We start from the raw sequence: 57671 nt of genomic DNA, 5'->3' as shown, positions 1-57671 counted from the left end.
GCCTGGCGCCGCATCAAGTTCGACGAATTGCTGGCCCAGCAGCTGTCGCTGGCGGCGGCCCGCGCCGCACGCCGCATCAAAGAGGCCGAGGCGCTGCCCGTGCGCAACGAGGCCGGCGGCCTGGTCGACCGGCTGTACCAGGCGCTGCCGTTCAAGCTGACCGGCGCGCAGCAGCGCGTGGTGGCCGAGATTTCCGCCGACCTGGCCAAGTCCTACCCCATGCACCGCCTGCTGCAGGGCGACGTCGGCAGCGGCAAGACGGTGGTGGCGGCCATTGCGGCGGCCCAGGCCATTGCCGGGGGCGCGCAGGTGGCGCTGATGGCGCCCACCGAAATCCTGGCCGAACAGCATTTCCGCAAGCTGGTGTCGTGGCTGCAGCCGCTGGGTGTGAACGTGGCCTGGCTGAGCGGCAGCCTGACCGCCAAGGCGCGCCGCGAGGCCGCGGCCGCCGCGGCCGACGGCAGCGTGCAGCTGGTGGTGGGCACCCAGGCCCTGATCCAGGACCATGTCGAATTCCACCGCCTGGGGCTGTCCATCGTCGATGAGCAGCACCGCTTCGGCGTGGGCCAGCGCCTGGCGCTGACCCGCAAGGGCGAAACCGTGCGCGGCCGCATCGTGCCGCACCAGCTCAACATGAGCGCCACGCCCATTCCGCGCACGCTGGCCATGACCTTTTTCGCCGACCTGGACGTGTCGGTCATCGATGAACTGCCGCCGGGCCGCACGCCGGTGCTGACCAAGCTGGTGTCCGAGGCGCGGCGCGAGGAAGTCATCGCGCACATCGCCCAGGCCGCGCGCGGCGGGCAGCAGGCCTATTGGGTCTGTCCGCTGGTCGAGGAAAGCGAGGCCCTGGAACTGCAGACCGCCGTGGATACCTACGAGGGTATGCGGGTCGACCTGCCGGACCTGCGCATCGGCCTGGTGCACGGCCGCCTGCCGCAGGCCGAAAAGGCGGCGGTGATGCAGGCTTTTCGCGAAGGCGAGGTCGACCTGCTGGTGGCCACCACCGTGATCGAGGTCGGGGTCGACGTGCCCAACGCCTCGCTGATGGTCATCGAACACGCCGAACGCTTCGGCCTGGCGCAGCTGCATCAGCTGCGCGGGCGGGTGGGGCGCGGCACGGCCGAATCGGTCTGCGTGCTGCTCTACCAGACGCCGCTGTCGCAGGTGGCGCGCGAACGCCTGCGCGCGATGTTCGAGACGTCCGACGGCTTTGAAATCGCGCGCCGCGACCTGGAACAGCGCGGCCCCGGCGAATTCCTGGGCACGCGCCAGTCGGGCATGGCGCTGTTGCGCTTTGCCGACCTGGAAACCGACGCCGCCATTGCCGAAGACGCGCGCGATGCCGCGGTGTGGCTGCGCGCCGAACACCCCGCTGCTGTCGAGGCGCACCTGGCCCGCTGGATGCGGGGCAGGGAAGACTTCCTGCGCACATGACGCACGCAGCCACCATGACCTTCCTATTTTCCAGCGCCGCCCGCCGGGCCGGCGCTCAACCCCTGGGGGCGTAGTCCACCATGACTCTGACCGAACTCAAATACATCGTAGCGGTGGCCCGCGAGCGGCATTTCGGCCGGGCGGCCGAGGCCTGTTTCGTCAGCCAGCCCACGCTGTCGGTGGCGATCCGCAAGCTCGAGGACGAACTGGGCGTGACGCTGTTCGAACGCGGCGGCGCGGAAGTGGGCGTCACGCCCATCGGCCAGCGCATCGTGGCCCAGGCCCAGAAAGTGCTGGAAGAAAGCGCCAGCATCAAGGAAATCGCGCGCCAGGGGCATGACCCGCTGGCCGGGCCGTTGCGGGTGGGCGTGATCCACACCATCGGGCCCTACCTGCTGCCGCGCCTGGTGCCGGTGCAGATCGGCCGCACGCCGCAGATGCCGCTGCTGCTGCAGGAAAACTTCACCGTGCGCCTGGTCGAGCTGTTGCGCCAGGGCGAGATCGATTGCGCCATCATGGCCTTGCCGCTGCCGGAAGCCGGGCTGGTGATGCAGCCGCTGTACGACGAGCCCTTCGTGGTGGCCGTGCCGCAAGACCATGAACTGGCGCAGCGCACCTCCATCGACGCGCAGGACCTCAAGCAGCAGACCATGCTGCTGCTGGGCAGCGGCCATTGCTTTCGCGACCAGGTCCTGGAAGTGTGCCCCGAGCTGTCGCGCTTTTCGGCGGCCAGCGACGGCATCCAGCGCACCTTCGAAGGCTCCTCCCTCGAAACCATCCGCCACATGGTGGCGGCCGGCATCGGCGTGACCGTGCTGCCCGTGACCGCCGTGCCGCAGCCGCCGCCGTCGAACAGCCTGCTGCGCTACCTGCCGTTCGAAGGCCACGTGCCCGAGCGCCGCGTGGTGCTGGCCTGGCGCCGCAGCTTTCCGCGCCTGGCGGCGATCGAGGCGCTGGCACAGGCCGTGTACGAATGCGAGCTGCCGGGCGTGCGGATGCTGTCCGACGAAACAGCGGCGGTGCAGGATTGATCCGGGCGTTGTTTGCGTTCGGTCAAGTGATCGCCAAGTCGTTGATTGGCATGCGTTTTTGCCGCGAAATCGCCCGTTTCGCGGTGTTATCCTAGTTTTGTCCACCCACCCCTCAGGGAGCTAGCAATGGCAAAGACCTCCAAGAAGACCTCCACCAGCGCACCGCGCATCAACATCGGTATCTCGGACAAGGACCGCGCCGCGGTGGCCGGCGAATTGTCCAAGCTGCTGGCCGATTCGTACACGCTGTACCTGATGACGCACAACTTCCACTGGAACGTCACGGGCCCCATGTTCAACACGCTGCACCTGATGTTCATGACGCAGTACACCGAAGAGTGGAACGCCCTGGACAGCATCGCTGAACGTATCCGCGCCCTGGGTCACTACGCGCCGGGCACGTACCGCGAATATTCCAAGCTGTCGTCCATCGCCGAACCGGAGTCCGTGCCGGAAGCCCTGGAAATGGTGCGCCTCCTGGTCAGCGCCAACGAGTCGGTCGCCAAGACCGCCCGTTCGGCGTTCGAAAAGGCCGATGCCGCCAACGACCAGCCCACCGCCGACCTGCTCACGCAGCGCCTGGACGTGCACGAAAAGAACGCCTGGATGCTGCGCAGCCTGCTGCAGTGATCCCCACGGCGCCCTGACCGGCGCCCACGACGAAAAAAAGCCCCCGGCGCCGCAAGGTGCCGGGGGCTTTTTCATATGCGCGCCGTGATGATTCCTCGCGCGCGCCATTCACCCTGCCGCGCCGGGGATAAATGGTCAATAGGTTTTGATTTTTCCTGATACACGCCTGGGACGATATTTTTCGGTAATTCCGACGCGATCAGTGACTTGAAGTTGCAATACCGCGCGGTCCCTCGGGGCATTTATAGATAACCCCTGATTCCATATTCATTCCTTGCGGTTTTATTAAATCAAGATAAGAAAACGACTTTATATATTTGCTAACAAAACAAACGATCTAATCTATTTCAATTTGTACGGATAAAGCGATTGTCTGAGGGATTTCCCCCGGTTTATTGCAATATTTCCGATTTATTTCCACAGCGATGAAAACCTTTAGAAAGAAATTCGCTGTCTGACCGGCCTACCATTCGTTGGCTCGTTCCCCATACGTATAACGGGGTATCGAGATGTAATTAATTCTGAGCAACGCGTCCTCCCCAGGCAGGAAATAGTCATTCGATTCCATATCGATTAATCGGTTCCTGGGGGTCGGTCTTTTTATGTACTCGACACGACGAAAACAGTGAGGTCCCCCGTGGTAAAGAGAATCGCAGTGTGCGGTCTTGGATATGTCGGCCTGCCCGTGGCCGTGGCATTTTCCAGGCGTTTTGATGTCGTCGGCTTTGATGTGGACAAGCGGCGGATCACCAGCCTGAAGCAGGGAGAGGACTGGACAGGCGAAATCGAACGCGATGCATTGCTGGCTTCCCCCATGCAGTTCACTGATCAGGTCTCCGAGCTGGAAGGCTGCGACTTTTTCGTCGTAGCCGTGCCGACGCCCGTCGACGAGAAGAACAATCCCGATTTTTCCCTGCTGGTGCGCGCCTGCCGTTCGATCGGCCCCGTGCTGCGCCCGGGTTGCATCGTGGTCTTCGAATCCACCGTGCACCCGGGCGCCACCGAGGAAATCTGCGGACCGGAACTCGAAAAAGTCTCGGGCTTGCGCTGCGGCGTCGATTTCAAGCTGGGTTACAGCCCCGAACGCATCAATCCGGGCGACCGCGAGCATCCGCTGGAGAAGATCGTCAAGATCGTGTCTGGCCAGGATGAGGAATCGCTGGAAACCATTGCCGGCGTCTACGAGCAGATCATCGACGCGGGCGTGCATCGCGCCTCGTCGATCAAGGTGGCCGAAGCGGCCAAGGTGCTCGAGAACACCCAGCGCGACATCAACATCGCGCTGATGAACGAGATGTCGAAGATCTGCGATCTGGTCGGCATCCGTACCTCGGAAGTGCTGGCCGCCGCCGGCACCAAGTGGAATTTCCTGAAGTTCACGCCCGGCCTGGTCGGTGGCCACTGCATCGGCGTGGACCCGTACTACCTGACGTCCAAGGCCCAGGAACTGGGCTACCACCCCGAAGTCATCCTGTCGGGCCGCCGTATCAACGACGGCATGGCCAGCCACGTGGCCTCGCGCGTGGTGCAGACGCTGGCGCGCAATGGCCGCCTGAACGCCTCGACCCGGGTCGGCATCCTGGGCATGACGTTCAAGGAAAACGTGCCGGACATCCGCAATTCGAAGGTCGTCGACCTGTATCAGGCGCTGGGCAACTACGGCATCACGCCGGTGGCCTGCGACCCGATGGTCGATGCCGAGCAGATGCAGCATGAATACGGCATCCGCCTGGTCGATCGCGACCAGTTCCGCGACATGGACGTGCTGATCCTGGCCGTGCCGCACCGCGAAACCATGGACACCATCTGGGAAGACCTGCCGCAACTGGTCAAGGCCGACGGCATGGTGTGCGACTTGAAATCTGTGCTGGACAGCCGCCGGCTTCCGCCCGGCCTCGTGTACTGGACGCTCTGAGTCCAGCTTTTGCGTAACCCATCAACACAGGAGAGGCCCGGAATGACCGCCTTTACCATCGCTCCGATTGGCACCTGCCGCATCCACACGCCGCTACGCGATGCCGTGGGACGCTACCCGATCAAGCAACAGCTCGGGCGCAATTACGGTTTCGTGCACACCAGCGCCGAGGCGCTGCAGCAAGCCCGCTTCATGTTCGGCCAGACCGAAATTCCCGCCGACGTGCAGCGCCTGATCTTCCGTCCGTCCAATGGCGAGCAGGCCCGCCGCGGCGTGCACAAGCCGGCCGACCTGTACATGGTCGAGCTGTCCTCGCGCAAGCTGTTGACCATTGGCGCCCACCCCATCCAGTCCAACTACCTGGTGCGCTTTTTCAGCGAATTCTTCGCCGACCGCACGCGGACCCGCGCGTTCTGGTCCCAGGCCACCGAAGAACGGCTGGCCGAGCGGCGCGAATGGCTGGACCGGGACCCCGTCTTCAAGAGCCTGTCACCGGACAACCGCGAGCTGCTGGCCCGCATCGTCAAGCGTGAGCAGACGGACGAAGAGATCGAGCAGCAGATGCACGAGCTGGTCGACCTGCTGGGGCGCGACAAGGTCGTGTTCGTCACGCACGTCAATGCGATGACGCCCGACAACGTGCCGATCGAGCAGCGCGCGCAGCTGATCTCCGCGGTGACGGCCAGCGCGCAGCGCATCGGCGTGCCGTGCTATGACCCGACGCCGCTGATGAACAAGATCGGCCAGGCCGACGCCATGGAAGACGGCGGGCTGGACCTGACGCACTACACGCCGCTGTTCGCCGAGCGCCTGTACACCGAGTGGTACAAGACCTTCGTGCGTCCGCGCATGAGCGCCTCGACGCCGCAGCCGTCGGTGCCCAAGCTGAGCGCCGACGAAAGCGCCGAGCGCATCGAGAAGATCTGGGATTCGGGCGACCTGCGCGAAGCCTCGCGCCGCCTGCGCGACGTGCTGCGCCGCCACCCGGGCCTGCCCGACCACACGCTGCTGTTCGCACGCATCCAGGAAGAACTGGGCGACTACGAAGGTTCGCTGGCGCTGCTGGGCAGCGCGGACGGCACGCTGGCCACCGGCAGCAAGGCCGAGCAGATCCTGATGCGCAACCACTTCAAGATGGGTCGCCACGACGTGGCGCACTCGCTGGCCGCCGGCCTGCTGGGCGACGAAATCGAGACCCCGGAAATCGTGCGCATCGCGGCCATTTCCGCCGGCCACCTGGGTTTCGTGGACGAGGCCCTGGGCAACTGGAAGCAGCTGTTCCGCATTTCCTCGCCGCAAGACGCGACCGCCACGGAAGCGGCCGACACCGTGCTGTCGCTGCTGCAGGCCGGCAGCGACATGGACGCCACCTTGCGCTGGGTCCATGAAGTGCGCGAGGCCATTCCCGCGCACGGCCGCAGTTTCGCCACGCTGTGGCGCGACCGCCTGATCGCCGGGGACCGCACGGGTCTGCGCGCGCTGGCGTTCGAATCGCCCACGCTCAAGGAAGTCGAGGCGCTGGAACTGGTCAAGGAAGCCACGTGGCGCGGTTGCATCATGGCCGCCGCCGCGCTGGCCGTGTCGTGCAAGCTGGCTGACGCCCAGCAGGAAGACATGTCGGCGTGGCTGGCCGCGCAGTCCGCGGCCTGGGCCGAAGAGGGCGCACAGGCGCTGGAAGAAGGCCGCCTGCGCGATGCCGCCGAGCGCATCTGCGCGCATCGCCTGCTCAATCCCGATGCCTTGTCCGGCGTGCGGGCGCAGCGCGCCTTCGAGCGCGCGATGCGCCTGGGCGTGCGGGCCGCGCTGGTGGCGGGCAACCACAAGGAAGTGATCGACCTGACCGACATCGCGCTCGATACCCAGGTCGACTTTCCCGAACTGCACGCCATGCGGGGCCGCGCGGCCGACGCGCTGGGCGACAAGAAGACCGCCATGCGCCATCTGGAACAGGCGGCCGCCAACGAGTCCGCGCCGTTCAGCACGCAGTTGCACTTTGCCCGCGTGGCGTTCAACGGCGGCTGGTTCGGCGAGGCCATCGACGCCTACAAGATGGTGCTGGCCCATGCCTCGGCCGACCAGAGCGCCAAGGAAGAAGCCGAACGCCAACTGGGCAGGCTCGGCCCCCGCGCCATCCGCGGCGCCCGGGAAATCCTGTCGGCCGGCGATCCCAAGGCCGCCTGGACGCTGCTCGAGCGCGTTGCGCAATCCTGGCCGGGCATGACGGAAGTCGACCACGAAAAGCGCCGCATCCTGGCCGTTATGTACGCCGAAGCGCGCGGGCTGGAGTCGTCCAGCACCACCGAGCGCCTGGCGCTGGGCGAGCGGATTCTGCAGCTGGTGGCCGACGATCCCATCGGCCTGCGTCTGGCCGCTGTCGGCGCCATGCGCCTGCACCGCTTCGAACAGGCCCTGCCGTACTGGCGCGCCCTGCAGGAACGTTCCGACAACCCGGCCCAGTACGATCACTACATCCAGCGCTGCCAGGTGTGGATCGACAAGGCCAACCGCAGGAAGGCCGCATGAATCCGCCACTGATCTCCGAGCGCGAGAACGCCGATTCCGAATTGCAGCAGGTGCAGGCCCGGCTGGAAGAGATCGTCGCGGCATCGGGTCGGGTCCAGGTCGCGCAGGACAACCTGGCCGCCGCCCAGGCGCTGGCGCGCGGCCACATGGCCGATCCCAAGGTCCGCTTCCTGCTGCTTCGGTTGAAAGAGGCGGGCGGCCTGAACGAAGGCATGTCCGAACAGTGGGCCACGCTGCTGCGCGAATGCCCCGATGACCTGGAAATCGTGCGCTACCGCGCGACCCGCCTGGTCAAGGAGCGCCACGTCGAGGACGCGCTGGCCCTGGTGGACCGGCACCTGCCTGCGTCCGCCGAAAGCCCGGCCCGGCTGTTCGCCCGCGCCAAGCTGCTGAACGACATCCGTGCGTACGAGCAGTCGGACGAACTGTTTCGCCGGCTGATCCTGCAGCATACCGACCGCAACATCCGGGTCGAGTTTGCCAAGCGCCTGCGCAAGCGGGGCCTGCTGGCGGACGCCTTTGACGTCATCTCGCCGGTGGCCAAGCACCTGGCGCCGGGCAGCAAGGCCGCGGAACTGGCCAACGGCCTGGCCGGCGACTACGCCTTCTACCAGCGCCTGGAACCCGAGGCCGCCCTGGCCGGCAAGGACATCCGGATCGTGTCGATGAAGCACGCCATCCTGCATTTTCGCAACCGGCAGATTCCGGAATACTCGGCCGACAAGCCGGTGTCCGTGGCCCTGGTGACGGGCAGTTTGGGCCCCGGCGGCGCCGAGCGGCAACTGACGCGGCTGGCCGGCGAGCTGGCCCGCATGGCGGACGCGCCCAACCCGCGTCCCGTCGACGTGCCGATGAAGCCGGAAAAGGTCGAAGTGCTGGTCAAGCAGCACACCGAGCCGGCCGGCTCGACCAAGAAGCAGGGCCTGGATTTCTTCCTGTCCGTGCTGGTCAAGGCGCAGATTCCGGTCACGGAAATCAACAAGCTGCCCGCGATCTCGGTGGCCCACCAGTCGGTGCCGGACGGCAGCCTGACCCGCCTGCTCGAGCAATTGCCCCCACCGGTGCACTATGGCGTGACGCGGCTGGCGCCGGTGCTGCGCGCCAGCACCTTCGACGTGGTGAGCCTGTGGCAGGACGGCACGTGCCTGTTCGGGGCGCTGGCGGCCCTGCTGGCCGGCGCGCCGACCATCCACCTGGTGTTCCGCGGCCTGCCGCCGAACATCCGCAAGGACCGCTTCCGCGAAGAGTATCCCGAGCTGTACCAGGCCCTGGCCCAGGTGCCCGGCGTGCATTTCGTCAGCAACAGCCGCAAGGCCGCCGAAGCCTACGCCGAATGGCTCGGTATTCCCATCGTGCGCTTTCACGTGCTGTACAACGGCGTGCCGGACCTGGCCACCGATGCCGCGACGACGGACCAGGAAAAGTGGCAGGCCTTCCAGGCCAGCACGGCCGACGCCACGGAAACCATCGGCGGCGTGTTCCGCCTGGAACCGGACAAGCGGCCGCAGCTGTGGATCAAGCTGGCGGCGCTGTACCTGAAACAGCGGCCGCAGGCGCGCTTTGTCATCGTCGGCGATGGCCGGCTGCACGACAACATCGTGGCACTGGCCGAAGAGCTGTGCGTGATGGACCGGCTGCTGCTGGTCGGCCTGTCGAACCATGTGGGCTACTGGTATTCGCAAATGGATGCCAAGGTCCTGCTGTCGCGCTACGAGGGCCTGCCCAACGTGCTGATCGAAGCGCAATTGCTGGGTGTGCCCGTCGTCTCGACGCCGGCCGGCGGGGCAGGGGAGTGTTTCGAGGAAGACCAGACGGGCTACCTGCTGGGCGACGTCGAGCATCCGGACCTGCACGAAGCCTGCGACAAGGTCGTATCCATCGTGGACCGCGTGCGCGCCGATGAAAGCCTGAAAGCGCAAAGCCGCCACCGGGCGCAGACCCTGTTTTCGCTGGAGGCCATGCTGGCCAAGTTCCTGAGCCTGTGCATGCCGGTCATGGCGGTGTCGGAGAACGACGAGTGCATGGAACTGCCGCCGATGCGTCTGATGCAGGCCTGATCCCTGATCGGCCGCCCGGCTGACCCTCGTTCTGAAAAAAAGGAAGTTATGCAAATGAACGTCCCGGCCGCGGGCCCGCGCCGCTTTGCGGCGCCGGCCTTGCTGCTGATTACCATCCTGACACTGAGCGGCTGCCAATTGCCGCGTTCCGGGCCCATGCTGGCCGAGATGACGGGCGCGCATGACGCCAAGGACGTCATCGTGATGCCCGCCTCGCGCGAACTTGCGCGCGAGAGCCGGGTGCCGGACGTGTCCGATTTTCCCGTGCGCTACCGCGACCTGACCGAGGCCGGTTTCGACAGCCTGGTGCCGGGCGACGGCATCAACGTCAAGGTCTGGGAACGCGGCGGACTGGGCGTGTTCGCGGCGGACCCGTCCGGCGTGAGCGACCTGGGCAACCAGGAACTGGACCGCAACGGCAATGTGTCCTTTCCCATCCTGGGCAAGTTCCAGGCCGGCGGCAAGACGCTGGGGCAGTTGCATGACGCCATCGTGGCGCGCCTGAGCCGGCTGGTGGCGGGCGCCGACGTCAGCGTGACGCGTGCGGCCGACGCGCGCGGGCAGATGGTGACGGTGCAGGGCAACCTGACCAAGCCAGGCATGTATCCCATCACGCAGACATCCCAGCGGCTGAGCAGCGCGCTGGCGCAGGCTGCGCCGGTGCAGACCAATCCCGAGCAGCTTGTCGTCAGCCTGCGGCGCGACAACCAGGTGGCCTCGGTGCGCCTGTCGGACATCTACCGCAACCAGAACAACGACATCCTGCTGCGTTCGGGCGACGTCATTACCGCGTACGAATCGCGCGAATTCCTGACGGTGCTGGGCGCGGCGGGCAACCAGGGCCGCGTGGCCATCAGCAAGCGCAATTACAGCGTGCTGGACGCGCTGGCCGATTCCAAGGGCCTGGACGACCAGACGGCGGACCCGCGTTCGGTGTTCCTGTTCACGCCCGCGCAAGCAGGTGCGGAGGGCAAGCCGGACCTGCTGCCGGTCGTGTACCAGTTTGACCTGACGCGTCCGGAACAGGTGGCGCTGGCCCGCGAATTCACGGTGCGGGAAGGGCAGGCCATCTATATTTCCGATGCTCCGTTCACCCAGGTGCAGAAGGTGCTGTCCGCGTTCCGCGTGACCATGAGCGCCGGCTTCAGCGCCACCCGGGCCATCGATTCGAATTCCGGCGGCTCTTCGACCGGCGTCAGCCAGTAGTGCGTCGATGAGTAACGAGGATCGGATCAAAGGATGGCGCGCGCGCAAGAAAGACAGCAGCTACGCGGTGGGTTCAGGCGTCGATGCCTGGCGCCTGGACCCCGCCAAGCTGTTCGAGGCCAAGGCTGAGCCGGCTGTCCTGCTCAAGCCCTTGCTGGCGCGCCTGCAGGGCGAGCCGCATGATTCCGTAGCCGCCCGGCGGGCGGTCTACGAGGCCGTGCAGGCCGAGCTGGACGCCGAGATCGAGCGCGGCAAGGTCGACGAGGCGCTGGCGGACTTTTCCCGGCGGCGCCTGCGCATCATCGTGCGGCTGCTGGAACAGGACATCCGCGCGGGCATCGAGGTGTTCGCGCCCGGCTACATGCCCGCCCGGCTGGTGGCCGAAGACCAGCGCCTGGCCGACGCCCAGGCGCGGCGCGAGCAGCGGCGCAAGCAGGACGAGGCGCGCGATGCGCGGCGTCATGCCTCGCGCCACGACATCGCGCTGGAAATGGAGCTGCCCGCGGGCGAGGCCGGCGACCTGGCGATCCTGCAGGACCGCCTGCGCGGACTGCATGCCGGCCATCATCCGCGCATCATCGGCCGCGGCTGGCCGGGCGGGCGCACGCTGCTGGCGCTGTTCGTCTACCAGCTGAACGTGATGCACGGCGAAAGCCGGATCGCGTTGCTGTGGGCGCTGGTGGGGCCGGTGGTGCTGCTGACGTTGATTTCGTCGCTGTACATCCTGATGGGCACGCACTACATCCTGGGAATGGACGTGCAGACGTTCTCGCTGCTGGGCGCGACGACCTGGATCATGTTTCGGCAGATCATCTTTCGCAGCAGCACGGCCTATGTCTCGGCGCGCGGCCTCTTGAACTTCCAGGGCGTTTCGCCCTTGATGTGCGCGCTGGTGCAGGCGCTGCTGTATGTGTCGGTATACATGGTGGTGTTCGTCGTGCTGATCACCGCCGGCCATGCGCTGGACCTCATCACGCTGCCCAAGAGCTGGCCGGGCTTCCTGCTGTTCGTGGTGCTGATGGCGTGCTGCGCGGCGGCGATGGGCCTGTTGTTCGGCGCGATCGCGACGTACTGGCACTTCTTCCTGCGGCTGGCGCCGGTGATCGAGCGTTTCCTGCAGATTTTCTCGGGCGTGTTCTTCGTGTCGGAACAGCTGCCCGAGAACCTGCGGCCCTGGATGCTGTGGCTGCCGTTCGCGCATGGCATGCAGTTGCTGCGCTCGGCCTACTTCGACGCCTATACGTCGACGGATGCCAGCCTGGGTTACTTCCTGACCAGCCTGGTGTTCCTGATGGTGGTCGCGCTGGCAGCGGAACGGCTGGCCCGCCCGAACATCCAGCCCATGTGAGGAACGACGATGATTCATCTCAATGGCGTGACGGACGATCCCAAGGCCTTCGGCAGCCGGCAGGCGCTGCTGGCCCAGGCGCATCTGGACATTCCCGTCGGCCGCTATGCCTTGCTGTCGCCCGCGCCGGAGCTGCATCGGCAGATCATCGATCTGCTGTGCGGCCTGCGGCCGCCGCGCCAGGGCTTTGTCCATCACGACGGCAACGTGTCCTGGGCGATCGGGCGGCAGGGCTTCATCCGCGGCAAGGCCAGCGGCGTCAGCATGATCGAACTGGTCAGCCAGATGTACGAGCTCGATGCCGACGCCACCTACGAACTGGTGGCGGACCTGATCAGCGAGCCGAAGGTCCTTTCCCGGCCGATGGAACATTGGCCGCTGTTTGCGCGGCAGGAGTTTTCGTTCGCGCTGGCCTTGGCGCCGGCGTTCGACGTCTACGTGATCGAGGGGGCCATTCCCTTCGAGCCCTGCCGCTTCACCCGTCTCTGGCTGGCGCTGTTCGAAGAACGGCTGATCGGCAGGACGCTCATTCTTTCCAGTTACCGCCAGAATCAGTTGGCGGACTATTGCCTCAAGGGCCTGATTTATGAACGAAGCGCACTCCGCATCGAAGACGACCTCGACCAGTGCATCCAGAAGTTCCCTCCGCGACGATCAAGAAGCGATTCAGGAACAGGCGACGACGTCCTCGGCGGCTTCGATGAGGGACAGCTCGGGTTCTGAGAGCGGGTCCGAGATCGAACGCCGGCAGCGCGAACGGCAGGCGGCGCTGATCGAGCGCCGGCGCCGTCGCTGGGTCAATGTCTTCATCGTCATCGCCCCGGTGGCCCTGGCCCTGGCGTACGTGCTGTGGATCGCCACGCCGCGCTACGAGGCCGAATCGCGTTTCTTCGTGCAGTCGGGGTCCGGCCAGCAGGGCGGTGGCGCCATGGCGGCCAGCCTGCTCACCACCGGCAATTCGGGCGGCATGCTTGGCGGCTTTGTCGACGGCTGGGCAGTCAGTGATTTTCTGAAATCGCGCGACTGCATGCGGCAGCTGGACAAGAAGGTCGGCCTGCGCCATTACCTGTTGAACGCGGGCATGGACCCCGCCAACCATCTGTCCGAGGATTCGAGCGAGGACGATCTCTATCGCGCCTACCGCGCCTCGGTGCAGGTGTCGTTCAACGCGCTGGAGCAGATCGACGTGCTGCGCGTGCGGGCCTATTCGTCCGAAGACGCCGAAACGCTGTCCAAGGCCCTGATCGGCCTGGCCGAAGAGTTCGTCAGCACCATGAACGAGAAGGGCGTGGCCGACAAGCTGAAGGTCAGCGAGGAATCGGTCAGGCAGGCCGAACAGAAGGCGCTGGGCGCCCGCGAAGCCCTGACGTCGTGGCGGACCACGCACGGCAATATCGACCCCACGGCCACGGTGGCCATGCTGCTGAACCTGTCCAGCCAGCTGGAAGGGGAACTGAGCAGCGCGCAGATCAACCTGGACAAGATCCGCGCGCTCGACAACAAAGACCACTTCATGCTCAAGCCTGCCGAAATGCAGGTCGTGGCCTTGAAGAAGCGGCTTGCCAGCGTACGCCAGCGCTTGAGCGGCGATGGCAACACGGAAGCCAAGCAGCTGAAATCGTACGAGGCGCTGCGCAATACGCAGGCTTTCGCGGATTCGAACCTGACGCTGGCGCAGCAGTCGTACCAGCAGGCCGTGACCGACGCCCTGCGCTTGCAGCGTTATCTGTCCATCATCGCCCAGCCGGTGTCCACCGACCGGCCCAGCAGCCCGCGCACATCGGTGCTGCTGCTGCAGGCGCTGGCGCTGGGCTTCGTGCTCATGTTCGTCCTGCGCGCGGCGATGGCCTTGTTGCGAGGATTGCGCCATGGTTGATACGACGATAGAACGCCCGGCGCCCGCCGCCAAAGCCCGCTCCGCCGCGGACGAGGCCACCGGCCACCTGCGGAAGGTCATCGAGCAGGTCCTGCAGGCGGATGACACGGCGCCGGCCCTGGCCGCGCTTGGGCCGGCGCTGGCGCGGGTCGAAGACGGCTGGCGTGACGCGCGGCGCCTGCTGGTGTCGCCGCTGGTTCGGGCCGGTCGCCTGGAACGGGCGATCGCCGTGCTGGAAGCGCTGGTAGAGGCCTATCCCGCGCGTACCGACGACCGCCGTATGCTGGCCAGCCTGCTGGGCCGCACCCAGCAATGGGACCGCGCCATTGCCCAGGCGGATGCCGCCGCCGTCATCGCGCCCGATAGCGGGGCGCTACACGCGGTGCGGATACAGCTGCGCGTACAGGCCGCGCAGATCCCGCAGGCCGCCGAGGTTGCGCGCCAGACCCACGCTTTGGCGCTGGCCGACCCCGGTGATGCGCATTGGTGGATGCTGGCCTATTCGCGCAGCGGTGACACCACGGCGGCTGCGGACATTGCCGCGGCGTTGCAGGCCGGGGACTTGCCGAACGCGCGCGTGGCCACGGTGGCCGTGCGCGCGCTGCTGGACGACGACCGGGCCGAGGCGGCGATTCTGCTGGGCAATGCGGCGCTGGCCGCCAGCCACGATGCCCCGGCGCTGCGCGCCTCGCTGGGCCTGGCGCACCTGCGCCGGGCCACGGAAGACGACCGCAAAACGCATGCGCTGGCCCATTTCGAGGCAGGTTTGCAGGCCGCGCCCGCCGATGTGCGGCTCTTGACGCTGTACGGCGAGACCTTGCTGCGCGCCGGCCGCTACAAGGACGCCGTGACGCCGCTGCGCCAGGCCATCGACCTGGCGCCGGACCTGGAGCAGACCCAGGGCCTGTACGCCCGGGCGCTGCGCTACACGCTGCAATACCAGGAAGCCGCCGACCAGCTGCTGCGCCTGGTCGAAAAGTCCCCCGACAAGACGCTCTGGCAACGCGCCGCCATCGGCGCGCTGTCGCAAGCCGGTCGCAAGCCGGAGGCCGAGGCCCTGTTCGAGCGCTATGTGGCGCAGCGCGGGCAGAAGCTGGCGCCGACGTTCCAGCAGGCCCTGGATGAACTGGACCAGAAGCTGGTTTCGGCGCCGATCCCGCAGGCCCGGCTGGATTGGGCCTGGTCGCTGCGCGGCGACGCCACGGCCGACCGCGTGCAATGGGAGCGGCGCGCGCGCTGGGGCCATCTGGTGGACCACCTGCTGTTCGATTGGCTCGAATGCCGCGAAGACAGTGTCGAGGATGCCATGCAGGTGCTGGGCGAACTGGACACGGGCGAGCGCTTCTTCGCACCGCTGTTGGCGGCCGGGCGGGGCGTGGTGGTGGCCACGGCGCACGTGGGCCCCATGTATGCCGGCCTGATGGCGCTGGAACTGCTGGGCATTCCGTCGCGCTGGCTGGCGACCGCGCCCAGCATCGCCCAGAGCAGCTATGCCGCCGCCCTGATTTCCACCGCCGACCAGACCGAAGCGCAGGTCGCAAAGGCCTGCATGCGCGCGCTGGGATCGGGCAATGTGCTGTGCCTGGCCGTGGATGGCGCCGCCAATCCCGCCGCGCCGCGCACTGACTTCGCCGGGCAGTCGGTGACCTATTCCAGCTTCGCGGCCCACCTGGCGCATCGCCAGGGCGTGCCGTCGGTGTTCTACGTGCCGCGCTGGGAAAACGGCCACGTGGCCTACACGCTGGAAATGCTGCCTGCGGTCGAGCCGGGCGAAGACGCCGACACCTATGCGCGCCGGTGGCAAGAGGCGTATTTCAAGCATCTCAGGGCGCATGTGGCCGGTCCGCCGGAGAACCTGCGCCTGAGCGGTGGCATCTGGCGCCACGTACAGTCCGCGGACCGGTCCGCGCAGCGTTAAGGAGTGCATTGTCATGAAATCAGCAACGAACGGGCCGATCTATCGCAGGCTGCTATGTGTGTTGTCCTGGGTGCCTGTCCTGGGCATGCTCTACGGCGGCGCGGCCGCCGCCAATGAATCCTGCGCCAGCCCGGATGAGCACTGCGCTTTCGTCTCGACGCTGCTGCAGCAGCGCGAAGGCTACGGCGCCAACGCCACGGGCGGCCTGGGCGGGCGCTTCATCGAGGTCACGTCCGACCAGGATTCCGGGCCGGGCACGCTGCGCGCCGCGCTGGCGCAGGCCAAGAAGGGGCCCACCTGGATCCGCTTTGCCTCCGACATGACGATCGTGCTGGACTCGCAACTGCGCGTGCCGTCCAACACCACGATCGACGGCCGTGGCAAACACGTGGCCCTGATCGACGACGGGCTGGGCGTCTATGGCAGCAAGAACGTCATCCTGACGCACCTGACCATCGATGGCCGCCTGAACCGCCTGACCCAGGCCGTGAACATCGCGAATGACAGCCGCGACGTGTGGGTGGATCACATGGATCTGTCGCGCATGTCGGACCGCCTGCTCAACGTGAAGAACGGGTCCACCGACGTCACGATTTCCTGGACGAAGTTCCATAACTCGAACAAGGTCATGCTGCTCAACAACATCACGTCCAAGGACCTGTTCGCCAATTACGAACGCGATTCCATCGCCCGCGTGACGCTGCACCACAACTATTTCTTCAACACCGTGCAGCGCAACCCGCGCGGCCAGTTCGGCACGTTCCACCTGTTCAACAACCTGCTCGAGAACTGGGATTTCTACGGCATGAGTTTCAGCCTGGAGGCCAAGGCGCTGGTGGAAGGCAATATCTTCAACAATGACGCCAAGCGCCAGTGCGTGGAGCCGGAATTCTTCCCCACGGTGGAAGGCGTGAAGGTGAACTACTGCCGCTACATTCCCACGGCCGCCAAGCGCAGTGCGCTGGACAATGGCGCGTCCGACGAGGGCGCCTACCAGGAACGCAAGGCGCAGCACGGCTACACGCGCGACTTCAAGGCGTTCCTGCGCCTGAAAGACAACCTGTACCTGGGGGATGCGAAACCCGTTTTGCAGGACTATCGCCCCGAGGCCGCGCCCACGCCGCCGTACTGCTATGGGTATGAGAAGCCCACGGCCGAGTTGGCGGACAAGATCCGCCAGCATGCCGGGAACACGAGCGGCGATACGCCGCTGCCCGCATCGCGGATGGGAGCAGGTTGCGCGAAATGAACGGAAGGCGGCCTCTCAGGCCTGCTGCGACAAGGGGCGGTCCAGGATCGGGGCGATGCGTTCCGGCGGCGGCGATACCCGCCACGAGGCGCGGCGGCGCAGCGCGCCAAAGAGCTTGAGCCCTTGCGGCCAGTCGCCCAGGCCGCTGTCCGCATTCAGATGGCCGGCGCCGGGCACCACGACGACCCGGCTGCCCCAGTCTTCGGCGAAACGACGGGCGCGTTCGAGTCGACAGTAGGGATCGTTGTCGCTGGCCACCACCACGCTCTGAAAGGGCAGCGATTGCCGGGGCACTGGCGCAAAGCCGCGCAGGCAGTCGGGGGCATCGGGCCGCTCGACGTCGGCGGGCGCCACCAGCAGGGCGCCGGCGACCTTGGCGCGCAGCGGCACCGGCAGCGCCGCGCTGATCAGGCAGCCCAGGCTGTGGGCGATCAGCAGCACCGGGCTGCGGGCGCTGTCCACTTGGGCGGCCAGGGTGGAAATCCATTCCGCGCTGACAGGGTTTTCCCAGTCGCGCTGCTGCACCCGCGCCGCGTGCGGCAGCAGGGCGGCCCAGCGCGATTGCCAGTGTTCGGGTCCGGAGTTTTTCCATCCGGGGACGATGATCGGTTGGAGTCTCATGGCGGCCATGATGCCGCGCGGCCTTAGTAACGCAAACGAATAAATCGTCTTTTGCATATACGGTAGGGGGCATAAGGCCGGCTGCCCGCCGAGCCGCCTTTGTATGCGGCACTGCAATAACGAAACGTCGCCCAAATCGGGCCGGAACCCCTCCAAAAGGGGCTATTTTTCAGTGTATGCTTGCCGTGCTTATGCAAAGTAACGGGGCGTGACCAACACTTTTCCGGCTGTCCGCCCGGCTTACAAACCAACGACTACAAGCCATTCGAGGAGTCCACTCATGAAGCAAGTATTTCGTCTGACCCCGGTCATCGCGGCGCTCGGCGTCGCCGCCGGTTTGACGTTCGGCGCGGCTGCGCAGGCGCAGACCATCAAGATCGGCGTGGTAGGCCCCACCACCGGCGCGGTCACCCAATATGGCGACATGGTCCGCGAAGGCGTGGACACCGCGGTGGAACGCATCAACGCCGCTGGCGGCGTCAACGGCAAGAAGCTCGAGACCGTGGTCATCGACGACGGCTGCGAACCCAAGCAGGGTCCGGTGGCCGCCAACCGCGTGGTCAACAGCAAGATCGGTTTCGTCGTGGGCCACGTGTGCTCGGGCGCCACCATCGCCGCCGCCGACATCTACAACAACGAAGGCGTGGTCATGGTCACGCCCTCGGCCACCTCGCCGGCCCTGACCGACGGCAAGAACTACGAGTTCATCTTCCGCACCATCGGCCGCGACGACCAGCAAGGCCCCGCCGCCGCCAAGTTCGTGCTGGAAAAGCTCAAGCCCAAGAAGGCCGCCGTGCTGCACGACAAGCAGTCGTACGGCCAGGGCATCGCCACCTCGGTCAAGAACGACCTGGAAAAGGGCGGCGTGCCGGTTGCGATCTTCGAAGGCATCAACGCGGGCGACAGCGACTACTCCGCCGTCATCACCAAGCTCAAGAGCCAGGGCGTGGACTTCGTCTACTACGGCGGCTACCACCCTGAAATGGGCCTGCTGCTGCGCCAGGCGGCCGAGCAGGGCGTGAAGGCCAAGTGGATGGGCCCCGAAGGCGTCGGCAACCCCGACATCAACGCCATCGCCGGTGACGCCGCCGAAGGCATGCTGCTGACGCTGCCGGCCGACTTCACCCAGAACGCCGCCAACGCCGACATCGTCAAGGCCTTCACCGCCAAGAAGCGCAACGCCAGCGGCGCGTTCCAGCTGACCGCCTACACGGCCACCCAGGTCATCGCCGACGGCATCAAGGGCGCCGGCAGCGAAGACCCGTCCAAGGTCGCCAAGTACCTGCACGCCAATTCGTTCGAGACCCCGATCGGCAAGGTGTCCTGGAACAAGCAGGGCGACCTGACCAACTTCCAGTTCGACGTCTTCGTCTGGCACAAGGACGGCTCCAAGTCGGTCTACAAGTAAGGACCTGACGGCGCGTTCCGGGGTGTTTTCCCTGGGGCGCCCGCCCAGCGCCTGACCCCCGAACCGGGCCGGAAGCACAGTCTTCCGGCCCGGTTTTTCCGTGCGCGCCGCCCGCCGGGAACCGATGCCAGATTCCGTGGGTCGAACGCCGCTTGCGCGGTTTTGCGTAGAATGCGGCCAAATCGACCCCTCACTTTCTAGTCCGGACACCATGACCAAGGCATTGCTAGTCGAAGACGATCCGAAGCTCTCGCGCCTGATCGCGCAGTTCCTGGAGCAACACGGGTTCAATGTCGCCCAGGCCTACCGCGGCGACCATGCGGTAGAGGCTTTTCGCCGCCACGACCCGGCCATCACCATCCTTGACCTGATGCTGCCGGGACGCGACGGCCTGCAGGTCTGCCGCGACCTGCGCGCCTTTTCCTCGGCGCCCATCCTGATGCTGACCGCCCGCGAGGACGACCTGGACCAGATCCTGGGCCTGGAGTCCGGCGCCGACGACTACGTCATCAAGCCGGTCGAGCCGCGCGTGCTGCTGGCCCGCATCCGGGCGCTGCTGCGCCGTCACAGCCAGCTTGAGGAACCGCCGGAGCGCCTGGAATTCGGCCCGCTGGTCATCGACCGGCGCACCCGGGCGGTGGTGCATGCCGGCGCCGAGGTCGACCTGACGACCATGGAATTCGAGATGCTCTGGGCGCTGGCCAGCCAGGCCGGCCAGGTGCTGACGCGCGACGACCTGCTCAATGCCGTGCGCGGCATCGAATTCAACGGCCTGGACCGCAGCGTCGACGTCTGCGTCAGCAAGCTGCGCCGCAAGCTGGACGACGACCCGCGCGATCCGGCGCGCATCAAGACCGTGTGGGGCAAGGGCTATCTGTTCTCGCCCAAGGCGCACGAGGACAGCGATGATTAAGTTTGTCCTGCGGCTCTTCGTGGTGCTGGCGGTGGGGTTCGTGATTTCCAACGAAGTCGTGGACCGATCGGCCAACTACCTGTTCGAGCCGGTCAGCGACGCCTACACCCGCGAATCGGTGCGCGGCCAGATCCACAGCCTGGTGCTGGAACTGTCCAAGGTCGAGCCCGGGGCCCGCGCGGCCCACATCGAGCAGCAGCTGGCGCCGTACTACGGCCTGGGTCTGCGGGTGTTCAACGCCTCGGACTACAACGCCAGCGACAAGGAACGCCGCATCGCCGCCCGTGGTGATTTCTTCATTCGCGACAAGATGCAGACCTTCGTGGCGGCCATTCCCGGCCCGGGCAACCAGTGGCTGGAGGTGAAGCTGCCGCCCGAGCCGTCGTTCGGCCCGTGGGTGATCGCGGCGGTGTACTCGGCCCTGGGCCTGTTGCTGTGCGCCTTCATGCTGGTGTGGGCGCTGCCCATCTGGCGCGACCTGGAAGCCCTGAAGACGGCTGCGCTGCGCATGGGGCAGGGTGACCTCCAGGCCCGTGCGCGCCTGTCGCGCCATTCCAGCATCGGCAACCTGGGCGACACCTTCAACCTGATGTCCGAGCGCATCGGCGCCCTGATCGGCAACCAGCGCGAACTGACCAATGCCGTCTCGCACGAGCTGCGCACGCCCATCGCACGCCTGACATTCGAGCTGGACATGATCGGCCGCACCGATGATGCCGCCGAGCGCAAACGCCTGATCGACGACATGAAAAGCGACGTTGCCGAGCTGGACAGCATGGCGTCCGAGCTGCTGATGTACGCCCGCCTGGAGCACAAGAGCGACGGCGTGGCGTTGCAGGCGGAGGATGCGCGCAGCTGGCTGGATTCGGTGGTGCAGCATGCCGGCTTCGAGGCCGGGCAATCCGGCGTGCGCCTGGAGGTCGTGCTGTGCCAGGTGGGCGAGGTGCACCTGCACCCGCGCTACATGACGCGGGCGCTTTTGAACCTGCTGCAGAACGCCATCCGCTACGCGGGCGGCCGGGTGCAGGTCAGCCTGATTTCGCCCGCGCCGCGCGAATACGTGCTGATGGTCGACGATGACGGCCCCGGCATCCCGCCCGCCGACCGGGAACGCATTTTCGAGCCCTTCATCCGCCTGGACGAAAGCCGCGACCGCGTCACCGGCGGCACCGGCCTGGGCCTGGCGATCGTCAATCGCGTGGCCCGCTGGCACAACGGCACCGCCGAGGCGGCCGACAGCCCCTTGGGCGGCGCGCGCTTCATCGTCAGCTGGAAAGCGGCGTAACGTAAACAAACTTCACAATCTGCCGCCGCAATCTTCACAAACTCCCTACAAAGCGGGAAAGATCGACGCGGCGACCCTGACTAGCATGACGGCAGTTCTCCAAAGAGGAATCGCTGCCCGTCATGTTTTCGCTCACCCGCCTGGCCGCCGTCGCCATGCTCCTGATCGCCGCGGGCGGTTGCCAGGGCATGTCCCCGGCCGCGCCGCCCGCCATCGCCCAGGGCGACTACCCGGCGGTGGTGGCGTACCTGAAGCAGCGCATCGCCCATGAGATGGGCGCGCAACGGGTGCCGGGCCTGTCGATCGCCATCGTCGACGATCAGCGCATCGTCTGGGCGAGCGGTTTCGGCTACGCCGATGCCGCCCGCCATCGCAACGCCACCGGCGACACGCTCTACCGGGTCGGCGCCATCTCCAAGGTCGTGACTGCCGCCAGCGTGCTGCGCGCCGCCGACGACGGCCGCCTGTCGCTCGATACGCCGGCCGGGCAGGCGCTGCCGCAGTGGGAATTCGAACCGCGCCGCACCGCCATGCACTGGATGGGCGCCTATCCCTTCACCGCCCGGCGCCTGTTGGCGCTGCGTCCGGACACGCTCGAAGACACCATGGGCCGGGCCCGTGCAGACATGGGCTATGCGCTGCTCGGCGACATGGTGGCGCACGTGGCCGACGAACCCTTTGACACCTACGTGCGGCGCACGCTGCTGCAGCCGCTGAACATTCCCCGCACCGGCTTTCGCCTGGCCGTCGAGAACGACGAATCGCGCGAACTGCGCGCGGCCGGGTATCGCCGCGGCGTGCCGTGGCGCGAAACGCCGCAGTCCAACGAAGCCGCCGAAGGCCTGTGGGCCAGTTCGGCCGAGATGGCGCGCTTTTCCAGCATGTTGTTCGCGGGCGGCACCTACCAGGGCCGTCGCGTCCTGAATGACGAATCGGCCAGCGCCGTGCTGAACCTGGAAACCGTGGGCAATGGCCTGGACCTGGAGTGCCGCCTGGCGCTGTCCTGGCTGGCCGCGCCCTGCGACCAGGACTACATCGCCGGCGATTCGCTGCGAGAACACAGCGGTGCCACCGAAGCCTTCCATGCCCGCTGGCTGCTGGCGCCGCGCGACAAGCTGGCCGTGCTGGTGATGAGCAATGCAGACACGTCTGAACCGCTGGTGGCATCGGTGTCCAGCCTGGCCATGAACCTGATGCGGCAGGCCAAGCACGGACCTGTCCAGAAATAGCCCTGCGTCGCGACCCGCGGCGCACCCCGAGTTTCCCCCTCAACCTCGTTTCCTGGAAGTATTTATGAAGCGATATCCCCCTCTGTCCTCGTTGCCGCGCCGCGTCGGCGCCTTGTGCCTGCTGGCTTGTCTGCCCGCGGTATCGTCCGGCGCCGGTGAGCGCGTCGCCGACAACTCGGTCTACAGTTCGCGCGGCGCCAGTTCGCGCGGCATCGACGTGCCCACCGGCATCGACAAGCCGGCGGACGAATGGAAGTTCTACGGCACCCTGGGCGTGGGCTATGCGCCGCGCTACAGCGGCAGCGATGAAAGCTCGGCGCTGCCGGTGTTCGGCCTGGGCATTCGCAGCCCCGGCGGCTTCTTCCTGGACACGGCGCATGGCCTGGGCTGGGAAACGCAGGCGCTCAGCAGCACCTTCCGTTTCTATGTCGCGCCCAGCGCGTCGCGCAAAGACCACAAGAGCGGCTTCCAGGGCTCGAACAAGCTGCGCGGCCTGGGCGACATCAAGAGCCGTGCCCAGATCGGCATGGATGCCGAGACCACGCTCGGCCCGGTGACGCTGTCGGCGACGGTGGCGCATGCGTTCAAGAAGGGCGACGACCGCGACGTGGGCAGCGCCTACACGCTGTTCAACCTGGGCGCCAGCACGACGGTGTACGAAGGTTCGGCCGGCTCGGTGTCGCTGGCGTTGACGAGCAACTTCGGCGACGGCAACTACATGCGCACCTGGTACGGCGTGAGCGACCGCCAGTCGGAAAAGTCAGGCTATCGCCGCTACAACCCCAAGGGCGGGCTGGAAAGCGTGGGCCTGGGCGCCACCTGGGCGCTGCCGCTCAGCAAGGAATGGTCGTGGTCGGTCATGGCCGAAGCGCGCCGCCTGTACGGCGATGCGGCCGACAGCCCGATCGTGAAGGACCGCAACCAGTATTCGGTCGGCACCGCGGTGACTTACACCTACTAAGGGAAAGCGCCAGCCCCGGGAGGCGGGGAGGGGAAGGGCGGGCCCGGCGGCGCGAAGCCGCCGGCACCCGCAGAGAAGGACTTACAGCCCTTGCACGCGGCGGCCGGTGTCGGCCTCGAACCAGTGCAGCGGGTGGCGGCCATCCGGGCCGACGTTGACGCGGTCGCCGACCTTGGCCGACGACTCGGACAATTGGCGGGTGGTGCAGCGCACGACCAGGGTGGTCTTGCCGCAACGGCAGTGCACCAGCTGTTCGGAGCCCAGCGTTTCGACCATTTCGACTTCAGCCGGCACGCCCTGCGTGTTCAGCAGCATGTGCTCGGGGCGCATGCCCATGATGACCTTGCGGCCGCGTACCTGCGAAGGCACTTGCAGCGGCGAGATTTCCAGCGCCGAGCCATCGGCGGTCTGCACCGTGCCGTCGCCTGCGACGTTCACTTCCATCAGGTTCATGGGCGGCGAGCCGATGAAGCCGGCCACGAAGGTGGAGGCAGGCTTTTCGAACACTTCCATCGGGGTGCCGATCTGTTCGGGCACGCCCTGGTACATGACGATCATGCGGTGCGCCAGCGTCATGGCTTCGACCTGGTCGTGCGTGACGTACAGGCTGGTGGTGCCCAGGCGGCGGTGCAGCTTCATGATTTCAAGGCGCATCGCCACGCGCAGCTTGGCGTCCAGGTTCGACAGCGGCTCGTCGAACAGGAAGACCTTGGGTTCGCGCACGATGGCGCGGCCCATGGCCACGCGCTGGCGCTGGCCGCCCGACAGGGCGCGCGGCCGGCGGTCCAGCAGGTGCCCCAGTTCCAGGATCTGCGCGGCGATGTCGACGCGCTTCTTGATTTCGTCCTTGGAGAACTTGCGGATCTTCAAGCCGTAGGCCATGTTCTCGAACACGGTCATGTGCGGGTAGAGCGCGTAGTTCTGGAACACCATCGCGATGTCGCGTTCGGCCGGCTCAAGCGTGTTGACGACCTTGTCGTCGATCACGATCTCGCCGCTGGTCACGGTTTCCAGGCCGGCGACCATGCGCATCAGCGTGGACTTGCCGCAGCCGGACGGGCCGACGATGACGATGAATTCGCCGTCTTTCACATCCATGTCGATGCCATGGATGACCGGCACGTTGCCGGCATAGGTTTTCTTTACGTTGCGAAAGCTGAGAGTAGCCATGAGTTATTCGTATTCGGAGTCGTTGTCGGGTGGGCGATAGCGGGCGAGCGTCACTTTTCAGTGTCGACCAGACCCTTGACGAACCATTTCTGCATCAGGATGACCACCAGCGCCGGCGGAATCATCGCCAGCATGGCGGTGGCCATGGTGATGTTCCATTCGGTGACGCTGTCGCCGCCGCTGATCATCCGCTTGATGCCGATGACGACGGGGTACATGTCTTCCTGCGTGGTCACCAGCAGCGGCCACAGGTATTGGTTCCAGCCGTAGATGAACTGGATCACGAACAGCGCGGCGATGCTGGTCTTGGACAGCGGCAGCAGCACGTCGCGGAAAAAGCGCACGGGGCCGGCGCCGTCGATGCGCGCGGCTTCGATGAGCTCGTCCGGCACCGTCAGGAAGAACTGGCGGAACAGGAACGTGGCCGTGGCCGACGCGATCAGCGGCAGGGTCAGGCCCGCGTAGCTGTTGAGCAGGCCCAGGTCGGCCACCACCTTGTAGGTGGGCGCGATCCGCACTTCGACCGGCAGCATCAGCGTGACGAAGATCATCCAGAAAAAGAACATGCGGCCGGGGAAGCGGAAATACACCACCGCGAAGGCCGACAGCAGCGAGATCGAGATCTTGCCGATGGAAATCGCCAGCGCCATGATCAGGCTGACGTACATCATGCGGCCCACCGGCGCGCCGGACGAACCGCCCGACGAGCCGCCGAACAGCGCCTGCATGTAGTTATCGACAAAGTGCGGACCGGGGATCAGCGACATCGGCGCCTGCGCGACTTCCTGGGCGGTCTGGGTAGACGCGACGAAAGTGACGTAAAGCGGAAATGCCACCATCGCCACGCCGCAGAGCAGAATGACGTGGGCCAGAATATCCAGCCAGGGACGGCGTTCAACCATTGTTATCAGCCTCGAACAAGATCAGTACTGCACTTTGCGGTCGACGTAGCGGAACTGTACGACCGTCAAGGCAACCACAATGAACATCAACACCACGGACTGCGCCGCGGACGAACCCAGGTCCAGGCCACGGAAGCCGTCGCTGTACACCTTGTAGACCAGGATGGACGTCGACGTGCCGGGACCGCCCTGCGTGGTGGTGTCCACCACCGCGAAGGTGTCGAAGAACGCATAGATGATGTTGACCACCAGCAGGAAGAACGTGGTGGGCGACAGCAGCGGGAAGACGATGCTCCAGAAGCGGCGGGCGGGGCTGGCGCCGTCGATCGCGGCGGCTTCGATGAGCGAGCGCGGAATCGATTGCAGGCCGGCCAGGAAGAACAGGAAGTTGTACGAGACCTGCTTCCATACCGCGGCGATCAGCACCAGCATCATGGCCTGGTTGCCGTCAAGGCGGGGGTTCCAGTCCACGCCCGATTTACGCAGGGCCACGGCCAGGATGCCCACGGAAGGCGAGAACATGAACAGCCACAGCACGCCGACGACGGCAGGCGCCACGGCGTAGGGCCAGATGAGCAGCGTCTTGTACAGCCCGGCGCCGCGGATCACGCGGTCTGCCATGACGGCCAGCAGCAAGGACACGCCCAGGCCGACCACCGCCACGAGGATCGAGAACACGGCGGTGACACGGAAGGAATCGAGGTAGGCCTGTTGCGAGAACAGTTCCATGAAGTTGTCGAAGCCGACGAACTCGGACGACAACCCGAAAGCGTCTTCCAGGCGCATGGACTGCCACATGGCTTGTCCGGCGGGAAGGAAGAAGAAGACCACGGTAATGATGATCTGCGGCAGGAGCAGCAGATAGGGCAAGGTCTTATGCCCGAAGACGACACGTTTTTCCATAGGGGGGACCTAATGGGTACTCATGAAAACACGATAGGCTTAAAGCCCCAAATTGACCAGGGCTTTAAGCCTCGTTCGCTGCAGCCGGGGATCATGCAAGTCCCTGTCGCGCAAGGAAAATATTGCGGGCAGGGCGCGTGCGGACCCCCGGAAAGGGCGTTACTTTACACTCTTCTCGAACTTTTCCAGCAGTTCGTTGCCGCGCTTGACGATGTTCTCGGCGCCATCCTTGGCCGCAACCTTGCCGGACACGATGCGTTCGATTTCAGCGTCTTCGATTTCACGGATCTGCGGCAGGAAGCCCAGGCGCAGGCCACGCGATTGCGCGGTGGTTTCGACGTTCAGCTGCTTGACGCCGACTTCGGTGCCCGGGTTCTTGTCATAGAAACCGTCTTTCTTGGTCAGCTCGTAGGCGGCCTTGGTGACCGGCACGTAGCCGGTCTGCTGGTGCCAGCGGGCGGCGATTTCGGGGCTGGCCAGGAACTTGAAGAACGCGGTCACGCCCTTGTAGGTTTCCGGCTTCTTGTTGGCGAAGACCCACAGCGAAGCGCCGCCGATGATGGTGTTCTGCGGTGCGCCTTGCACGTCGGCGTAGTAAGGCACGGTCGAGGTGCCGAATTCGAACTTGGCGTTCTTGGCGATGTTGGCGCGCAGGCCGGACGAACCGGTGATCATGGCGCACTTGCCGCTGATGAACAGCGAGTTCGGCTCGTCACCGCGGCCGCCGTACATGAAGATGCCTTCCTTGCCCAGCTTGGCCAGGTTTTCCAGGTGGCGCACGTGCAGCGGGGTGTTGATGGCGATGCGGGCGTCCAGGCCGCCGAAACCGTTGTCCTTGGTGGCGTACGGCACGTTATGCCAGGCCGAGAACGTTTCCAGCTGGACCCACGACGGCCACGACGTGGTGTAGCCGCATTCCTGGCCGGCGGCCTTCAGCTTCTGGCCGGCGGCGGCCAGCTCTTCCCAGGTCTTGGGCGGCTTGTCGGCGTCCAGGCCGGCCTTCTTGAAGGCGTCCTTGTTGTAGTAGAACACCACGGTCGAGCTGTTGAAGGGCATCGACACCAGCTTGCCGTCGGCCGACGAGTAGTAGCCGGCCACGGCGCCGATGAATTCCTTCGGATCGATCGGGTTGCCGACTTCTTCCGACATCTGCTGCACCGGCTTGATGGCGCCCTTGGCGTACATCATGGTGGCGGTGCCGACTTCGAAAACCTGGAGGATGTCCGGCGCGTTGCCGGCGCGGAACGCGGCGATGCCGGCGTTCATCGATTCACCGTAGTTGCCCTTGTAGACGGCCTTGACCTGGTAGTCGGGGTTCTTCTTGTTGAATTCTTCGACCAGGCCGTTCACGCGGTCGCCCAGCGCACCTTCCATCGAGTGCCAGAACGTGATTTCGGTAGCAGCCTGCGCGGAAGCGCCGGCAAACGCCGCCATGACGGCGGCAAAGGTGAGGGCAATTCGGTGGGATCGCATGAGAGGTTTCCTCCAGTTGGGCGTGTATCGCGCACGGGGTTGTCCGGGCGCGGAAAACACGTCACCTTATGAATTGTTTGTGACAAAACCGTGACTTTCACATCACTTAAAACGCCTGTCAAATTGCGCGTTTCAGGCGCGAACGAACATTTTCTTTTTTTTCCAGGGGTAGCCCCTCGGTTTACAATCGCATCCTATGAAAAACGAACTTTCGATTGCGTTCATCGGCGGGGGCAACATGGCCTCCGCTTTGGCCTCCGGACTGGCCGGCAAAGTATGCCCCGCCGGCAGCATCCATGTCATTGACATTAACCAGGATTCCCACGCTGCCTGGCAGGCCCGCGGCATGACCACCGCGACGGCCCCCGGCGAGGCCCTGGCGGCCTGCCGCGTTTGGGTGTTCGCGGTCAAGCCACAGAACATGAAAGACGTTGTGGCTTCCACGCGTCAGTGGTTGCGCGACGACACGTTGGTGGTAAGCGTGGCGGCCGGCATTCGCGCCGATACGCTGGCCGGTTGGCTGGGTGAGCCGGGCGCGCCGTGGCGCCGCCTGGTGCGCTGCATGCCCAACACGCCCGCGCTGGTCGGCGCCGGCATCACGGGCCTGGCCGCGCTGGACGGGGTGGGGCAGGAAGATCGCGAATTGGCCGCCACGTTGCTGGGCAGCGTGGGCGAGGTGGTCTGGGTGGCCGACGACGCGGCGCTGGACGCCGTGACGGCGCTGTCCGGCAGCGGTCCGGCGTATGTGTTCCTGTTTCTCGAAGCCCTGATCGCGGGCGGCCAGAAGGTCGGCCTGACCGCCGAGCAGGCGCGCCAGCTGGCGCTGGGCACGTTTGCCGGCGCGACGAAACTGGCGGCGGAATCGTCCGATCCGCCTTCGGTCCTGCGCGAACGGGTCACGTCCAAGGGCGGCACCACCGCCGCGGCGCTGGCCGCGTTCAATGCCGCGGGCTTTGCCGGCATCGTCGAAGACGCCATGGCCGCGGCTGCGCGCCGTTCGCGCGAGCTGGCCGAGGAGTTCGGCAAATGAACCAGGCGGTCTCGCGCTTCGCGCCCATGAGCCGGGCGCAGTTCGGCATTGCCGTGCTGTGCATGCTGCTGGTGGTGGTGGGCTCGAACATCCTGGTGCAGGTGCCGCTGAACGACTGGCTGACCTGGGGCGGCCTGTCGTACCCGGTGGCGTTCCTGGTGACCGACGTACTGAACCGCCGTTTCGGTCCGGCCGCCGCCCGGCGCGTGGCCTGGTTCGGCTTTGCCGCGGCGCTGGCGGTGTCCGTGTGGGTGGCCTCGCCGCGCATCGCGCTGGCCTCGGGCCTGGCGTACATCTGCGCGCAACTGGTCGACATCCAGGTGTTCGACCGCCTGCGCGACCAGCGCTGGTGGCGCGCGCCGCTGGTGTCCGGCGTGCTGGGCGCGGTGCTGGATACCGCCGTGTTCTTCAGCGTGGCCTTTGCCGCCACCGGCGCGCCGTGGGTCACCTGGATGGCGGGCGACCTGGCGGTCAAGCTGGTGGTCAACATCAGCATGCTGGCGCCGTTCCGCGCGCTGATGTGGAACCTGGCCAAGCCGGCCAACGCCTGATTTTTATTTTCGAAAATCGCGCTGGATTATTAACGCGATAATCATTATCCGTAAGGCTCGCGTAAGTACTGTATGAAAACGCGGAATCAAACGGCGTATTAATGATTATTCATATAAATCATCTAGCCTGATTCTCGCGCCGGCGCCAGTGACTTTCCAAGGCGCCGGGCGGATTTCTCCTGTGATTTCACGCACTTGTCGCACTAATGCGTCACGATTAAAAGTTTGCCGTGAAATATTGGGGATTACACGCAGTGACAGTATGTCTGCTTGCTTCCAGAATACCGCCCACACTGTGTTTTTGCCCAAGAAGCCGGCGACGGGCGACGCGGATTTCGGGGTATCCACCTGATAGACCGGGTCGAACAGAGCCGCTCACAACCTTGCTGGAGAACTCCGCATGAAGTTTCTGCATCGCCTTACCCCGGTAGCTATGGCATTTGGGGCGCTTGCCCTGGCAGGTTCCGTGCACGCCGCCGATACGATCAAGATCGGCATCCCGCAACCCATGACGGGTCCCAACACCCAGTACGGCGACCAGATCCAGGCTGGCGCGCTGACGGCCATCGAGACCATCAACGCCAAGGGCGGCGTCAAGGGCAAAAAGCTCGAACCCATCCTGATCGACGACGGCTGCGAACCCAAGCAGGCCGTGCCGGCCGCCAACCGCGTGGTCAACTCCGGCGCCAAGTTCGCCGTGGCCCATGCGTGCTCGGGCGTGACCGTGGCCGCCGTGAACGTCTACGAACAGGAAGGCATCGTCGGCATCACCCCGGGCGCCACGTCGCCGCTGGTCACCGACACGATCAAGCCGCATTACTTCTTCCGCACCATCGGCCGCGACGACCAGCAAGGTCCGTACGCCGCCCGCTACATCGCCAACACCCTCAAGCCCAAGAAGGTCGCCGTGCTGCACGACAAGCAGACCTACGGTTCGGGCGTGGCCACCCAGGTCAAGGACACCCTGACCAAGGAAGGCGTGAACGTTGCGCTGTTCGAAGGCATCAACGTCGGCGACAGCGACTACTCGGCCATCATCACCAAGCTCAAGTCGGCCGGCGTCGACCTGGTCTACTTCGGCGGCTACCACCCCGAACTGGGCCTCTTGCTGCGCCAGTCGCGTGAACAGGGCCTGAAGGTCCAGTTCATGGGTCCGGAAGGCACGGCCAACCAGGACCTGGTGGCCATCGCCGGTCCGGCCATCGAAGGCCTGCTGGTCACGCTGCCCGCCGACTTCACCAAGCTGCCGGGCAACGAAAGCATCGTCAAGGCCTTCAAGGACGCCAAGCGCGATCCGGACGGCGCCTTCCAGATGCCGGCCTATGCCGCCGTCCAGATCCTGGCCGACAGCATCACCGCGGTGGGCGAAGACCCCGCCAAGGTGGCTGACTACATGCACAAGACCACCTTCAACACCGGCATCGGCAAGGTCGAGTACGACGCCAAGGGCGATCTGAAGAACTTCGAGTTCGCCGTTTACAAATGGGACAAGAACGGCAAGAAGACCCAGCTGTAAACTCCCGCGATTGTCGCCGGCGCGGTTGCCGGCGTGAAGGGCCTGTCGTTGTCGTTGTGCCGTAATCCGCGTAGCGATGCGCCAAAAGCGCTGTGCGGCCGGCAGACGCTGATGACAGGCCCTTATAAAATACGCCCAGGTTTCCGGCTCCGGGTCTCTCTACCGGAGCCGGAACTATTTGGAGCAAGAGAAATAATGTCCGACCTCATACCCCAACTTACCCAGCAATTCTTCAATGGATTGTCTCTGGGCGCGATCTACGCGTTGATTGCCATCGGCTACACAATGGTCTACGGCATCATCGGTATGATCAACTTCGCTCACGGCGAAATCTACATGATCGGTGCCTATGTCGGCCTGGTCACCTTGACGGCCATCGGCACAGGCAGCGGCCTGCCGGTACCGTTCATCATCGCGGCCATGCTGCTCGTGGCCATCACCGTTACCGGCATCTACGGTTTCTCGGTCGAACGCGTGGCCTACCGGCCCGTGCGAGGCAGCCCCCGGCTGGTGGCGCTGATCTCGGCCATCGGCATGTCGATCTTCCTGCAGAACTGGGTTGCCCTGGGCCAGGGGGCGCGCGACATGGCGGTGCCGTCGCTGGTGTCCGGCGCGGTGCAGTTCCACATGGGCACCGACTTCGATGTGACGGTGCCGTATTCGCGCATCATGATCATCCTGGTGACCGTGGTGCTGATGGTGGCCCTGACGCTGTTCATCAAGTATTCCCGCATGGGCCGTGCCTCTCGCGCCTGCTCGCAGGACATGCACATGGCCAACCTGCTGGGCATCGACACCAACCGCGTGATCTCGTTCACGTTCGTGATGGGCGCGATCCTGGCGGCGGTGGGCGGCGTGCTGATCGCCATCACCATCGGCAAGCTCAATCCCTTCATCGGCTTCCTGGCCGGCATCAAGGCCTTTACGGCAGCGGTGCTGGGCGGCATCGGCAGCATCCCCGGCGCCATGCTGGGTGGCGTGTTGCTGGGCCTGGCCGAAACGTTCGCGGCAGCCTATATCTCGTCGCAGTACAAGGACATCGTGGCGTTTTCGCTGCTGGTCCTGATCCTGCTGTTCCGTCCCACCGGGCTGTTGGGCAAACCTGAGGTGGAAAAAGTCTGATGTCGAACAACAACCTGAAAAACGCCACGATGGCGGCGGTGCTGACCGCGGTCATCGTCACCCCCGTCTTCGGCCTGCAACTGATCCGCCAGGGCGCCCGCACGTCGATGGAATCGCACTGGTCGCTGGTGGCCCTGGCCGCCGCGGTCGTGTTCGTGTTCCAGCTGTTGCGTCCCTGGATCGCCAAGCCGTTCCAGAAATTGAAGACGGGCCTGCCGACGCTGCCGTCGGCGCCGGCCAAGAGCAACAAGCTGCTGATGTTCCTGATCCTGGCGGTGGCGGTCACCTGGCCGTTCTTCGCCGGCCGCAGTTCGGTGGACATCGCCACGCTGGTGCTGATCTACGTGATGCTGGGCCTGGGCCTGAACATCGTGGTGGGCTTTGCCGGGCTGCTGGACCTGGGCTTCGTGGGCTTTTATGCCGTGGGCGCCTATACCTACGCCTTGCTGTACCACTGGGGCGGCTGGAGCTTCTGGGAAGCGCTGCCGTTCTCGGGCGCGATGGCCGCGCTGTTCGGCTTCGTGCTGGGCTTTCCGGTGCTGCGCCTGCGCGGCGACTACCTGGCGATCGTGACGCTGGGCTTCGGCGAAATGATCCGCCTGCTGCTGATCAACCTGAACACGCTGACGGGCGGTCCGGACGGTATCTCGGGCATTCCGAAGCCGTCGGTGTTCGGCCTGGAAATGACGCGTCGCGCCAGCACGGAAGGGGGCACGACGTTCCATGACTTCTTCGGCCTGACGTTCCAGAACCAGCACATGGTGATCTATCTGTACATGATGGCGCTGCTGCTGGCGCTGGTGACGCTGTTCGTTTCGACGCGCCTGATCCGCATGCCGGTCGGCCGCGCCTGGGAAGCGCTGCGCGAGGACGAGATCGCCTGCCGCTCGCTGGGGCTGAACCCGACCCGCATCAAGCTGTCCGCGTTCACGCTGGGCGCCACCTTCGCCGGTTTCGGCGGCGCGTTCTTCGCGGCCCGCCAGGGCATGGTGAACCCGGAATCCTTCACCTTCATCGAGTCGGCGCTGATCCTGGCGATCGTGGTGCTGGGCGGCATGGGGTCGCAGGTGGGCGTGATTCTCGCGGCCATCCTGCTGACGGTGCTGCCCGAGCTGGCGCGCGAGTTCGCCGAGTACCGGATGCTGATGTTCGGTCTGGTGATGGTATTGATGATGATGTGGCGTCCGCAGGGGTTGTTGCCCATGAAGCGTCCCCACGTGGAGCTGGCTAAATGAGCGAGGCATTGCTGAAGGTATCCGGACTGACCATGCGATTCGGCGGCCTGCTGGCCGTGGACAGCGTGGCGTTCGAAGTCAAATCCGACGAGGTGTTCGCCATCATCGGCCCGAACGGGGCCGGCAAGACCACGGTGTTCAACTGCGTGGGCGGTTTCTACGCCCCGACGGCGGGCGATATCGTGATGGACGGCAAGTCCATCACGGGCCTGCCCAGCCACAAGGTGGCGCGCCACGGGCTGGTGCGCACGTTCCAGAACGTGCGGCTGTTCAAGCAGCTGACGGTGCTGGAAAACCTGCTGGTGGCGCAACATACGCAGGTGGAGTCGCGGCTGCTGCCGGGGCTGCTCAAGCTGAAGTCCTACCGCCAGTCGGAAGCCGATGCGCTGGCGCGCGCGGCGCAGTGGCTGGATTTCATGGGGCTGCGCGAGTATGCGAACCGCGAGGCGGGCAATCTGGCTTACGGCCACCAGCGCCGGCTTGAGATCGCGCGCTGCATGATCACGAAGCCACGCCTGTTGATGCTGGACGAGCCGGCGGCGGGCCTGAACCCGCAGGAAAAGCGCGATCTGCAGTCGCTGATCGACCAGCTGCGCCGCGAGTTCGGCGTGGCGGTGCTGCTGATCGAGCACGATATGAGCCTGATCATGGGCATTTCGGACCGCATTCTGGTGATGGAGCACGGCAAGCCGATTACGACCGGCACCCCCGAGCAGGTGCGCAACGACGAGCGCGTCATCAAGGCGTATCTGGGGGAGGAATGATGCTTAAGCTGGAAAACATACACACGTTCTACGGCGCGATCCAGGCGCTGAACGGGGTGTCGGTGGATGTGAACAAGGGCGAGATCGTGACGCTGATCGGCGCGAACGGCGCCGGCAAGACGACGTTGCTGATGACGGTCTGCGGGAATCCGCGCGCCAAGGAAGGCAAGATCACGTTCGAAGGCGAGGACATCACGAACCGGGATACCCACCACATCATGCGCAATGGCATCGCCATTTCGCCGGAAGGGCGGCGGGTGTTCAAGGACCTGACGGTGGCCGAGAACCTGATGATGGGCGGCTTTTTCCTGAAGCGTGACGAGATCCAGGCAGGGATCGATCACGTGTATGGGCTGTTTCCGCGGCTGAAGGAACGCGCGGCGCAGCGGGCGGGGCTGATGTCGGGGGGCGAGCAGCAGATGCTGGCGATCGGGCGGGCGTTGATGACGCGGCCTCGGTTGTTGCTGCTGGACGAGCCTACGCTGGGGTTGGCGCCGCTGGTGATCGCGCAGATTTTCGACATCATTCGTGAGATCCGGGAGCAGGGCGTGACGGTGTTCCTGGTTGAGCAGAATGCCAATAAGGCGCTGCAGGTGGCGGATCGCGGATACGTGTTGGAGAACGGGCGCGTCGTACTGCAGGATACTGGGGCGAATCTGTTGGTCAATGATCAGGTGCGTAAGGCTTATCTGGGCGGCTGATCTTTCGGGTTTTGGTTTATTCCCCGCGAAGGGAAATTGGGCGTATCTCGTGAGAGTGCGCCTTTTTTTTGGGTGCGTTGTGTGCTTCGTAGGTCGCCCTGGGTGGCCGGCGTACCCCGATCGCGCGCCAACGATTGCGGTCCGGAGCCTTCGCTCCGGACTTCCCCCTCGTCATCTTCGTCCGAGCCTTCGGCTCCTCCTTCAGATTCCCTCGGGCGCATCGACGGCGCGCGATCGGGGTACGCCGGCCACCCAGGGCTACGGGTTTCGAGGTTTGTGGCGCTGCTGGACCGAGGGGTGCGTGGGGGATTTGCGTTGCCCGCCGGGACCGGCCGCGCGGGCGGCCGGCTCCCGGCATACGTTTCGTCGGGCGTCGTGGCGCTGGTCGCTGCGCGTTTGCGTCAGGCCGCGATGCGGTGCTCGGGCTGGTCGGCGAGGTAGTGTGCGATGGCGGCGCGGGCCAGGGCGTCGATCGAGTCGGTCAGCGTGATGCCCAGGCTGGGGCGCAGCGCGTGGGGGACGGCCAGGGGGAGTTCGGTGCAGCCCAGGACGACGGCGTCGGCGCCGCGAGCCTTCAGGCGGGCGATGCCGTCGGCGGCGGGGGCGTAGGCGGCTTCCAGGCGGTTGCCTTTGACGGCGCGGATGGAGGCCATGCAATAGCGTTCGACTTCGTCGTCGTCGGGGACGATGCACTCGTAGCCTTCGGCTTCCAGGTGGCGTTGGTACAGGCCGAGCTTGAGCGTGGCGGCGGTGCCCATGAGGCCGATGCGGCCTGTGGGCAGGCCTAGGCGGCGCAGGTCGTCGATGACGGCGCGGATGATGTGCAGGACCGGGCGCTGGGTGGACGCGGCGATTTCGTCGTACCAGAGGTGGGCGGTGTTGCAGGGGATAGCGATGAGCTGGGCGCCGGCGCGTTCGAGGAAGCGCACGCCTTCGACCATGTAGGGCAAGGGGTTTTCGCCGCCGGCCATGTAGGCGCTGGAGCGATCGGGGATGCGGGGATCGTTGCGCAGCAGGGTGGGGATGTGTTGCTGGTCCGCGTCGGCGGGGGTGAGCGCCGCGAGGCGGAGCGCGAAGGCGGCGCCGGCCATGGGGCCCATGCCGCCCAAAACACCCAGGTAACAGCCCTGGGAATAGCTATTCACTTTGTTGACTCCAAGGTATTGCATTCCCGGGCGACAGAACCTGGCCCGGGCGTTCGGTGCCGGTTCGTTCCCCATCCCAGACGGGTTTGCCGTTGACCCACACGTGGTGGATGCCGCGGCTTGCCTGAATGGGAGCTGAAAAAGTGGCCGTGTCTGTGACGTTGGCGGGATCGAACAGCACCAGGTCAGCATGATACCCCTCGCACAGCAGGCCGCGCCCGGCCAGGCCGTACTGGGCGGCGGCCAGGCCGGTCATTTTGTGGATGGCGGCTTCGAGGGAGAGCAGGCGTTGTTCGCGCACCAGGGTGCGCAGCACGTTGGTGAAGGTGCCCCATTGGCGCGGGTGCGGATGGGGGTCGAAGGGCAGGCCGTCGGAGCCGACCATGGTCAGCGGATGGCTGAAGATGCGGTTGACGTCGGCGGGGTCCATCAGGAAGTAGATGGCGCCGGCGGGGGCCAGGCGGGCCAGGGCGGCTTCGTCGTCCAGGCCGAGTTCGGCCATGACGTCGCTGAAGTCGCGGCCGGTGGCGGCGGGGTAGCCCTTGGACCAGGTGATCATGGTGCGGCTGGCCAGGCGGGCGCGGTCCAGCCGCAGCATGGTGGAGGTAGCCGGGTAGGGGTGGCAGTCCAGGCAGACGGGCTGGCGGGCGGCGGCGCGGCTGATGAGGTCCAGGGTTTCGCGGCTGCGGCCGTGGTTGCGTTCGCCGGCCAGCTTGTGGTGCGAGAAGACGACGCGGCAGTCGAGTTCGCGGCCGATGAGCAGGGCCTCTTCCATGGCCGGCACGATGTGGTCGGCTTCGTCGCGCAGGTGAGTGGCGTAGAGGGCGCCTGGGCGGCCGCGCAGCGGCCGGCAGACGTCGATGATTTCGTCGGTGGGTGCGGCGCTGGCGGGCGGGTAGAAGGTGCCGGTGGAGACGCCGAAGGCGCCGGCGTCCAGGGCTTCTTGCAGCAGGGCGCGCATGGCCTGGCGTTCGGCGTCGTTGGCGGCGCGCGAGGTGTCGTCCATGACGGCGACGCGCAGGGTGGTGTGGCCGACGAGCGGGATGACGTTGACGGCGGCTGGCGTGTCGGCCAGGGCGTCGATCCAGGCGCGGAAGGTGGGATAGCGAAACAGTTCGGTGGGGCCGAGCAGGTCCAGCGGCTGGGGGATGTCCTGGCGCGACAGGGGCGCCAGGCTGATGCCGCAGTTGCCGGTGACGACGGTGGTGATGCCCTGCGAGACCTTGGGCAGCATGTCGGGGTGCGCGAGCAGGTAGCCGTCGTCGTGGGTGTGCGAGTCGATGAAGCCGGGCGCGAGCGCCATGCCGGCGGCAGCGATGACGCGCGCGCCGGGCGGATGGTCGAAGGCGCCCACGGCCACGATGCGGCCGTCCCGCACCGCCAGGTCGCCCGGGCAGCCGGGGCCGCCCGTGCCGTCGATGAGCGTGGCGCCCGCCACGATGAAATCGGCCTGCAAGGGTTCACGGTCCTTGCGGGATGCAGCGGCGGGGGCGCGATCGTTCATGGATGTGTCGGTCATGGGCGGTGGGGCGGGGTTCAGTCCAGTTTCTCGATGCCGGCGGATTCGATGATCTGCTTCCACTTGGCGGTTTCGCGGTCGATCAGCTGCTTGAATTCTTCGGGCGAGCCGGTGGCGGGTACGGCGCCCAGGGTTTCCAGGCCGGTGCGCACTTCGGGGGCCTGCAGGGCTTGCTGGATGTCGGCGTTGAGCTTGGCGAGTACGTCGGGCGGGGTGCCCTTGGGGGCGACGACGCCGCCCCAGGCCACGGTTTCATAGCCCTTCAGGCCGGCTTCGTCCAGGGTGGGCACGTCGGGCATGAGCGACAGGCGCTTCAGGCTGCTGACGCCGATGGCGCGGACCTTGCCGCTCTTGACCAGCGGCGCGGCTTCGGACGTGTTGACGAACAGGTAGTCCAGGCGGCCGCCCAGCAGGTCCTGGATGGCGGCGGGGCCGCCGTTGTAGGGGATGAACATGACGTCGACTTTGGCCATGCTCTTGAACAGTTCGCCGCCCATGTGGCCGGTGGTGCCGACGCCGGACGCGCCGTAGGACAGGCGGCCGGGTTCCTTGCGGGCGCGGTCGATCAGGTCCTGCACGCTCTTGACGGGGGAGTCGGCGGGCACGATCAGGGCGTTGTACAGGTCGAACATGTGGGCGACGGGGGCCAGGTCCTGGTCGACGTCGTAGGGCAGGCGCTTGAACAGCGAGCGGTTGACCGCCAGCGTGTTGATGTTGCCATAGCCGACGGTGTAGCCGTCGGCGGCGGCGCGCTTGACCAGGGCGATGCCGATGTTGCCGGCGGCGCCGGGACGATTTTCGACGACCAGGGTGGCGCCGGTGTTCTTGGACAGCTGGGTGGTGATCAGGCGCGACAGCACGTCGGGCGAGCCGCCGGCGGCTGACGGCACGATGAAGGTGATCGGGTGGTCGGGATAGGCGCCGGCCAGCGCGCTGCCGGCAAAGGTGGCGGTCAGTGCCAAGGCGGCGAGGCTGCGAAAGACAGAGCGTTGCATGGTGGAAATTCCCCTTGTTTTGTTGTGTGGAGGCGGGCAGATTAGCACCGGGTTTGCCGCAGTGCGTCATCGAAAAATGTCGAAAACCTATAATCCGCCGTTATCGATGGTTGTGATGTCCAGGGCCCGTTCGAGGCCCTGTCGAGAGAACCGGTGCAAGGGGAAAAAATGGATGTGGACGCGTTTGTCGACGAGGTCGGGCCCAGTGCCGGCCGGCCGTTGAACCTGCGCCAGATCGAAGTGTTTCGCGCGATCATGATGGCCGGCTCGATCAGCGGCGCGGGCCGCATGCTGCACGTGTCGCAGCCGGCCGTGAGCCGGGTGCTTGCGCTGACCGAAAGCCGGCTGGGCTATCGGCTGTTCGAGCGGGTGAAAAGCCGCTTGTCGCCCACGGCCGAGGCGCGGCGGCTGTATGCCGAAGTCGAGCAGGTGTATGGCGGCATCGAACGGGTGAACGACCTGGCGGCCAGCCTGGGGCAATCCGGCGCGGGCATGCTCAAGGTGGTGGCCAGCGCCAGCTACGGGCAGCGCCTGGTGCCGCTGGCGCTGGGGCGCTTTCGCGACCGCAATGCGGATGCGCGGGTGGACTACCGCAGCGTCACGTTCGATGAACTGGCAGCGTATTTCCTGTCGGGCCAGGCGGATATCGGCATTTCGATGCAGCCGCCCGACCATCCCAACCTGACGTCGGTGAAGCTGGCCACCGTGCCGGTGATCTGTGCGCTGCCCAAGGGGCATCCGCTGGCCGAGCACGAGGTGGTGCATCCCGAAGATTTCGTGTCAGCGGCCTGGATCGGCTATCCGCGCGATACGCCGCTGGGGCGCGCGTTGCAGTCGTTCTTCGGCGCCGGGCCGGCCTGCGCGGCGGCGGTCGAGGTGCATTCGCCGGTCACGGCGTGTTCGTTCGTGCAGCAGGGGTTGGGGCCGGCGTTGGTGGACGCCTGGTGCGTGTCGCCGGACCAGACCGAGCACATGGTGCTGCGGCCGATTGCGCCGGCAGCCAGCGTCGAGGTGTGGGCGACGCACTCGAACCTGAGCGCGCCGCCCTTGCTGGCGCGGCGTTTCCTGGCCGCCGTGAAGAAGGTCCTGGAAACCGCCGCGCCGGTCTGATTACTCCAGGCCTTCGGCCTTGAGCGCAGCCTTGACGCCGCTGTTTTCCTGCATGCGCGCAAAGAACGCGGCCAGGTGGTCTTGCCCCGACAGGTCGACCTGCTTGGCGTGCGCCCAGCGCAGCACCACGTACAGGTAGGCATCGGCCACCGACGGCTCGGCGCCGGCCAGGTAGGGCTTCTTGGCGAGCTGGGCGTCGAGCAGGGCGAACAGGCGCGTCAGCTGCTTGGACGCCGAGGCGGCCAGTTCGCGCTGCGGACCTTCGTCGTTCAGGTAGCGCTGCGCGCCGAAGATCATCGAGAACGTCTTGTGGATGTCCGAGTTGATGAAACCCAGCCAGCGGCGCACGTCGGCGCGCGAATGCGCCGAGCCATCGCCCAGCAGCTTGCTTTGGGGGGCTTGTTCGGCCAGATATTCGAGAATGGCGATGTTCTGGGTCAGGGCGAAGTCGCCGTCGACCAGCGCAGGCACGGCGCCCAGCGGATTGACCTTCAGGAACTCGGGGCCCTTCAGTTCATCGCGGCTGAGCTTGTGGGTGTCGTAGGGCTTGCCGATCCATTCCAGGACGATGTGGGACGCGAGCGAGCACGCGCCGGGCATGTAGTACAGTTTCATGTAAGGTTGACTCCTTGGAGAAAGAGCGGAAGCCGCCGCTCTTTGCGCCTATGGTACGCCACCGCCACGCGCCGTTGCGTACCGCCGCACCCCACACAGCCGCCGGAGACGTCCATGCCGCAACGCCTATCCGCGACTCGTCGCGCCTTGTCCACTTTCACCTTTGCCCTGGCGGGTTCCGCGTGCTTCGCGGCAAGCGCCTGGGCCACGCCTGTCAAGAGTCCCGATCAACCGCCCGCGGTGGCCGCGCAGGTCACTGTCGTGGTGGGCGGCTTGTCCAATCCCTGGTCGATGGCCTTTTTGCCCGAAGGCGGGATGCTGATCACCGAACGTTCCGGCAGCCTGCGGCTGCTGCGCACGCCGGGCGGCCTGTCCAAGCCCTTGACGGGCGTGCCCAAGGTCGCCGCGCAAGGCCAGGGCGGACTGCTGGACGTGGCGTTGTCGCCGGATTTCGCGCAGGACCGCTATGTGTACCTGTCGTATGCCGAGTCCGACGGCAAGCGCAGCGGCACCGCGGTAGGCCGCGGCAAGCTCGCCGCCGATGGCAGCGGGTTGCAGGACTTCAAGGTGCTGTTCCGGCAAGCCCCCAAGCTGTCCGAGGGCCTGCATTTCGGCTCGCGCCTGGTGTTCGACGGCAAGGGCTATCTGTTCATCTCGCTGGGCGAGAACAACCAGCGCCCGACCGCGCAAGACCTGGACAAGCTGCAGGGCAAGGTGGTGCGGCTGAAGGTGGACGGCTCGGTGCCGACCGACAACCCCTTCGTGGGCCAGGCCGGCGCGCGACCCGAGATCTGGTCGTACGGCCATCGCAACCCGCAGGGCATGGCGCTCAATCCCTGGACCGGCGCGCTGTGGGAAAACGAACACGGGCCGCGCGGCGGCGATGAAATCAACCTGGTGCAGCCGGGCAAGAACTACGGCTGGCCGTTGGCGACTTACGGCATCAATTATTCGGGCCAGCCGATCCCCGAGGCCAAGGGCGAGACGCTGCCCGGCATGGAGCCGCCGCTGTACTGGTGGGCCAAGTCGCCGGCGATCAGCGGCATGGCGTTCTACAACGCCGACCGCTTTCCGGCCTGGCGCCATTCGCTCTTCATCGGCGCGCTGGCGAACCAGAACCTGATCCGCCTGACGCTGGATGGCGACAAGGTAGTGGCCGAAGAACAGTTGCTGGTCGACCGCAAGGCCCGTATCCGCGACGTGCGGCAAGGGCCGGACGGCTATGTGTATGTGTTGACGGACGCGTCGCCGGGCCAGCTGCTGCGGTTGGCCCCGGCGCCTACGGGAGGGTGATCGCCATGAAGACCTATGAATTGATCGGTTCGCCGGGCTGCGGTTCGGCGGTGGTCGAGGCGGCGTTGGCGCTGGCCAATGTGCCGCACACGCTGACGGACGTGCCCTACCTGAAGCCGGGGGCCGAGCGCGACCGGCTGCTGCACCTGAATCCGCTGGGCCAGGTGCCTACGCTGATCACGCCCGACGGCGAGGTGATGACGGAAAGCGCGGCAATGGTGCTGCACCTGCATGACGTGGCGCCGCAGGCCGGCCTGGCGCCCGAGGCCAACAAGCCGGAACGCGCGCATTTCCTGAACCTGCTGGTGCGGCTGGTGGCGGCGGTCTACCCGACGTTCACGTTCGGCGATGACCCTGCGCAATGGACCACGCCGGGCGCGCCGGCCGATCTGCTGCGCGAGCGCATCCATATGCGGCGGGCCGAGCTGTGGCTGGAACTGGAACGCCAGGCCGGCACGCCGCACATGCTGGGCCGCCGCTTTTCGGCGCTGGACCTGTACGTGACGGTGATGACGCACTGGCGTCCGGGCCGCGCCTGGTTCGAGGCAAATTGCCCGGCCCTGAGCGCGGTGGCGCGTCAGGCGGCGCAGGAGCCGAACGTGGCGCGGGTGCTGGCACGCAATTTCCCGCCGTTGACGGAGTAGCGTTTCGGCGTTCGGCAGCGGCGGTCGGCGCCGCTGCCGGTATTTCCTTGATCGCGCGGTTTTGCGCTACGCCTTGGCGCGGCGCTTGCGCGAGCCATGGGCTTCGCGCAGCGCGATGTACACGCCGCTGCCGGCAATGAACAACGCGCCCAGGTAGGCGTAGGCATCGGGCGCCTCGCGCCAGAAGATCCAGCCCAGTAGCGTGGCCCAGATCAATCCGGTGTAGTCGAAGGGCGCCACGACGGACGCGGGCGCGATGCGAAAGCCCTGCGTGATGAGCGCCAGGCCCAGCGTGCTGAAGAGCGCCACGGCAGCGAAGTACGGCAGGTCGGCCAGGGCCGGCGTGTGCCACACCCACGGCAGCCCGACGGCGCTGCACACCAATTGCCCCGCGACGATGTAGAAGGTGGTGGTGAGCATGCCCTCGCCATGGCTGATGCCGCGCGCGGTGATCATCATGACGGCGTAGAGCAGCGCGGTGGTCAAGGGCAGCAGGGTGGCCGCCTGGAAGGCATCGGTGCCGGGACGCACGATGATGAGCACGCCGACAAAGCCGGCCAGCACGGCCAGCCAGCGCTTGGCGTCGACGCGTTCTTTCAGGATCAGCACGGACAGGGCGGTGACGAACAGGGGCGCGGCAAAGGCGATGGCGGTGGCCTCGGCCAGCGGCAAGGCGCGCAACCCCAGGTAGAAGCAACAGGCCGAGACGACGTTGATAGCGCCCCGCGTGAGGTGCAGGCCGGGGTGCGCGGTGCGCAGCACGCGGCGTCCGCCCAGGCCGATGGCGAGCGCGGTGACGAAGGGCAGGGCAATGAGGGCGCGCAGGAACAGGATCTGCAGCGGGTTGTAGTTCGTGCCGAGCCATTTGGCGTTGGCGTCGCTGAGCGTCAGGAAGAAGATGCCGCCGATGACGCAGGCGATGCCGGCGGCGGCGGAGTGATTGCGGGTGGCGGGAAAGACGGTGGTGGAAGACATCGGGGTTCAGCGGGGGCGGCGGTGTTGCAACCGCCTGGGGTGATGCGGGGGCAGGTGAATCAGCTTTGGGCGCGGTAGGCGGCCAGGGCGACCATGGCCCAGGCGGCAAGGAAGGCGGCGCCGCCCAGGGGGGTGATGGCGCCGAGCCAGTGCGTGCCGGTGAGGGTCAAGGTGTAGAGGCTACCTGAAAACAGGACGATGCCGATGAACATGACGATGCCGGCGGCGGACAGCAGGGGGGAGCCGTAGCGGGCGCCGAGCAGGGCGATGACGAAGAGGCCGAGGCCGTGGATGAGGTGATACAGGACGCCGGTTTGCCAGACGGAAAGCAGCTCGGGGGTGACCAGGCGCTTCAGGCCATGGGCGCCGAATGCGCCGGCGCCTACCGCTACCAGCAGGTTCAGGGCCGCTAGGATGGTTAGCTGGCGGTCTGTCATGCTTTTTCCTTTTGGGGGCTTAGTTTTGGGCGATGTGTGGTGCCTATGATATGCGGAATCTTGGTGGGGGGGTTGATGGCTGCGGGGGCGGTCTTCGTAGGTCGTCCGTCGGGCGGCGTGTCTCGGTGGCGGGCGCCCACGATTGCGGTCCGGAGCCTTCGCTCCGGACTGCCCCTGCGTCATCCTCGTACGCCTTCGGCTCCCTACGGATTCCCTCGGGCGCATCGAGGTTGCCCGCCACCGAGACACGCCGCCCGACGGACTACGAGTGTCTGGGTGCGTGGCGGAGCTAGACCGAGTGGGGGTGGGCGAGGGTTGCGGGGCCCGCTTCGTGCCGGCCGCGCGGGCGGCCTTACGAAGCTTACGCGTTGTGGGACGTCGGTGCGGTGTGCGCTGCGCGCGGCTGGGGAGCGAGTGGGAAGGGTGTGCTTCTTGGTTCGCTTGATGCTGTGCTCGATTGGCGGCTGGCGTGCGTTTTGTGGGCTTCTCTTTGGCAGTGGAGCTGATTGGTGAAGGTGCCGCGGCGAATTTGCCGCGGCGGTTTGAGGAGGGGTTAGTGGTTAGTCCACCGTGAGGACGGCGCGGCCTACGACCTTGCCGGCGCGTAGCGAGGCCAGGACGGTGTCGGCGTCTTTCAGGGGGTGGCGGTGCACGGGCATGGGGGGGACTTTGCCGGTGCGGACCAGGGTCATCAGTTCGCGTAGTTCGGCGAGGTTGCCGACGTAGCTGCCGATGATGGAGAGGGCCTTCATGGGGATGAGGGCGATGGGCCAGGACGAGGCGCCGCCGAAGAGGCCGACGATGATGAGTTTGCCGCCCTTGGTGAGAAAGTCGAAGGCGAGGGAGGTGGTGGCGGGGGCGCCGACGAGGTCGATGGCGGCCTGCAGGGGTTTGCCGCCGGCGGCCTTGAGGATTTGCTGGGCGGCGTCGGGGGCGGCGCCGTCGATGGCGGCGAGGGCGCCGGCTTCGAGGGCGGCCTGGCGTTTGGCGGGGTCGATGTCGACGATGATGCCGCCTTTGCCGCCCAGGGCCTTGATGAGGGTGAGGCTCATGAGGCCCAGGCCGCCAGCGCCGAAGATGACGACGGGGTGTTCGCGGTAGACGGCTTCGCCGATTTTCTTCAGGGCGGAATAGGTGGTGAGGCCGGAGCAGGCGTAGGGGGCGATCTGGGCGGGGTCGAGGTCGCCGATGTCGATGAGGTAGCGCGGATGCGGTACCAGGATGTGGTCGGCGTAGCCGCCGGCGCGGTGTACGCCCAGGCAGGCGGGGGCGGTGCAGTGGTTTTCCTGGCCCGCGAGGCAGGTGGCGCAGGCGCCGCAGCCGATCCAGGGGTAGACGAGGTAGTTGCCGCCCGGGGCGGCGCCCTGGGCGTCGGGGCCGGCGGCGACGATGCTGCCGACGGTTTCATGGCCCATGGTGAGCGGCAGGGTGACGCCGCGGTCTTTCAGCGACAGGGTGCGGCCCTGGCCGAGGTCGTAGCCGCCTTCCCACAAGTGGATATCGCTATGGCAGACGCCCGCGGCGCGGACCTTGAGCAGCACCTGCGTGCCTTGCGGCGCGGGGGTGGGCGGGTCCATTTCCTGCAGGGGCTCGCGGAAGTTGACGACGCAATAGCACTTCATGATGTCTCCTCGTGGGATGGGCTTATTTTTTGACCAGGGGGCATTCGCTGTCGGCCAGCGACACGAACACGTTGTCGCCGGGCACCGTGGACAGGATGCGGTAGAAGTCGCCGGGGTATTTGGAGTCGGCCGGCTTTTTCACTTCGACCAGATACAGGTCCATGATGACGCGTCCGTCTTCGGGGCGGATATGGGCATTCTTGACCAGTTTGGTGGTGATGGGCAACTCGCGCATCTTCTGGTTGACGGCGGCGCCATCGAAGGTGCCGGCGGCCTGCGCGGCTTGCAGGTAGTGGGTGGTGGCGACGTAGCTCAGGGCCTGCACGATGGAGGGCGGGCGGGTGACGCCCATTTTCTTTTGCCAGCGGCGGGTCCATGCGCGGGTGTCGTCGTCGGCATCCCAATAGAAGCCGGTGGGAAAGGTCAGGCCCTGGGCGACGGGCAGGCCCATGGCTTGCACGTCGTTGATGAAGGTCAGGAAGGTCAAGAGGCGCTGCTTGCCGCCGGTCAGGCCGAATTCCTGGGCCTGCTTGATGAGGTTGACCAGGTCGCCGCCCGCGCTGGCCAGGCCGACGACGTCGGCCTTGGAGGATTGCGCCTGCACCAGGAACGAGGCGAAGTCCATGGCGCCCAAGGGGTGGCGCGTGCTGCCGACGACCTTGCCGCCGGCAGCCGCGACGAAGCGGCTGGCGTTGGCTTCGAGCGATTTGCCGAAGACGTAGTCGGTGGTGATGAAGTACCAGGACTTGCCGCCGCTTTCGACGACGCTTTTTACGACGGCGTTGGCCAGGGCGTAGGTGTCGGGCGCCCATTGGGTGCTGAGGGGGCTGCATTGCTTGCCGCTGAAGTCGCCCGCGAAGCCGCCGCTGATGAGGGCAGTGCCGCCTTTTTCGCGCGCCACGCCTTGCGCGGCCAGGCCGGCCGAGCTGGCGCCGCCGTCCACCACCGCGACCAGCCCCTGGGTGTCGAACCAGCGCCGCACCAGGGCCGAGGCCACGTCGGCCTTGTTCTGGTTGTCGGCGCCGATGACTTGCACGGTCTTGCCGGCCGCCTTGCCGCCGAAGTCTTCGACGGCCATGCGCACGGCCATTTCCGAGCCGAGGCCGCCCAGGTCGGAATAGATGCCGGACCGGTCGTTGGAGACGCCCAGTCGGACGACATCGCTTTGGGCCTGCGCGGCGCAGGTGGCAAGCAAGGCGGCCGCGGCCGCCCACAAGGGGTTGATACGCATCTGTCTGTCTCCACGGTCCGTCTTGCGGACCGGCGTTTGCATTGTTGGAATTGACGCGAATACGAAGGCGAGGGCGGGGCGGCCGGTGCTCCAGCCGGCTGAATTTGTTTTCTTGTTAAGGAATAAAAATTCCTGTGCAAGAAGTTAAGTTTTCATATGTGAAAGGTCAATGGGTGGATTGCCTAGGTGGGGGCGTGCGCGGGCCGCTTGCCGGGCGGAGAACTCGGCAGGCCAAAGAAAGGAAGGCGGGGGGAGGATGTGGCGGGCGGAAGCCTTGCGCGACGGCCGTCTTCAAGGGCTGGCGGGCCGTGCCGCCCGCCCTTGAGAACGGGGGATCAGCTGCCGCGCCGCACCAGCGTCGACTTGCCGAACAGGCTTTCGATCAGGTCCACGGCCAGGTCGGCCGTCTTGTTGCGCACGTCGAAGGCGGGGTTCAGTTCCACCACGTCCAGCGAGCGCATCAGGCCGGTGTCGGCGATCATTTCCATGCAGAGCTGGGCTTCGCGGTAGGTCGGGCCGCCCATGACGGTGGTGCCGACGCCGGGCGCGATCTCGGGGTCAAGGAAGTCGACGTCGAAGCTGACGTGCAGGTGGGTGTCGTCGTCCAGCCCGGCCAGCGCGGCCTGCATGGTGGCGCGCATGCCCATTTCGTCCAGGTAGCGCATGTCGAACACTTCCAGGCCGGCCTGGTGCACCAGGCGCTTTTCGCCGTCGTCGACGCTGCGGATGCCGATCTGGCGCACCCACGACGGATCGATGTCGGGCGTCTGGCCGGACATGCCGGTGATTTCCGCGGGGCCGTGGCCGCACAGGCAGGCCACCGGCATGCCGTGGATGTTGCCGGTGGGGGTGAGCGTGTTGGTGTTGAAGTCGGTGTGGGCGTCCAGCCACAGCACGCGCAGTTTCTTGCCGGCGGCGCGGCAGTGGCGCGCCACGGCGCTGATCGAGCCGATGCCCAGGCAATGATCGCCGCCCAGCAGGATGGGCAGGTGGCCCTGGGCCAGCGCGGCGTACATGGCGTCGTGCACGGCCTGGTTCCAGGCGGTGACCTCGGCCAGGTGGCGGTAGCCGTCCACGGGCGGTTGCCAGGGGTTGGCCGGGCCGTACAGGTTGCCCTGGTCGGTGACGGTAAAGCCCTGGGCTTCGATGACCGGCCCGATGCCGGCCACGCGCAGCGCTTCGGGGCCCATCGAGGCGCCGCGCGCGCCCGCGCCGATGTCGGTGGGGGCGCCGATGAGGGTGACGTGGGTGGGCAAAGCGGGGGTGTTCTGCAAGGTCTGGCTCCGTGAAGCTGGGGTCAGGGGCGCCCAGGGTGGGCGGCGGTGCCGTCGAGTGTAGCGCCGCTGCGTGTAGACATTGCCATGGCGATGGCCGGGCCTTTGCCGGTGGCGCGGCGGGGCTGCGGCACAATAGCGCCGAGACCCGCATCGATCCCCGGGCGAGTGCCCGATCTTTTTTCGGACGACTTCATGTTCCAGCAATCCCTGTTCCTGACTTTGGCGCGCCGCGCCGTGGCCGCGCTGGCCCTGGCCGGGCTGACCGCCCTGGCGCCGGCCCAGGCCGCCGACAAGCCGCTGCGCATCGGCGTGATCGCCAGCGTGGCCAATGCCGCCACCGAGCTGGCCATCGCCGAGGCGCGCAAGGCGGGCCTGGACGTGCAGCTGGTGGAATTCAATGACTGGGTGCTGCCCAACATTGCGGTGGCCGACGGCTCGGTGGATGCCAACTTCTTTCAGCACGAGCCTTTCCTGGAGCTGTTCAACGCGCGCCGCGGCGCCAACCTCAAGCCGATCGCGTACGGCTATTCGACGACCATCGGCCTGTTCTCCAAGAAGCTCAAGAAGGGCGAACCGCTGCCCGACGGCGCCACCATCGCGGTGCCCAACGACCCGGTGAATACGGGCCGCGCCTTGCTGCTGCTGGAATCCATCGGCCTCATCAAGCTCAAGCCGGGCGTGGCGCACCAGGCCACGCTGCAGGACGTGACCGACAACCCCAAGCGCCTGAAATTCGTGCAGATCGAAGGCTCGCAATCGGCGCGCACGTTCGACGACGTGACGGCCTCGGTCACCTACACCACGTTTGCCAAGCAGGCCGGCCTGGATGAAAAGGACGGCCTGGCGTTCGACAACAAGGACCCGGCCAACGTGCGCCGCTACGCCATCCGCTGGGTGGCTCGTCCAGACCGCGCGGAAGACCCGCGTCTGTTGAAGTTCATCGCCATCTACCAGCAGTCGGCCGAGGTCAAGGCCAAGCTGCGCAGCCTGTACGGCGACCTGATCGCGTTTCCCTGGTAGGGGCTGGCGGGCAGAGCGTGCCGGCGTGGCTGCCGACGGCAGCGCTGCTCGTGACCGCGCAGTAAGGCTTGGCAGGCCGCAGGGGCAGGGGGCGTCTTGACGATTCTTGGCATTTGAGTTGCAGATTGAAACGTATACTTGCCGCGCTTTGCCGCCCTGCGTCCGAGACGGCGCGGGATGCCAACGCGGCCAGTGCGCGCCGCCTTTCTCGACTGCGAACCCATGCGACTCGTTTCATCGAATGACGCTTTGATTTCGCCGCAGCCGCGCGCCGAGGCAGGCCGTCCGCAGGCTGCGGACCCGCCGCCGGCCGATGGCCCGGATGACGCCCAGGCCAGCGAACTGCAGCGCCTGCGCGAAGTGGTGGCGCGCTACGAAGCCCTGTTCCAGAACGCACCCGTGCTGATCAATGCCTTCGACGGGCGCGGCCAGTGCGTGCTGTGGAATGCGGCGTGCGTGCACCGCTTCGGCTGGACACGCGATGAAATCAACAGCTACCCCGAACCACTGGCGCTGTTCTATCCCGATCCTGAAACGCGCGCCCGCGTGGTGCAGAGCGTGGGCCCCACGCCCGACCAGTCATTCCGTGAATGGCAGCCGCTGGCACGAACCGGCGAGCGGCTCTCGGTACTGTGGTCCAACGTGCGCTTGCCGGATGGCAGCGTGGTGAACATCGGCATGGACATGACCGAGAACCGCCGCAACGAGGCCGCGCTGGCGCGCCTGGCCAAGGTGGACGACCTGACCGGCTGCTGGACCCGCGCCGAGATCCTGCTGCGCCTGCAGGCCATGCTGGAAGCCGCGCGGCAAGGCGCGCGCCACACCGCGTTGATGCTGGACCTGGACTATTTCAAGCAAGTCAACGACCGCTACGGCCACCTGGGCGGCGACGCCGCGCTGCGCCATTTTTGCAGCCAGCTGCAAGGCTGCCTGCGCGAAGGCGACGCGGTGGGGCGCTTGGGCGGCGAGGAATTCCTGGTGTTGCTGGCCGATGCCGACGCGGACGTGGCGCTGGCGGTGTGCGACCGCTTGCGCGCGGGGCTGCGGCAGCATCCGGCCAGTGTCGACGGGCATGCGGTGGTGCTGTCGGCCAGCGGCGGCATCACGCGTTTTTTGGCCACGGATGCCAGCATGTCGGACGTGCTGCGGCGCGCCGACCAGGCGATGTACCGGGCCAAGCGGGCCGGGCGCGATTGCGCGGTGGTGCTGCCGGATTAGCCGTCGGCGGCCAGGGCGCAAGAGGGGGTTGCGCGCGGGCCGATAGGGGAATCAGGCCGTGGCCCGGCTGCCCGCCGCGCGGCGGCCATTCAGGCGCCAATGCAGCGCCAGCGCGGCCAGGGCCACGGCACCGGCGGCCGCCAGGCCCAGGGTGTCAAAGCCCGCATGCGTATACAGCGTGCCGGCCACCGCGGTGCCGACGCTGGCGCCCAGGTAGGTCGTGCAGGTGTTCAGGCCCAGCACCGCGCCGCGTTCGTCGGGGCGCGCGCGCGACAGCAGCAATACCAGCAGGTTCAGGCTCAGTTGCGAGGCCGCCCCCCACAGCACGGCAATGGCCAGCACGGCGGCCAGCGCGTGCGCGGCGGGCAGAAGGCCCAGGTACACCAGCGCAATCGCCGCCAGCGCCAGCGGCAACGCGCGGCGCGGCCCCAGCCGTTCGATCAGCGGCGCGCCGGCCAGGCCCGCGAACAGAAAGCCGGCGCCGTAGGCAAAGGCGATGAAGCCCACCTGGCCCGCCGACAGGCCCAGCAGGGTGCGCACGTGGTCCGCCAGGAACGCGTAGACGCCGTAGAACGCGGATGAGAACGCGAGGCAACCCAGCAGCAGCACCGGCACGTCGCGGTACGACAGCGGCGCCAGCAGGCGCATCAGGCGCAGCGGCGCGGGGTGCGCGCTGCGGCGTTCGGGCAGTCTGTACAGGCCCGCGAGCGCTATGGCGGCGCACAGCGCCAGCACCGCGTAGGTGGCGCGCCAGCCCACCGCATCGGAAATCAAGGCCGACAGCGGCACGCCCGCCACCAGCGACACCGACCAGCCCGAGATGACGCGGCCCAGCGCGCGGGTCTCCTGGCCGGGCGCGGCGACCAGCGAGGCCGACCCATACGCGGCCGGCAGGATCACGCCCGCGGCGGCGCCGGCCAGGGCCTGCGCCGCGGTCAGCACGATCCAGTGGGGCGCGCAGGCCGACAGCAGCAGGGCGGCGATCAGCGCGATCATGGCGCCCAGCAGCGCGCGGCGGATGCCCCAGCGGTCGATGCGGGCGGCCAGCAGGAAGGCACTGGCCGCCGTGGCCGCGCCGTAGGCCGAAATGGCGGTGCTGACCGTCAGCGGCGTGGTGCCGAACGAGCGCGCCACGTCGGACAAAATCGGGCTCAACGCCAGGCCGTTGGAACCCACCACGCTGACGGCGAACATCAGGGCGGGAATGGCGGCGGGCAGGGGAGCCTTGCGAGGGGTGTTGCGGGGGGCGTTGCGATTCAGCATCCGCGGAATTTTATTGGAATAAAATAAGGGTTAACACCGATAATCCCTTATCTCATCAAAGTTCGAATGCCGTTAGGCAGAACCCGATTCCAATGCCCGATCTCGACGACCGCGACCGAAAACTATTAACGCTGCTGGCCGATGACGCCTCGCCGAGCTATGCCGATCTGGGCAAGCAATTGAACCTGTCGGCGCCCGCCGTGCACGAGCGCGTCAAACGCTTGAAGCGCGACGGCCTGATCAAGGGCATTGCCGCCAAGCTGGATGGCGCGCGCATCGGCCGCCCGCTGCTGGCGTTTGTGCACGTCGATACCAACAACTGGAGCATCACCCAGCAGGTGCTGGGGCTGGCCGAGCTGACCGAGGTGGAAGAGATCCACACCATCACCGGCAAGAGCGCGATGCTGCTGAAGGTGCGGGTGCGCGACACCCAGGCGCTTGAGGCGCTGTTGGCGCGCATTCACCAGATCGACGGCATCACCAACACCACCAGCGACATCGCGCTGACCAGCTATCTGGAACGAGGGCCGCTGCCGGACGACGCGGACTGAGCCCGCCGCAACCGCAGGCGCGTGATTTCCGATGGCGCGCCCAGGCGCTTGGGCGGGCCCCAGTAGCCGGTGCCGCGGCTGGTGTAGACCCACATCTTGCCCTGGCGGTGCAGGCCGGCCGTGAACGGCTGCTGGAAGCGCACGAAAAAGCCCCACGGAAAGAACTGGCCGCCATGCGTATGGCCGGACAGCTGCAGCGTGTAGCCCAGCGGCTCGGCCGCGGCCGCGCTGCGCGGCTGGTGCGCCAGCAGGATCTTGGGCAGGGCATCGGCCGGGGCGCCGGCCAGCGCGGCCTTGGGGTTGCTGCGCTGCTGCGGGTCGAAGGCGCCAGCGCTGTAGTCGGTCACGCCCGCCACCACCACGGGCAGGCCGGCGGGGTGGATCACGGCGTGTTCGTTCATCAGCACCCGCAGGCCCATGCGGCGAAATTCTGCCACCCAGGGCGTGGCGCCTGAATAATATTCATGGTTGCCGGTCACCAGGTACACGCCGAAGGGGGCGCGCAGCTGCGCCAGCGGGCTGGCCTGCGCGGCCAGTTGCTCGACGCTGCCGTCCACCACATCGCCCGTGATGGCGATGACGTCGGGCGTCTCGGCGTTCACCGCATCGACGATGGCCTGCACGTAGCGTTTCTTGATGGTCGGGCCGACGTGGATGTCGCTGATCTGCACGATGGTGAAGCCGTCCAGGTCGGCCGGCAGGCCTTCGATGGGTACGTCCACCGTTACGACCTGGGCGCGCCGGCGGGCGTTGTAGAAGCCGACCAGCGTGGCGGCCAGCGCCAGCGCGGCCACTGCCAATGCGCTTATCCGGCGCAGGTCGGTCCAGGGCAGAGCGACGCCCGTGGCCAGGTCGATCAGCCAGGCGGCCAGCAGCAGCACGTCGCGCAGCACCGTCAGCACGAACAGTGACGAAAACAGCCCCATGGCAATCAGCCCGACCCAGGCGATGCGGTCGCCCCAAGGCGGATGCACCGACGAGCGCCCCAGCATGCCCAGCGGGATCAGGATGCACGACAGGATCAGCAGCAGGATGGCGGTGGCAGTGCCCGAACCGGCGAATCCGGCATCGGGGATGAGGCGGGCGCCGACATACACGTGGGCAAGGGCGCCCAGGGTCAGAAAGCGCAGGAAGAATGACGATTGGCGTAGGGACACGGGCGGCGGGGCGGGGGCCGGCCAGGCAGCCGGCCCGCGAATAGCAGAGGAACTGCCATTCTATGCTGGCACCAGCAGGTCGGGCCCGACCTCGCTCAGCCGGTTCACACCCAGCATGGCCATGTTGCGGTCGACCTCGGCGCGCAAGAGGCTGATGGCATGGGACACGCCCGCCTGGCCGCCGACCGCGGCGGCATAGTTGAAGGGGCGGCCCACGAACACGAACCGCGCACCCAGCGCCAGCGCCTTGAGCACATCGCCGCCGCGGCGCACGCCGCTGTCCATCATCACGGGCATGTCGCCCGCCGCATCCACCACGCCGGGAAGTGCCCGTAGCGGCGAGATAGCGCCGTCCAGCTGGCGTCCGCCATGGTTCGACACGATGATGCCGTCGGCGCCGTGCTGCCGCGCCAGGCGCGCATCGGCAGGGTGCAGGATGCCTTTGATGATCAGCGTACCCTGCCATTGGCGCCGGATGCGCGCCACGTGTTCCCAGTTCAGGTGGTCGCGCGCGCTGAAGTCGCGCAGCACCGAGGCCGACACGATGGGCGCGCCGCGCGTGGCGAACGAATTCTCGAAATGCGGCATGCCGTGCTTGAGCAGCGTGCGCAGGAAGGTGCCGGCCAGCCAGCGCGGGTGCGTCAGGCCGTCCCACGCCAGGCGCAGGCTGGGCTTGAGCGGCGTCGAAAAGCCGGTGCGCACGTTGTTCTCGCGGTTGGCGGATACGGGGATGTCCACGGTCAGCACCAGCGTGTCGTAGCCGGCCTGGGCCGCGCGCGCCACCAGCGCGTCGATGCGCGCGGGGTCGCCGGGCAGATAGGCCTGGAACCAGGTGCCGGGCGCTTCGCGGATCACGTCTTCCAGCGCGATCAGCGCGGTGCCGCTCAGAATGGCGGGAATGCCCTGCTCGCGCGCGGCGCGGGCCTGCGCGATGTCGCCGCGATAGGCCGACAGCGCGCTGATGCCCATGGGGGCGATGCCGAACGGCGATTCGTAGCGGCGGCCGAACAGCTCGGTGTGCTGGCTGCGGCCCGAGACGTCCACCAGCACGCGCGGCTGGAAGGCATAGCGGCCGAAGTCGTGCCGGTTGGCGTGCAAAGACTGATTGTCTTCGGCCGCGCCGGCCACGTAGCCGAAGATCGGGCGCGGCAGGCGGCGGCGAGCGGCGGCCTCGAAGTCGTCCAGCGACAGCATGCGCGACAGGGCGCGGGAAAGGCGAACGGGCGTATCGGACGAGGCGGGCAGGGTGGCCATGGCAAAGGGGCGGTTGAAACCCCCCAATCTACCGACCCGCCTATATCGTATAAAGCGAATAAATATGGAATATCTCTTTCGCTTTTATTGAAGTACTTGGCTTAACCCCGTACTTTCAACGCTGCACCGGCAGCGCCAGCAATTCACCCATGCGCACCGGGCCGCGCACCGACGGCGTGTCGGCCCAGCGCACCTTGCCCGGGCCGAACAGCACGATGGCGGTCGAGCCCAGCTTGAAGCGGCCCATCTCGGCGCCTTTTTCCAGGTGGATCGGCGCGCGTGCGGCATCGTCGTAGCGTACGGCCTTGACGCGGCGCTTGTACGGCGTGACCAGGCCCGCCCACACGGTTTCGATGGACGCCACGATCATGGCGCCGACCAGCACCACGGCCATCGGGCCGTGTTCGGTGTCGAAGATGCAGACCACGCGTTCGTTGCGCGCGAACAGGCGCGGCACGTTGCGCGCGGTGAGCGGGTTGACCGAGAACAGCCGGCCCGGCACGTGGATCATTTCGCGCAGCGTGCCGCCCACCGGCATGTGCACGCGGTGGTAGTCCTTGGGCGACAGGTAGATGGTGGCGAATTCGCCGCCCTGGAACGGCGCGGCGCGATCGGTGTCGCCGCCCAGCAGGTCGGCCAGGCCGTAGCTGTGGCCCTTGGCCTGGAAGAGGCGGCCATGCTCGATGGCGCCCATCTGGCTGATGGCGCCGTCCGCGGGGCACAGCACGCCGCCGGGTTCGTCGTCCAGCGGCCGCGCGTCGGGCTTGAGCGCGCGGGTGAAGAAGTCATTGAAGCAATCGTAGGCCAGCGCGTCTTCCTGTTCGGCCTCGCGCATGTCCACGCCGTACTTGCGGACAAAGCGCGAGATCATCCAGTTCTTGACCGCGGGTTCCCGGCAATCAGAGGCGACGCCGAAGAAGCGCGACACCAGGTGATGCGGCGCAAGATACTGGCTGGCAAGGAAGATTTGGTCTTTGATCGGCATCTACGAGCGCTAAAAAACGCGTCCCGCGGACAGCGGGACGTGGGTGGAGGTTGTCGCGCGCAATCTGCGGCAGCTTATCACCGCGCGCGCGTGCAATCGGCGGGATTGTAACGCGTTAAACCGCGAATGGATCGCCCATCGGGCAGGGGCCGCGCGGCCCCTCGAACCGCCCGATCGGCATGGCGTATCAGGCCGCGGCCTTGGCCGCCAGCTTGGTCTTGTAGAGCCATTCCTTGTAGTCGTCCAGGTCGCCGTCGAACGGGCTCACGCGGCCATCGGCCACGATGATGAACTGGTCGGTGGTGGCGCGCAGCAGGTGGCGATCGTGCGAGACCAGCACCAGCGTGCCCTCGAACTGCGCCAGCGCGGTGGTCAGCGCTTCGCGGGTTTCCAGGTCCAGGTGGTTGGTGGGCTCGTCCAGCAGCAGCAGGTTGGGGCGCTGCCAGACGATCAGCGCCAAGGCCAGGCGGGCTTTTTCGCCGCCGGAGAACGGCGCGATCGAGCTGGTGGCCATGTTGCCGTTGAAGTTGAAGCTGCCCAGGAAGTTGCGCAGTTCCTGTTCGCGCACGGTGGGCGCGATCTTGGTCATGTGCCACAGCGGCGATTCATCGTGGCGCAGCATCTCGACCTGGTGCTGGGCGAAGTAGCCGATCGACAGGCCCTTGTTGAATTGCGTGTCGCCCGCCAGCGATTCGAGGTCGCCCGCGATGGTCTTGATGAAGGTCGACTTGCCCGCGCCGTTGATCCCGAGCAGGCCGATGCGCTGGCCCGCCTGCAGCGAAAAATTGATGCCCGACACGATGATCTTGTCGGACACCGCGCCGCTGTCTTCGTCGGTATTGCGGTAGCCGGCGCTGACCTTGTCCATGGTCAACAGCGGATTGGGCGCGCGCAGCGGTTCGCGGAACTCGAACGAGAATTCCGCGGCCGCGCGCAGCGGCGCCACTTCTTCCATGCGGGCCAGCGCCTTGATGCGGCTCTGCGCCTGGCGCGCCTTGCTGGCCTGGGCCTTGAAGCGGTCGATGAACGATTGCAGGTGCGAGCGCTGGCGCATCTGCTTTTCCATCATGCCCTGGGCCAGTTCCAGTTGCGCGGCGCGCTGGCGTTCGAACGACGAGTAGTTGCCCGAGTAGCGCTTGAGCTTGCGCTCGTCGATGTGCACGATGACGTTGACCACGCCGTCCAGGAAATCGCGATCGTGCGAAATCACGATCAACGTGCCCGGGTAGCGCTTGAGCCAGTCTTCCAGCCAGATGATGGCGTCCAGGTCCAAGTGGTTGGTGGGTTCGTCCAGCAGCAGCAGGTCGGACGGGCACATCAGCGCTTGCGCCAGGTTCAGGCGCATGCGCCAGCCGCCCGAAAAACTGGTCAGCGGCAGGTGCATTTGCGCCTGCGTGAAGCCCAGGCCGGTCAAGAGCTGTTCGGCGCGCGAGTGCACCGTGTAGGCATCGGCGTCGGCCAGGGCCGCGTAGATGTCGGCCATGCGCAGGCCGTTCTCGGTGCTTTCGGGTTCGGCTTCCAGCGCGGCCAGTTCGGCTTCCAGCTTGCGCAGCGTGACATCGCCGTCGATGGCGTATTCGATGGCGGGGCGGTCCAGCGCGGGCGTTTCCTGCGCCACGTAGGCCATGCGCCAGCTGGCGGGGTAGTCCAGATCGCCCTGGTCGGCGTGCAGCGTGCCGCGCAACAGGCCGAACAGGCTGGACTTGCCGGCGCCGTTGGCGCCGATCAGGCCGATCTTGTCACCGGGGTTCAGCAGCAGGTCGACCTTGTCGAGCAAGGGCTTGACGCCGCGCATGAGTGAAACTTGTTGGAAGCGGATCATGAATCGTGGGGCTGGGGGTGGCGCGACAGGCGCGCGACAAGGCTCCCGCCACAGCTCGCGGCGCAAAAAAAGGAACCTGGAAGGAATCGTGCGGGCGGCGCAGGCCGGACGGGCTGGCGGCGTACGGAGGACCCCGTACTTGCCATCGAGCGGCGGATGCCACGCGTGCCACGCGCGAAAGGCGGACGAGGCAGCGCCTGTCCGATCGTGGGCCGTATTGTAGCTGGCTGTGCGAACGCGCGCTTTACGCGTCGGCGGCGGCGATGGCGGCGGCCAGGGCCAGCAGGCGTTCGGCCTCGGCAGCGTGCAGGTTTTCGACCAGCGCGCCGTCCACCACGGCCACGCCCTGGCCGGCGGCTTGCGCCGCGCGCCAGGCGTCCAGGCGCTTGCGGGCGCTGGCCAGTTCGGCTTCGGTGGGCGCAAAGGCGGTGTTGGCCGCGGCGATCTGCTTCGGGTGGATCAGCGTCTTGCCGTCAAAGCCCTGGTCGCGGCCCTGGCGGCAGGCGGCGGCAAAGCCCGCGTCGTCGTCCAGGTCCAGGTGTACGCCATCGAGCACTGCCAGGC

50 protein-coding genes (2 of these 50 running past the window's edge) are annotated in these 57671 nt (G+C 66.6%); 30 read left to right on the top strand and 20 right to left on the bottom strand.

Going from position 1 to position 57671, the window contains the following annotated elements; genetic code table 11:
* The 12 genes from recG to U858_RS0130160 all read left to right on the top strand — a co-directional run.
* Positions 1-1437, top strand: the 3' portion of a protein-coding gene (gene recG / locus U858_RS0130215) for an ATP-dependent DNA helicase RecG (RefSeq protein ID WP_042885791.1). 654 nt of this gene lie to the left of the window's left edge; the window shows 1437 of its 2091 coding nt (coding positions 655-2091); its start codon lies beyond the left edge, outside the window; the stop codon is at positions 1435-1437.
* Between the two features lie 80 nt (positions 1438-1517).
* Entirely contained in the window at positions 1518-2468 is a 951-nt protein-coding gene (locus tag U858_RS0130210; protein WP_025140843.1) for a LysR substrate-binding domain-containing protein, read from the top strand.
* A gap of 126 nt (positions 2469-2594) precedes the next feature.
* Positions 2595-3098, top strand: a complete 504-nt coding sequence (locus U858_RS0130205; RefSeq protein WP_025140842.1) for a Dps family protein — start codon at positions 2595-2597, stop codon at positions 3096-3098.
* Between the two features lie 655 nt (positions 3099-3753).
* The gene (locus U858_RS0130200; RefSeq protein WP_081821774.1) at positions 3754-5013 is read left to right on the top strand and encodes a nucleotide sugar dehydrogenase; all 1260 of its coding nucleotides are present in this window, start codon (positions 3754-3756) and stop codon (positions 5011-5013) included.
* A 42-nt stretch (positions 5014-5055) separates the two neighbouring features.
* Positions 5056-7536: a hypothetical protein gene (locus tag U858_RS0130195; RefSeq protein WP_025140840.1), complete on the top strand. Its 2481-nt coding sequence runs from the start codon at positions 5056-5058 to the stop codon at positions 7534-7536.
* Positions 7533-9593, top strand: coding sequence for a glycosyltransferase (locus U858_RS0130190; protein WP_025140839.1), 2061 nt, complete (start codon positions 7533-7535; stop codon positions 9591-9593). Before U858_RS0130195 ends, U858_RS0130190 begins: the two co-directional genes overlap by 4 nt.
* Before the next feature lie 48 nt (positions 9594-9641).
* A complete protein-coding gene (locus U858_RS0130185) occupies positions 9642-10799 on the top strand; it encodes a polysaccharide biosynthesis/export family protein (RefSeq protein WP_025140838.1) in 1158 nt (385 codons plus the stop codon).
* 7 nt (positions 10800-10806) lie between these two features.
* Positions 10807-12147 carry an ABC transporter permease gene (locus tag U858_RS0130180; RefSeq protein ID WP_025140837.1) on the top strand — a complete coding sequence of 447 codons (1341 nt, stop codon included), beginning with the start codon at positions 10807-10809 and terminating at the stop codon, positions 12145-12147.
* A 9-nt stretch (positions 12148-12156) separates the two neighbouring features.
* Positions 12157-12870 carry an ATPase gene (locus tag U858_RS0130175; protein ID WP_025140836.1) on the top strand — a complete coding sequence of 238 codons (714 nt, stop codon included), beginning with the start codon at positions 12157-12159 and terminating at the stop codon, positions 12868-12870.
* 121 nt (positions 12871-12991) lie between these two features.
* On the top strand, positions 12992-14023 hold the full coding sequence (locus U858_RS0130170) for a sugar ABC transporter (protein WP_025140835.1): 1032 nt from the start codon (positions 12992-12994) through the stop codon (positions 14021-14023).
* Complete coding sequence (locus tag U858_RS0130165) at positions 14016-15941, top strand: Vi polysaccharide transport protein VexE (protein WP_025140834.1); 1926 nt, start codon at positions 14016-14018, stop codon at positions 15939-15941. The genes U858_RS0130170 and U858_RS0130165 overlap by 8 nt, the downstream gene beginning before the upstream one ends.
* 85 nt (positions 15942-16026) lie before the next feature.
* Positions 16027-17190, top strand: a complete 1164-nt coding sequence (locus tag U858_RS0130160; protein WP_051593719.1) for a polysaccharide lyase family 1 protein — start codon at positions 16027-16029, stop codon at positions 17188-17190.
* A gap of 15 nt (positions 17191-17205) precedes the next feature.
* Here the strand turns inward: U858_RS0130160 and U858_RS0130155 are convergent, their stop codons facing one another.
* Positions 17206-17811 carry an alpha/beta hydrolase gene (locus U858_RS0130155; protein WP_025140832.1) on the bottom strand — a complete coding sequence of 202 codons (606 nt, stop codon included), beginning with the start codon at positions 17809-17811 and terminating at the stop codon, positions 17206-17208.
* Between the two features lie 280 nt (positions 17812-18091).
* Here U858_RS0130155 and U858_RS0130150 point away from each other — a divergent pair, with 280 nt between their 5' ends.
* The 5 genes from U858_RS0130150 (at position 18092) to U858_RS0130130 (ending at position 23607) form a co-directional block, all read left to right on the top strand.
* Positions 18092-19219 carry a branched-chain amino acid ABC transporter substrate-binding protein gene (locus U858_RS0130150; RefSeq protein ID WP_025140831.1) on the top strand — a complete coding sequence of 376 codons (1128 nt, stop codon included), beginning with the start codon at positions 18092-18094 and terminating at the stop codon, positions 19217-19219.
* Positions 19220-19430: 211 nt separating this feature from the next.
* Entirely contained in the window at positions 19431-20132 is a 702-nt protein-coding gene (locus tag U858_RS0130145; protein ID WP_025140830.1) for a response regulator, read from the top strand.
* Positions 20125-21417 carry an ATP-binding protein gene (locus U858_RS0130140; RefSeq protein ID WP_025140829.1) on the top strand — a complete coding sequence of 431 codons (1293 nt, stop codon included), beginning with the start codon at positions 20125-20127 and terminating at the stop codon, positions 21415-21417. Before U858_RS0130145 ends, U858_RS0130140 begins: the two co-directional genes overlap by 8 nt.
* Positions 21418-21539: 122 nt before the next feature.
* Positions 21540-22646: a serine hydrolase gene (locus U858_RS0130135; protein WP_025140828.1), complete on the top strand. Its 1107-nt coding sequence runs from the start codon at positions 21540-21542 to the stop codon at positions 22644-22646.
* A gap of 64 nt (positions 22647-22710) precedes the next feature.
* Complete coding sequence (locus U858_RS0130130; protein WP_029954539.1) at positions 22711-23607, top strand: MipA/OmpV family protein; 897 nt, start codon at positions 22711-22713, stop codon at positions 23605-23607.
* Positions 23608-23688: 81 nt separating this feature from the next.
* Here U858_RS0130130 and U858_RS0130125 read toward each other — a convergent pair whose 3' ends face one another.
* From U858_RS0130125 to ugpB, 4 genes are all read right to left on the bottom strand, one after another.
* Positions 23689-24777 carry a sn-glycerol-3-phosphate import ATP-binding protein UgpC gene (locus tag U858_RS0130125; RefSeq protein WP_025140826.1) on the bottom strand — a complete coding sequence of 363 codons (1089 nt, stop codon included), beginning with the start codon at positions 24775-24777 and terminating at the stop codon, positions 23689-23691.
* A gap of 50 nt (positions 24778-24827) precedes the next feature.
* Complete coding sequence (ugpE, locus tag U858_RS0130120; RefSeq protein ID WP_025140825.1) at positions 24828-25679, bottom strand: sn-glycerol-3-phosphate ABC transporter permease UgpE; 852 nt, start codon at positions 25677-25679, stop codon at positions 24828-24830.
* Between the two features lie 21 nt (positions 25680-25700).
* Positions 25701-26582 carry a sn-glycerol-3-phosphate ABC transporter permease UgpA gene (gene ugpA / locus U858_RS0130115; protein ID WP_025140824.1) on the bottom strand — a complete coding sequence of 294 codons (882 nt, stop codon included), beginning with the start codon at positions 26580-26582 and terminating at the stop codon, positions 25701-25703.
* 159 nt (positions 26583-26741) lie between these two features.
* The gene (gene ugpB / locus U858_RS0130110) at positions 26742-28055 is read right to left on the bottom strand and encodes a sn-glycerol-3-phosphate ABC transporter substrate-binding protein UgpB (RefSeq protein WP_025140823.1); all 1314 of its coding nucleotides are present in this window, start codon (positions 28053-28055) and stop codon (positions 26742-26744) included.
* A gap of 196 nt (positions 28056-28251) precedes the next feature.
* On the opposite strand from ugpB, the gene proC reads away from it, so the two are divergent.
* The 7 genes from proC (at position 28252) to U858_RS0130075 (ending at position 34974) form a co-directional block, all read left to right on the top strand.
* Positions 28252-29085 (top strand): pyrroline-5-carboxylate reductase, encoded by an 834-nt coding sequence (proC, locus tag U858_RS0130105; protein WP_025140822.1) that lies wholly within the window; start codon positions 28252-28254, stop codon positions 29083-29085.
* On the top strand, positions 29082-29636 hold the full coding sequence (locus U858_RS0130100; RefSeq protein ID WP_025140821.1) for a queuosine precursor transporter: 555 nt from the start codon (positions 29082-29084) through the stop codon (positions 29634-29636). Before proC ends, U858_RS0130100 begins: the two co-directional genes overlap by 4 nt.
* A gap of 400 nt (positions 29637-30036) precedes the next feature.
* A complete protein-coding gene (locus U858_RS0130095; protein WP_025140820.1) occupies positions 30037-31152 on the top strand; it encodes a branched-chain amino acid ABC transporter substrate-binding protein in 1116 nt (371 codons plus the stop codon).
* Positions 31153-31347: 195 nt separating this feature from the next.
* Positions 31348-32274 (top strand): high-affinity branched-chain amino acid ABC transporter permease LivH, encoded by a 927-nt coding sequence (livH, locus tag U858_RS0130090; protein WP_025140819.1) that lies wholly within the window; start codon positions 31348-31350, stop codon positions 32272-32274.
* Positions 32274-33509: a high-affinity branched-chain amino acid ABC transporter permease LivM gene (locus U858_RS0130085; RefSeq protein WP_025140818.1), complete on the top strand. Its 1236-nt coding sequence runs from the start codon at positions 32274-32276 to the stop codon at positions 33507-33509. The genes livH and U858_RS0130085 overlap by 1 nt, the downstream gene beginning before the upstream one ends.
* A complete protein-coding gene (livG, locus tag U858_RS0130080) occupies positions 33506-34273 on the top strand; it encodes a high-affinity branched-chain amino acid ABC transporter ATP-binding protein LivG (protein ID WP_025140817.1) in 768 nt (255 codons plus the stop codon). Before U858_RS0130085 ends, livG begins: the two co-directional genes overlap by 4 nt.
* Positions 34273-34974 (top strand): ABC transporter ATP-binding protein, encoded by a 702-nt coding sequence (locus U858_RS0130075; RefSeq protein WP_025140816.1) that lies wholly within the window; start codon positions 34273-34275, stop codon positions 34972-34974. The genes livG and U858_RS0130075 overlap by 1 nt, the downstream gene beginning before the upstream one ends.
* Positions 34975-35375: 401 nt before the next feature.
* Here U858_RS0130075 and U858_RS0130070 read toward each other — a convergent pair whose 3' ends face one another.
* From U858_RS0130070 to U858_RS0130060, 3 genes are read right to left on the bottom strand one after another with little or no spacing between them, the layout of a single operon-like run.
* Positions 35376-36119, bottom strand: a complete 744-nt coding sequence (locus tag U858_RS0130070) for an aspartate/glutamate racemase family protein (protein ID WP_025140815.1) — start codon at positions 36117-36119, stop codon at positions 35376-35378.
* Positions 36112-37623 (bottom strand): amidohydrolase family protein, encoded by a 1512-nt coding sequence (locus tag U858_RS0130065; RefSeq protein WP_369797750.1) that lies wholly within the window; start codon positions 37621-37623, stop codon positions 36112-36114. Before U858_RS0130065 ends, U858_RS0130070 begins: the two co-directional genes overlap by 8 nt.
* A gap of 32 nt (positions 37624-37655) precedes the next feature.
* Positions 37656-38633 carry a tripartite tricarboxylate transporter substrate binding protein gene (locus U858_RS0130060; RefSeq protein ID WP_025140813.1) on the bottom strand — a complete coding sequence of 326 codons (978 nt, stop codon included), beginning with the start codon at positions 38631-38633 and terminating at the stop codon, positions 37656-37658.
* A gap of 168 nt (positions 38634-38801) precedes the next feature.
* Here U858_RS0130060 and U858_RS0130055 point away from each other — a divergent pair, with 168 nt between their 5' ends.
* Positions 38802-39743 carry a LysR family transcriptional regulator gene (locus U858_RS0130055; protein WP_029954537.1) on the top strand — a complete coding sequence of 314 codons (942 nt, stop codon included), beginning with the start codon at positions 38802-38804 and terminating at the stop codon, positions 39741-39743.
* Here U858_RS0130055 and U858_RS0130050 read toward each other — a convergent pair whose 3' ends face one another.
* On the bottom strand, positions 39744-40358 hold the full coding sequence (locus U858_RS0130050; protein WP_029954534.1) for a glutathione binding-like protein: 615 nt from the start codon (positions 40356-40358) through the stop codon (positions 39744-39746).
* Between the two features lie 114 nt (positions 40359-40472).
* On the opposite strand from U858_RS0130050, the gene U858_RS0130045 reads away from it, so the two are divergent.
* Complete coding sequence (locus tag U858_RS0130045) at positions 40473-41651, top strand: PQQ-dependent sugar dehydrogenase (RefSeq protein ID WP_025140863.1); 1179 nt, start codon at positions 40473-40475, stop codon at positions 41649-41651.
* A gap of 5 nt (positions 41652-41656) precedes the next feature.
* The gene (locus tag U858_RS0130040) at positions 41657-42295 is read left to right on the top strand and encodes a glutathione S-transferase family protein (protein ID WP_025140812.1); all 639 of its coding nucleotides are present in this window, start codon (positions 41657-41659) and stop codon (positions 42293-42295) included.
* Positions 42296-42361: 66 nt separating this feature from the next.
* Here U858_RS0130040 and U858_RS0130035 read toward each other — a convergent pair whose 3' ends face one another.
* The 5 genes from U858_RS0130035 to rocF form a co-directional block, all read right to left on the bottom strand.
* Positions 42362-43270, bottom strand: coding sequence for a DMT family transporter (locus U858_RS0130035; protein ID WP_025140811.1), 909 nt, complete (start codon positions 43268-43270; stop codon positions 42362-42364).
* A gap of 59 nt (positions 43271-43329) precedes the next feature.
* Positions 43330-43707, bottom strand: a complete 378-nt coding sequence (locus U858_RS0130030; RefSeq protein WP_025140810.1) for a DUF423 domain-containing protein — start codon at positions 43705-43707, stop codon at positions 43330-43332.
* 560 nt (positions 43708-44267) lie between these two features.
* Positions 44268-45329, bottom strand: coding sequence for an alcohol dehydrogenase (locus U858_RS0130025; protein ID WP_025140809.1), 1062 nt, complete (start codon positions 45327-45329; stop codon positions 44268-44270).
* Positions 45330-45351: 22 nt separating this feature from the next.
* The gene (locus U858_RS0130020; RefSeq protein WP_025140808.1) at positions 45352-46560 is read right to left on the bottom strand and encodes an ABC transporter substrate-binding protein; all 1209 of its coding nucleotides are present in this window, start codon (positions 46558-46560) and stop codon (positions 45352-45354) included.
* 335 nt (positions 46561-46895) lie between these two features.
* The gene (gene rocF / locus U858_RS0130015) at positions 46896-47834 is read right to left on the bottom strand and encodes an arginase (protein WP_025140807.1); all 939 of its coding nucleotides are present in this window, start codon (positions 47832-47834) and stop codon (positions 46896-46898) included.
* Between the two features lie 195 nt (positions 47835-48029).
* On the opposite strand from rocF, the gene U858_RS0130010 reads away from it, so the two are divergent.
* Together U858_RS0130010 and U858_RS0130005 are read left to right on the top strand one after the other, a co-directional pair.
* Positions 48030-48857, top strand: coding sequence for a MetQ/NlpA family ABC transporter substrate-binding protein (locus U858_RS0130010; protein WP_025140806.1), 828 nt, complete (start codon positions 48030-48032; stop codon positions 48855-48857).
* Positions 48858-49079: 222 nt separating this feature from the next.
* Positions 49080-50075 carry a GGDEF domain-containing protein gene (locus U858_RS0130005; RefSeq protein ID WP_029954531.1) on the top strand — a complete coding sequence of 332 codons (996 nt, stop codon included), beginning with the start codon at positions 49080-49082 and terminating at the stop codon, positions 50073-50075.
* Between the two features lie 51 nt (positions 50076-50126).
* Here the strand turns inward: U858_RS0130005 and U858_RS0130000 are convergent, their stop codons facing one another.
* On the bottom strand, positions 50127-51338 hold the full coding sequence (locus U858_RS0130000; protein ID WP_025140805.1) for an MFS transporter: 1212 nt from the start codon (positions 51336-51338) through the stop codon (positions 50127-50129).
* Between the two features lie 92 nt (positions 51339-51430).
* On the opposite strand from U858_RS0130000, the gene U858_RS0129995 reads away from it, so the two are divergent.
* On the top strand, positions 51431-51889 hold the full coding sequence (locus tag U858_RS0129995) for an Lrp/AsnC family transcriptional regulator (RefSeq protein ID WP_025140804.1): 459 nt from the start codon (positions 51431-51433) through the stop codon (positions 51887-51889).
* On the opposite strand, the gene U858_RS0129990 is transcribed toward U858_RS0129995, so the two are convergent.
* The 5 genes from U858_RS0129990 to U858_RS0129970 form a co-directional block, all read right to left on the bottom strand.
* On the bottom strand, positions 51850-53046 hold the full coding sequence (locus U858_RS0129990) for a metallophosphoesterase (RefSeq protein ID WP_025140803.1): 1197 nt from the start codon (positions 53044-53046) through the stop codon (positions 51850-51852). The two genes, U858_RS0129995 and U858_RS0129990, sit on opposite strands and share 40 nt — an antisense overlap.
* Before the next feature lie 60 nt (positions 53047-53106).
* The gene (locus tag U858_RS0129985) at positions 53107-54300 is read right to left on the bottom strand and encodes an alpha-hydroxy acid oxidase (RefSeq protein WP_029954529.1); all 1194 of its coding nucleotides are present in this window, start codon (positions 54298-54300) and stop codon (positions 53107-53109) included.
* Positions 54301-54415: 115 nt separating this feature from the next.
* Positions 54416-55285, bottom strand: coding sequence for an archaetidylserine decarboxylase (asd, locus tag U858_RS0129980; protein WP_025140801.1), 870 nt, complete (start codon positions 55283-55285; stop codon positions 54416-54418).
* 187 nt (positions 55286-55472) lie between these two features.
* Positions 55473-57107, bottom strand: coding sequence for an ATP-binding cassette domain-containing protein (locus U858_RS0129975; protein WP_081821773.1), 1635 nt, complete (start codon positions 57105-57107; stop codon positions 55473-55475).
* A gap of 244 nt (positions 57108-57351) precedes the next feature.
* Positions 57352-57671: the final stretch of a CoA ester lyase gene (locus tag U858_RS0129970; RefSeq protein WP_025140799.1), read on the bottom strand. 556 nt of this gene lie beyond the right edge of the window; only the last 320 of its 876 coding nucleotides appear in the window; its start codon lies beyond the right edge, outside the window; the stop codon is at positions 57352-57354.

Source organism: Achromobacter sp. DH1f (assembly GCF_000633435.1).
Taxonomy (GTDB): domain Bacteria; phylum Pseudomonadota; class Gammaproteobacteria; order Burkholderiales; family Burkholderiaceae_B; genus Achromobacter; species Achromobacter deleyi.
The sequence above is the reverse complement of the archived record's forward strand: the minus strand, read 5'-3'. Positions and strand labels throughout refer to the sequence as shown.

Bases quoted from the DNA above. Each gene is read 5' to 3' on its own strand.
- U858_RS0130065 (WP_369797750.1), bottom strand. From the start codon at position 37,623: ATGAACGATCGCGCCCCCGCCGCTGCATCCCGCAAGGACCGTGAACCC.
- U858_RS0130165 (WP_025140834.1), top strand. From the start codon at position 14,016: ATGGTTGATACGACGATAGAACGCCCGGCGCCCGCCGCCAAAGCCCGC.
- U858_RS0130205 (WP_025140842.1), top strand. From the start codon at position 2,595: ATGGCAAAGACCTCCAAGAAGACCTCCACCAGCGCACCGCGCATCAAC.
- U858_RS0130025 (WP_025140809.1), bottom strand. From the start codon at position 45,329: ATGAAGTGCTATTGCGTCGTCAACTTCCGCGAGCCCCTGCAGGAAATG.
- U858_RS0130005 (WP_029954531.1), top strand. From the start codon at position 49,080: ATGCGACTCGTTTCATCGAATGACGCTTTGATTTCGCCGCAGCCGCGC.
- U858_RS0130135 (WP_025140828.1), top strand. From the start codon at position 21,540: ATGTTTTCGCTCACCCGCCTGGCCGCCGTCGCCATGCTCCTGATCGCC.
- U858_RS0130190 (WP_025140839.1), top strand. From the start codon at position 7,533: ATGAATCCGCCACTGATCTCCGAGCGCGAGAACGCCGATTCCGAATTG.
- U858_RS0130075 (WP_025140816.1), top strand. From the start codon at position 34,273: ATGCTTAAGCTGGAAAACATACACACGTTCTACGGCGCGATCCAGGCG.
- U858_RS0130210 (WP_025140843.1), top strand. From the start codon at position 1,518: ATGACTCTGACCGAACTCAAATACATCGTAGCGGTGGCCCGCGAGCGG.
- U858_RS0130185 (WP_025140838.1), top strand. From the start codon at position 9,642: ATGCAAATGAACGTCCCGGCCGCGGGCCCGCGCCGCTTTGCGGCGCCG.
- U858_RS0130140 (WP_025140829.1), top strand. From the start codon at position 20,125: ATGATTAAGTTTGTCCTGCGGCTCTTCGTGGTGCTGGCGGTGGGGTTC.
- U858_RS0130050 (WP_029954534.1), bottom strand. From the start codon at position 40,358: ATGAAACTGTACTACATGCCCGGCGCGTGCTCGCTCGCGTCCCACATC.
- U858_RS0130100 (WP_025140821.1), top strand. From the start codon at position 29,082: ATGAACCAGGCGGTCTCGCGCTTCGCGCCCATGAGCCGGGCGCAGTTC.
- U858_RS0130150 (WP_025140831.1), top strand. From the start codon at position 18,092: ATGAAGCAAGTATTTCGTCTGACCCCGGTCATCGCGGCGCTCGGCGTC.
- U858_RS0130040 (WP_025140812.1), top strand. From the start codon at position 41,657: ATGAAGACCTATGAATTGATCGGTTCGCCGGGCTGCGGTTCGGCGGTG.
- U858_RS0129995 (WP_025140804.1), top strand. From the start codon at position 51,431: ATGCCCGATCTCGACGACCGCGACCGAAAACTATTAACGCTGCTGGCC.
- ugpB (WP_025140823.1), bottom strand. From the start codon at position 28,055: ATGCGATCCCACCGAATTGCCCTCACCTTTGCCGCCGTCATGGCGGCG.
- U858_RS0130160 (WP_051593719.1), top strand. From the start codon at position 16,027: ATGCTCTACGGCGGCGCGGCCGCCGCCAATGAATCCTGCGCCAGCCCG.
- U858_RS0130195 (WP_025140840.1), top strand. From the start codon at position 5,056: ATGACCGCCTTTACCATCGCTCCGATTGGCACCTGCCGCATCCACACG.
- U858_RS0130000 (WP_025140805.1), bottom strand. From the start codon at position 51,338: ATGCTGAATCGCAACGCCCCCCGCAACACCCCTCGCAAGGCTCCCCTG.
- U858_RS0130085 (WP_025140818.1), top strand. From the start codon at position 32,274: ATGTCGAACAACAACCTGAAAAACGCCACGATGGCGGCGGTGCTGACC.
- ugpA (WP_025140824.1), bottom strand. From the start codon at position 26,582: ATGGAAAAACGTGTCGTCTTCGGGCATAAGACCTTGCCCTATCTGCTG.
- U858_RS0130125 (WP_025140826.1), bottom strand. From the start codon at position 24,777: ATGGCTACTCTCAGCTTTCGCAACGTAAAGAAAACCTATGCCGGCAAC.
- ugpE (WP_025140825.1), bottom strand. From the start codon at position 25,679: ATGGTTGAACGCCGTCCCTGGCTGGATATTCTGGCCCACGTCATTCTG.
- U858_RS0130030 (WP_025140810.1), bottom strand. From the start codon at position 43,707: ATGACAGACCGCCAGCTAACCATCCTAGCGGCCCTGAACCTGCTGGTA.
- U858_RS0130175 (WP_025140836.1), top strand. From the start codon at position 12,157: ATGATTCATCTCAATGGCGTGACGGACGATCCCAAGGCCTTCGGCAGC.
- U858_RS0130035 (WP_025140811.1), bottom strand. From the start codon at position 43,270: ATGTCTTCCACCACCGTCTTTCCCGCCACCCGCAATCACTCCGCCGCC.
- livH (WP_025140819.1), top strand. From the start codon at position 31,348: ATGTCCGACCTCATACCCCAACTTACCCAGCAATTCTTCAATGGATTG.
- proC (WP_025140822.1), top strand. From the start codon at position 28,252: ATGAAAAACGAACTTTCGATTGCGTTCATCGGCGGGGGCAACATGGCC.
- asd (WP_025140801.1), bottom strand. From the start codon at position 55,285: ATGCCGATCAAAGACCAAATCTTCCTTGCCAGCCAGTATCTTGCGCCG.
- U858_RS0130145 (WP_025140830.1), top strand. From the start codon at position 19,431: ATGACCAAGGCATTGCTAGTCGAAGACGATCCGAAGCTCTCGCGCCTG.
- U858_RS0130045 (WP_025140863.1), top strand. From the start codon at position 40,473: ATGCCGCAACGCCTATCCGCGACTCGTCGCGCCTTGTCCACTTTCACC.
- U858_RS0130010 (WP_025140806.1), top strand. From the start codon at position 48,030: ATGTTCCAGCAATCCCTGTTCCTGACTTTGGCGCGCCGCGCCGTGGCC.
- U858_RS0130155 (WP_025140832.1), bottom strand. From the start codon at position 17,811: ATGAGACTCCAACCGATCATCGTCCCCGGATGGAAAAACTCCGGACCC.
- U858_RS0130130 (WP_029954539.1), top strand. From the start codon at position 22,711: ATGAAGCGATATCCCCCTCTGTCCTCGTTGCCGCGCCGCGTCGGCGCC.
- U858_RS0130020 (WP_025140808.1), bottom strand. From the start codon at position 46,560: ATGCGTATCAACCCCTTGTGGGCGGCCGCGGCCGCCTTGCTTGCCACC.
- U858_RS0129975 (WP_081821773.1), bottom strand. From the start codon at position 57,107: ATGATCCGCTTCCAACAAGTTTCACTCATGCGCGGCGTCAAGCCCTTG.
- U858_RS0130180 (WP_025140837.1), top strand. From the start codon at position 10,807: ATGAGTAACGAGGATCGGATCAAAGGATGGCGCGCGCGCAAGAAAGAC.
- livG (WP_025140817.1), top strand. From the start codon at position 33,506: ATGAGCGAGGCATTGCTGAAGGTATCCGGACTGACCATGCGATTCGGC.
- U858_RS0130095 (WP_025140820.1), top strand. From the start codon at position 30,037: ATGAAGTTTCTGCATCGCCTTACCCCGGTAGCTATGGCATTTGGGGCG.
- U858_RS0129985 (WP_029954529.1), bottom strand. From the start codon at position 54,300: ATGGCCACCCTGCCCGCCTCGTCCGATACGCCCGTTCGCCTTTCCCGC.
- U858_RS0130055 (WP_029954537.1), top strand. From the start codon at position 38,802: ATGGATGTGGACGCGTTTGTCGACGAGGTCGGGCCCAGTGCCGGCCGG.
- U858_RS0130060 (WP_025140813.1), bottom strand. From the start codon at position 38,633: ATGCAACGCTCTGTCTTTCGCAGCCTCGCCGCCTTGGCACTGACCGCC.